We start from the raw sequence: 43,938 nt of genomic DNA, 5'->3' as shown, positions 1-43,938 counted from the left end.
CTTAACGGTACATCCTTTACCGACTTTGGTACAACCTGTGGCCGATTACCAAGAGTGTGATGATGATACCGACAACATCACCACCTTTAACTTAACGGCATGGGGTGAGGCCAACTTGCTCACAGGCAATACCCCTCCGCTTTCCAACTACAGTTTAAGTTTCTATAGCGATGCGGCCCTCACCCAGTTGATTGCCAATCCGAGCAGTTACTCAAACACGAGCAACCCCCAAACGATATACGTGGTATCGGTTAACAGCATCACAGGTTGTCGTTCGGTGGCCGGTAGCTTTACCATTTTGGTGAATCCAAAACCCTTGGCTACGTCACCTACGCCTACGAGACCTGTGATACGGACGGTACCAATGATGGGTTGTTCAGTGTGGATTTGACCCAATACCTTCCCACGATTCTCACGGGGCAACCCGATACGGACTTTACCGTTAGTTTCCACTTAACGCAAAGCGATGCGCAGAACGATGCCAATGCTATTGCCAATACAAGCGCGTATATGGCCAGCACGGGGACCTTGTGGATTCGGGTGGAGAACAACCTCACGGGCTGTGCGCGTTGGGTTCCCTTTGCGTTCTTAATTGAGCGTTTGCCTGAGCCGGTGATTGTCACCGACACCAATTCGAATGTGATTTGTGTGGACTTTATCTCGGGGCAAGTGGTACGCGACTTGACCTTGGAGGTGGATAATGACGTACCGGGAAGTTATACCTATGCATGGTATTTGAGTACCGATTTAGTGAATGCCATCAGTACGGATCCAACCTACACGGTGGACACGGCCGATCCGAATGGGGCTACGCGCACGTATGTGGTGGTGATGACCAGCACCAGTACGTTGAGCTGTAGTCAAGCTTCGGCGAGTTTTGATGTGATTCAGTCCGGGCAGGCGGTAGTTCCTACGGGGCAGATAGGCTATACGGTTTCTAATGCGTTCTCGGACTTACAGACCATCACGGTAACTGTGGACGGATATGGCACCTACCAATACAGTTTGGATGACGGACCGCGTCAGGATTCGCCGGTGTTTACCGATGTACCGATGGGAGAGCATACCATCACGGTGTGGGATACCGAGGGTGGTTTGGCCAACAGTTGTGACCCGCTGATTTTAACAGGGGTGTCCATTATTGACTATCCGCATTATTTCACGCCCAACGGCGATGGTATCAATGAAACGTGGAATATTGTAGGATTAAGTAGTCAAATAAACGCAAAAATTTATATATTTGACCGCCAAGGTAAACTCTTAAAGCAAATCAGTCCCACGGCAGCAGGATGGGATGGTACCTACAACGGTGCCTTGATGCCTGCCACCGACTACTGGTTCTTGGTAGAGTACTTTGAGGGGAATACTGCGAAAGAATTTAAAGCCCATTTCTCATTAAAACGATAATACAATGAAATTGAGACAATTGTTCCTTGTAATAGGACTATTAATTGCAAAATCTACTAGTGCTCAGGAAATTTTACCGGTGTATTCCGATTACCTCTCTGACAACTACTTTTTGTTGCACCCTTCTATGGCGGGGGCTGCAAATTGTGCTAAATTACGTATGACAGGACGCCAACAATGGTTTGGACAGGAAGATGCACCTGCACTTCAAACCTTAAGCTTTAATGGAAGTTTGTCTGATCGCGACGGTATGGGGATTATTTTAATCAATGACCGTAACGGGTACCATTCACAAAAAGGGTTTCGTCTAGCTTATGCGCATCATATTATGTTTTCGAGAGACAATGTTGATTTGAATCAGTTGTCATTCGGAATCAATGCGGGGTTTGCTCAAAGTTTGTTGGATGAGACCTCATTTTTAGAAAATAATCCCACGTATGATCCTATAATTGATGGGACTATTGTGCAAAAAGCTTCTTATTTCAATGTTGATATTGGAGCTTCCTACAATTTCTTAGATTTTTACGCCCATTTAACGGTTAAAAATGCAGTAGCGAGTAACCGTAGATTGTATACTGATCGTGAGCCAACCAATTTACGTCGATTAATCTTCAACATGGGGTACACCTTTGGCGATTCAGAGACGATTCAGTGGGAGCCTTCATTTATGTTGCAACACGTTTTTCAAACTAAAGAAACTACGTTAGATTTAAACATCAAAGCGTATAAAAATTTGGAATTTGGTAAATTATGGGGAGGGCTTTCCTACCGTAGGAGTTTGGATGGTGCTGAATACATTGAGGGTATCAACTCTAGTTTAGTGGTAAATGATCAGCAGTTGCAATACATTACTCCGATTGTGGGAGTAAATTATAAAAACTTCATGTTGTCTTACACCTACTCTCATTTATTGGGCAACATTCGCTTTGACAACGGTGGTTTTCACCAAATTACCTTGGGGGTTAATTTGTTCTGTAAACCTGAAAAATACCACTGTAACTGTCCAGCAGTTAACTAATTATTTTACAATAAATATCCCGATTCGTCGGGATTCTTTTTTTATGAAAATTATAAAAGCGGTTCGAGGGAAATATCCCGTAATTCCAGATGATTGTTTTATTGCAGCGAATGCAACAATCGTTGGAGAAGTTACTTTGGGCACTTCATGCAGTGTTTGGTTTAATGCAGTAATACGTGGAGATGTGCATTCGATAACTATCGGAAATAAAGTTAATATACAAGATGGTGCGGTCATTCATGCCACTTATCAAAAGCACAAAACAGTTATAGGAAGTAACGTTTCGATTGGACACAACGCGATTGTACACGGATGTACTATTGAAGATAATGTGCTGATAGGAATGGGTGCCATTGTCATGGATGGATGCGTTGTAAAGTCCAATTCGATTATTGCAGCAGGTTCGGTGCTCACTCAGAATTCCGTTGTCGAATCGGGTACAATTTATGCGGGAGTTCCTGCAAAAATGGTCAAAGCGCTGAATGCTTCCGAGTTTGCAGGAGAAATCGAACGAATATCCAATAATTACGTAATGTATTCGGGATGGTTTAACAATTCTGAAGACCTTTAGTTGGGCAACAGTACTCGGGCATTTTCAAGTACACGAGGGTTGATGAGTACAATGCTGAATACGCCCAATACAATCAAAAACTTTAATATTAGGTGTAAAATTAAATAGTCTTGTTTGCGTTGGGACATCGGTATGCGTAAAGCAAAGGCAATAAGAGCCAATGCAGCACCATAAAAGTAAAAGTCCATATATCCAACATCATAGACGTCAATTAGAAAGTATAACGGAATTACGGTAGATATTACGAGTCCCATAACAACTTGATGGGCAATTTTCTCGCCATATTTTACGGGTATCGTTTGATATCCATTGGCTAAGTCACCTTGAATGTTTTCCAAGTCTTTAATAATCTCTCGGATTAAAATGAGTATACCTAGAAATGAGGCATGAGCTACAATTTCGGGATAGAAATTTTTATAATAGAGTAAAATGGCAAAAAAGGGAAGAATGGCCAAGATAGCTGCTGTTAAATTTCCAATGATTACCATTCGTTTGAGCTTATGAGAATAGAACCAAATAAGAAAAATATAGGTCGAAAAGAAGAGTACCGCTCTAAAGGATACAAAAAAAGCAATGAGCGCCACAAAAAAGTTCAAACTAAAATAAACATTCAGCTTTGTTTTTTGACTCACCAAGCGGTCGAGCTTTGATTTTTGTGGTCGGTTGATTAAATCTTTATTACTGTCGTAAAAATTATTAATAATATAACCCGAAGCAATCGTTAGCGCTGAGGCCAAAATAATGACAAACAAATTCGCATCCAATAGGATATGCAAGGCACGTTTTTCAGGCGCAAAAATGTAAATAGCAGAAAGGTATTGGGCTAAAACTACTACAGGTATATTGTATCCGCGAACTACAGAAAACATACTGATGATTTTCATCATCGTAAGTTTAGTTTGTCGACGGACCATACATTCTAAAATTGATACACTACTTCAATTTTGTAATCTTTGAGGGACTGTTGTGCTTTTTCTAAATCTTGTGTAAAGCCCAAAATATAGCCGCCACCGCCCGAACCACAAAGTTTTAAGTAGTAATCATCCGTTTCTAAACCTTTGCGCCAAATACCATGAAATTCTTCTGGAATCATGGGCTTGAAATGGTCTAAAACAACATTAGATAGTTTCTTTGTATTGGTAAATAACGATTTGAAATCGCCGCCTAAAAAGTTCTCTACACAAGCATCCGTGTATTTAACAAACTGGTTTTTTAGCATTTTACGAAAACCTTGGTCTTTTAGACTTTCCATAAAAATGTTGACCATTGGAGCCGTTTCTCCTACAATTCCAGAATCTAAAAGGAAAACTGCTCCTTTCCCTTCTGTACTTTGCGATGGAATGCCTGTAGCTTCGATATGATCTTTGGAATTGATTAGTATAGGAATGCTTAAATAACTATTTAAAGGGTCTAATCCCGAACTTTTCCCATGGAAAAAAGATTCCATCTGGGAAAAAATTGTTTTGAGTTGCAACAACTTTTCTCGGGTAAGATTTTCTAAAACTGTTATTTTTTCTTTGGCGTATTTATCGTAAATCGCGGCTACTAATGCCCCACTACTACCTACTCCATAGCCTTGTGGAATGCTGGAATCAAAATACATCCCAGCAGCAATATCGGCATGTAAGGCTTCCATTTGAAATTGTACTAATTCTGGTTGATCTTGTTGCAATCGCGTAAGATAATCCGCAAACTTTTGAAGACTCGCATTCGACTGTTGGGCCTCTTGAGAGGGATTGTCCTCAATTTTTAAGGCACCATTGTAGAAATTGTAGGGAATCGATAAACCTTTGGAGTCTTTGATGATTCCATATTCACCGAACAATAAAATTTTAGAATAGAATAAGGGTCCTTTCATAGCTTTACAATTCAGTTACGGAGTTAAATTCTGAGCACCGTTTCCAATAGCGTCACAAATATACTGTTCCTTTTGACAATAGCCAACTAATTCGTTCTTAATAAATTGTAAAACAGTAGCTTTATCGTTTTCGGGATACAAAACATGCACATTAGCGCCTGCATCCAGCGTGAAACACACCGGAATTGAGGTGGTTTGACGAAATGTCCAAATGCGATTAATGATTTCCAAGGTATTGGGCTTCATTAAAATAAAGTAGGGCGTTGATGTCATCATCATGGCGTGCAATGTTAAGGCTTCACTTTCAGTTATACGAATGAAGGCCTCGAGGTCTCCTGTTTTTAGCGCTTCGACAAGAAGACTTAAATTTTGTGGGGCTTGTGCAAATCGTTCAGCAGCAAAAGGATGTCCGTGCATTAAATCGTGGCCGACAGTGCTTGATACCTGCTTTTCACCCTTGTCTACAAGCAATATGGTGTCTTGGTAATTTTGAAAAATAGGATGAACAGGATCTTCAATTGCAACACCATATTCAGGTGTACTTCCCATGATTTGTTCATGTTCGCCCCAAACGACTATCGCCCCTTTTAAACTTCGGCAAGCACTTCCTGAACCGAGTCGCGCCAAAAAAGAAGCTTTTTCCCAAAAATAATTGTCCTCCATTTCAGGTTGTAGTAACCGTTCCAAACTCATAATATTCACAGCTAAGGCAGCCATGCCAGATGCAGATGAAGCAATACCCGAGCTATGAGGAAACGTGTTTTGGGTGTCAATTGTAAAATGAAAATCGGTGATATAACTGCAATAGGGGAGAATTCGTTCAAAAAACTGCTGTATCTTAGGGTGAAACGACGGTTTGGGTTCTCCTTCAAATTGGAATTCGAAAGAGATAGTTCCCTTAGCTGCTTTTGGTTTAAAATCCAATTGAGTGATTGTTTTACACTGATTTAAAGTGAAACTTAGCGAAGGGTTGGCGGGTATTTGATTCTCTTTTTTGCCCCAGTATTTAACTAATGCGATATTGCTGGGTGCCGACCATCGAAAAGAACCGTTACTTAATTCAGGGATACTTCCCTTATAGGTAAAATCAGTGGTAATGTGCATGCGCTATTTTTTTTACAAAGATAAAAAGAAATTCAGGGGTACATTCGGCTTTAGTATCTTTGTAACAAAAAAGAATATGCAACGATTTTTACGCATTAGTGTAGCTGTGATGACCTGTTTGGTAGTGGGTTATCTTTCTGGAATGGCTACAAAACAAGGGATTGACGATTGGTATCCCACCTTAAACAAGCCTTTTTTTAATCCCCCCAATTGGATTTTTGCTCCAGTTTGGACCCTTTTATACGTAGGAATGGGCGTTGCTGCCGGTTTAGTTTGGACACAAATGGAGAAAAATGAAGCGCTGGTCAAACGTGCTCTTTTCTTTTTTACGGTACAATTAGCGTTAAATGCCCTTTGGTCGTTTTTGTTTTTTTCGTTGTGGAATCCCCTTCTGGCCCTGCTCGAAATTATCGTATTGGAGCTAATGATTTATGAAACGTATGTTCAATTTAAAAAAATTAACCGCTGGGCAGGATTTTTACTTATTCCTTACCTAGCTTGGGTTGGTTTTGCTACTCTCCTCAATGGGGCAATTTGGTGGTTAAATTGATAAAAAAAGCCGTTCGATGTAGAACGGCTTTTTTGTTTAAAAATTAATTACGTTACTTTTTGATCAGTTTTTGGGTAAAATGTTGCCCATTTACAGATTCAATTTCTACAAAATAAATACCTTGCTGTAAAGTAGAAATATCCATGCTATAATTTGCAGCATTAATTTGTCTAGTAGATAACATCGTTTTACCCAACGCATCATAGATACGTATAGTCTCTAGGGTTTCACCATTGGCATTTGCCTCAAAAGTTAGTGTATTCGAAGCGGGATTAGGATACATCACAAAGGCCACCCATTCCTGTTCGTTCACTCCAAGAGGAGCCGTAAATTTAGTCGTCCATGTGTTGGTTACAATGGCGGGATTGGAGTCAAAGTAAATCGAAGCAGTATTTGGTACGATGGTTCCCACTTGGAAGCCTGGATTCAATTTGATACGGAAGGTTACATAGCCTTGGCTCGCTTGCGGACTCACTATTTCAGGAACGAGTTGAATGTTGGTAAACAACCATTCCACATGCGTACCTTCGCGTGTCATGACATAATTATGACTTGAGCTAACCATTCGAATACTCTCTGCATCTAATAGTGCATCTAAATCATCTTCAATGCGAACATCAATCGCGTTGGCTGTACCCATGTTTTGGAAACGAATGGTGTAGAACAAATAGTCATCTGCAGAAAAGGCGCTGAAAGGAATTTTGTCCCCATGCGATTCCATTTTATCATTAGGATCCCATGAATTTACCACAATTTGCGATAAGCTAGCCGTATTGTTTCCAGCATTGATATCATTGCCAGAAACTACTGTAGCGGTCGCATTTAGTATATCATTCATATTGACTGTAGGGGTTGTAGGAACACTCATCGTAACCATAAATGCAATGGTTTGGTTGGGCGCAAGATTGGTGTATGCATACGTGAAACCATTGGCATTGGCCGTTGTTCCGGCAGGTGAAATAGTGGTTATGGTTACAGGCGTCGGTTTGTTATAGGTCAACGTCCCTGTTGCGGGAGCAATACCTAAATTTTTAATCAGTACGCGCTGCATATAGGAAAGTCCAGGTCGAGGAGGTGCACCTATTGGAGAAATACTAACTTCTACATCACTAAAGGGTTGTGTATTGGTGATAGGGAAGTAATAGACTTGTGTACCACCGCTAGTGGGTATGCTTACATCATTAACGGTAAAGCCGTTGCCCGAAAAATAAGGTAACGCTTCGGGTAAAATTTGATAACTTATATCATACGTGTTTGATGGATTGGCATCATAGATGGAATACATCCCTGTGGGGGCATAGACCAACATATCTGTTCCAGAGTTGTTTTGTTGAACTACAAAGTTTCCACTCGGGAAGTTCGGTTCGCCCTGATCTTGTACACCATTCGTATTGGTGTCGACAAAAGCAATGACTACAATTTTTGGAAGGTCAGGTGCACAACTTACATTGGCTACCCATCCCGCAGCATTCACAGAGGCATCACTCACAAAGCGGAAGGTCAAACAACCATCGGGACTGCTTGAAGTAAAAGGGCCAGGAATTGCCGTTCCCCAATAACCACCAGCTAAACCACCAGGGACATTGGCAGCGGCATTGGTGCTTGGAATCATAGGAGCTGCGGTTGAGCTTCCATTGAAGACATACAAGGCATCCCAATTCGCTTCAGTATTAAAAGCGGTAAATGTTACGGTTACAAGATCACCTGCATTAGTAGGACAAATCGTGTAAGTTTCATTGGAATTGTTTGCATAGCTGCCGTTTACTCCCCCGTTGTCCGTAAATGTACCGCCGCATTCGGGAGGGGCAATTAGGGTTGTACTATTCGGAGTAAAGTCACAAATACTTACATCATTGGCACCACAAACGGTACGAACGTAAATGCGGTAACAGGTGTTGGGAGTTAGTCCAGTAGCATTAAATGTTGGTGTTGAGACCAATATACCACCTGTAGTTGTGGCCGTCGGTGCAGCAGCAGTACACGGTAATACAAATACCTCCCACTGTGTATCAGTTGCCAAAGCAGGCGTCCAACTTACGGTCATAGCCGTTTGTGTTACATTGGAAACAACCGTATTGGTGGGTTTCAAACAAGTGGGTGCAGGACCACAAGTTACATTGGCTATCCACCCCGGTGCTGTTACAGAGGCATCACTTACGAAACGGAAGGTAAGGCAACCGTCGGGAGAAGAGGAGGAGAATGACGGTAGATTTGCACCAGTCAACGTGCCCCAGTAACCTCCCGCTAGGCCTCCCGGTACATTTCCTGCTCCATTGGTGCTGGGAATTTGGGGCGCGGTTACTGAATTTCCGTTGTAAACATACATTGCGTCAAAGTTGGCTTCCAACGAGAACGTAGTAAAGGTGACAGTAACGATTTCTCCGGGATTTGTGGGACAAATTGTTGTTGTCGTATTGGTGGAATTGGCATAATTTGCGTTGGGTCCCCCAGCGTCTACAAAAAGTCCCCCACAAGTCGCGGGAGCTTGAAGCGTTGTAACAGAGGCTGTTGAAACTGTCCAAGCACTTGTATCGCTTGGGCTACAAATGGCTCGCACAAATAGATTGTAACAGGTCCCTGGATTAAGTCCTGTCAGGGTAAACGGATTGCTCGTTGCTAAGGTTGCTGGGAAATTGGGAGTAGGCGCAGTAACTCCACAGGGCACGGCAACGACTTCCCATTGGGTAGCATTTTGAGCGGTATTGCCCCAATTTACTACCACGCTAGTTGAAGTGACATTTGAACCTACCACTGTGGTAGGAGCACTACAGGTGGAAGGAGCCGCACAAGTTACATTAGCCACCCAACCTGAACGATTGACCACATTATCACTCACAAATCGGAAAGTTAAACATCCGTCATTGGCACTCGAAGTAAAGGGGCCAGGGATGGTTGTGCCCCAAAAAGCTCCCGGTAATCCACCCGGAATACTATTTCCATTGTTTCCGCTGGAAATTTGTGGAGCCGATGTGCTATTTCCATTAAAAACATATAGACCATCCCAGCTCGTTTCAATATCAAAGCTTGTAAAGGCAACCGTAACGACTTGTCCAGGCGTTGTAGGGCAGATGACATAGGTGTTGTTGGAATTGTTGGCATAATTGGCATTTGCACCTCCATTATCTACAAACAGCTCGCCACAGTTGGGGGAAACTACCGGCGATTGCGTGGTTTGAAAATAGGTGCCTGCCGACCAAGCAGAAGTGCTATTGCTACATAACGAACGAATGAAGAAGTTGTATTGTGTGTTGGGCGTTAACCCTGATGCCAAAAAAGGACTCAAAGAAATCACTGTTCCAGTAGTATTGGCAGTTGGTAATCCAGCCGATTGGGGTAAAACTACCACTTCCCATTGTAAGGCAGTTCCTTGAGCTGTCCAAGCAAAAGCAGCTCCCGTTGATGTAATCGTGGAAACGCTAAAGTTGGTGGGTAATGCACAAGTTTGAGAAGCGCTTACAACAAATGTCATTGGAATTGACCAGTCGCTTAAATTTCCCATACACAATGTTCGAATAAAAACATTGTAAGTGCCCGGTTGTAACGTTGTCGTGTAAGCAGGTGATGTCACTAGGACTCCTTGAGAATTTGGAGTGGGAACCGATCCCGCGGGAAGAATCAAAACTTCCCATTGACCGGCAGTATTGTTTGGATCTATCCACGATAAAGCAACTTGTCCAGCAATACTAGTATTGGGGGTGATTAGTGTTGGGGGGAAACAATTGGGTTGCATACACTCTACTAATCCCATCCATCCCGAAGCCGTTCCAGTGCCGTCAGAAACAAATTGAAGGCTAAGTATTCCCGACGGGTCACTAGCCACAAATGTAAGTTGTTCATTGGTTACATCAGAAATTTCTCCCAAAATTGGATAATTGGGCGAAGGACCATCGTAAACAGTCAGTACATCTCCGGGTGCAATTGTAATCGAAGAAAGGGATAAAATAACCGTTTGGCCAGGCATTGAAGGCGCAACGGTAGTTATGTTGTTTTCATTCGATCCATAGTCGCTGTTGGGACCACCGGAATCATAAAAGGTTTCGCCGCAGGTGTAGGTATTTTGCGCGATTAATGCAATTGGGGCTACCAGTAAGGCGAAGAACGCCCATAGTAGTTGTTTTTTCATATTTGGTTAGGTTTTAACTAATCAAATATACATTGATTTTTAAATAATTAACTATAGTGAATGATTAAATTAACGGATTAAAAGAGAATTTTTAAAATTATACCTTAAAAAAATAAAAAAAATTGAAAAGTAAATAAGAGGATATATTATGGATTTAGCGGTATTAATTGGCATTCGTTCTTAATTTTTAATCAACTTTTGATAAAAAATAAGGCCGCCGTAGGTATTTATTTCGACAACATACATCCCTGTTTGCAGTGCCTCTATATCTATCGATGGGGCCGTTGGGTCAAAAGAATTTATTGCTCTAATTCGTTTGCCCGAAAAATCATATACAATAACTTTTTGAATTTCCAGCTCCTGCAACGGTTTTAGGTAAACTTTGGTTTGAGCAGGATTGGGATACAATAGAAAAGCATGAGAATCAAACGATTCCATAGTCAACGGAGCCACAAATTCAGTGATCCAAGTATTGGTAAGTACCGCTGGATTGGTGTCAAAATAAATTTCAGCCGTATTTGTAACTTGTGTTCCCGCTTGAAATCCGGGGTATAACTTTGCTTTAAATTGTAAACTTCCCTGACTTAAAGCCTCGCTAAAGGTTTTTGGGGGTAAATGAATTTGATCCAACTTCCAAACCAATTGATTTCCTGTGCGTTCCAATACATAAGGGTGCGTAGCATTGACCATTTGAATACTTTCAGGGATAATCCCGCTTTCTAATGTGTCTTCAACACGAATGTTAATGGCATTTGCCGTACCTTCATTTTGAAAACGCAAGGTATAATACAGATTGTCCGTATTACTGAAGGTTGTAAGGGGTATTTGTGGGCCGTGTTGCTCTGTTTTTACATTGGGATCCCATGAACCCACCACCAGTTCTGAAAGTGAAAAAACGTTGTTGGAAGGGTTATTGTCGTTTGTTGCAACAGTGCTTGCTGAAGCAGTCAAAATAGTATTGATGTTTACCACGGGGGGTGTCGGTATAGTAAGGACAACTTCAATCAAAATGGTTTGAAAAGGAGCAAGGGAATACGGATACGTAAATCCATTGGCTGTTGTCGTTGTTCCTTGAGGCGATACGCTAAACGAGGTGACTGGACTCGGTTTGGTATAGGTTAAGATTCCCGTGGTAGCTAGTGTGCTGTTGTTTTTTAAAACTATCCGATGCCGGTGCTGAAAACCAGGTATAGGGGATTTATAGGGGTAAATGGTAATTTCTACATCACTAAAGGGTTGCGTTGCAGTTACGGGAAAATGTACAAATTGGGTTGAGGTATTGATTGTCGTATCGTTTACCGCAAAACCATTTCCTGCAAAATAAGCTGCCGCATCCGCATCGATTTGATAGCTGATATCATACGTATTGTTTACGTTGGAATCAATCAAAGTATAAAAACCGCTGGACGTACTTACCATGGTATTTGTTCCCGAGTTGTTTTGTTGAATGATAAATTGGCCACGGTTAAAATAGGGCTCGCTCACCTCTTGAATCCCATTGGCATTCCTATCCCAGAATGCAATGGCAACGAGCTTCGGTTGTATTGGATTACAGGTCACCTGAGCTTCCCAACCATTGGAAGTGACCGAGTCATCCGTGATAAATTGAAACGTCAAACAACCATCGGGACTGGTTGAGGTAAACGGACCCGGGATCGTGGTTCCCCAATACCCCCCAGCCGGAACATTATTATAAAAACCTGGCCCATTATTGCTAGAGAGCATAGGGGCTTGCGTTGAATTTCCATTAAACACAAACAAGGCATCAAAGTTGACTTCTGTGGTAAATGAAGTAAAGGTCACGGTAACACTTTCGCTTGAGGAATCGGGACAAATGGTTGTAATGTCATTGGCATTATTACTGTAGCCGTTGCCAAATGCTCCGGGATAATCCGTGAATATGGCACCACAACTAAGGTCTGGAAAATGACTTGTAAAAGTTGTGCCAATAGCCCAAAGGGAATACCCCCCGGGCGGAAATGGACATAGACTACGAACGTATGGGGTGTAACAAGTATTTGGAGTTAAGTTTGTAAAGGTATAGGAGTTGGTGTTAACAAGAATTCCATTTGTACCGGCTGAGGGAGGTGCACTGGCGCACGGTACATAAAGTACTTCCCATTGGGTAATACCACTTGGCGGTGTCCATGTTACGGTCACTGAAGTGTCTGTGATTTGAGTAGCCGTTATAGCCGTATTGAGTTCATAACAATTAGGATCGGGAATGCAATCTACTTGGGCGTTCCATCCACTATCTTGCAACGAACCGTTACTTCGAAAGCGAAAGGTCAAACAGCCACTACCATTTGTAGCCAAAAATGGTCCGGGTAATGCAGTTCCCCAATAGCCCCCTGCTAAACCTCCTGGCACATTGCCCGCTCCGTTAGTGCTTGCGATTTGAGGCGAATTAATGTCAGGACCGTTGAAAACATAAAGGGCATCCTCTTGTGGCATAACATCAAAAGAACTAAATACTACACTCGCAAATTCCCCTGGAAAAGCGGGGCAAATGGTCCAAACACGATCTTCATTGGGAGGATAATTGTTGTTCAATCCGCCAGCGTCCGTAAATGTGGTGCCACAACTTGGGGGATTGGCTGGATTGAGTACCGTTAACGGTGTACTCCACGGACTCAACTCACCGTTGGAACAATGGCTACGAACGAATAATCTATACAAGGTACCCGGGATTAAGTTGTTTAGGGTATGTTGTGGGGTGGATACCAGCGTTCCGGTGCTATTTGCGGTAGGTAGCCCTGTATTGGAAATGATAAAAAAGACTTCCCATTGTGTGACAGCAGTATTGCTATCATTCCATGAAAAAGTTACTGAATTTGAATTTTGATTGACAAGCGTCAATTGTGTCGGAGCAGCACAAGGTGCTATGACTGTCTTCGCGTTTGCGGTAAGTATTGACAGAAAAAAAATGCAAAATAAAACGCGGCAGACTCTTTTTTTCATAGCTAAGAGGTTTATTGTTAGGCTTAAAAATAAAAATAGTATTCCAATAAACGCCCTTAAAACTAGAAAAGAGTGTGTTTTGTCGAGAATTAAAGCCTATCTATACGTTTACAAATTGTTGGCAATGATAAATCCGCCCGTCCATGCATTTTGAAAATTAAATCCTCCCGTAATGGCGTCGATGTTTACTACTTCACCGGCAAAGTAAAGGTGGGGTAACAATTTACTTTCCATCGTTTTGAAATTCACTTCCTTTAAATCAATACCTCCTGCCGTTACAAATTCTTCTTTAAATGTACTTTTTCCATTGACTTGAAATTGACCGTATGTGAGTTGTTCAGCCAATTGGTGTAGTTGCTTGTTGGTTACATCGGCCCATTTTTGTTCATCTTCAATTCCAGCGGCTTTCACCAAATTGTCCCAAAGTCGGTTGGGTAAGGCCACAGGAGCTCTTCGGGCTACATTTTTTTTGGATTGCTCCTTTCGAATCGTTTTTAGCAAAGCCATACACGATTCCCGATCTTCCTCAGGTAGCCAATTGATAATCACTGTAAATTGGTATTTTTTTTCAGCTAAAATGCGTGCCCCCCAGGCTGATAACCGTAAAATTCCTGGGCCACTCATTCCCCAATGGGTGATCAATAATGGCCCCGAGGCTTCGAGTTTTGTGCCTGCTACCGATACCGTAGCCGGTGTCGATAACCCCATAAGGTCTTTGATGCGACTATCTTTGATGTTAAAGGTAAAAAGCGAGGGTACCGCGTCAACGATAGTATGTCCTAATTGCGCTAAAAGTTCCCAAATTTTGGGGTTGCTGCCTGTTGTTATCACCACTTTTTCAGCGGAATACTGTTCCGTTTGGGTTTCTATTTTCCAATAATTTTCTCCCTGAAATAACGATTGAACACTTTGTTGGGTGAGCACTTGTATGCCCAATTGCTGGGTGGCTTTTAGAAAACAATTGATGATGGTTTCCGATGAATCAGAGGTGGGAAACATACGGCCGTCGTCTTCAATTTTTAAGTCAACACCATGTTTCTCAAACCAAGCTATCGTATCGCCGGAACAAAATTGATTAAAAGGACCCAATAATTCTTTTTCACCACGAGGATAATTTTTCACCAAATCGGCAGGCACAAAGCAAGCATGGGTAACATTGCAACGACCGCCACCAGAGATACGAACTTTGGACAATACCTCCTTGCCGCGTTCTAAAATCGCCACTTTTAAATGCGGATGTTTTTCAACCAAATTGATGGCTGTAAAAAATCCAGCAGCGCCGCCACCCACCAAGATTACATCAAAATGTTTCATAAACGATCGGGAAAATCGGAAATAATGCCCTCTACGCCCCAGGTTTTTAACGTTTTTATTTTTTCTGACTCGTTTACCGTCCAAGGAAAAACTTTAATACCGTGGTTTTGTATCGATTTGACTGCCTCAAAAGTAAGTAAATTATGGTCGGGATGTAGACTGAATGCCCCCAACTTTTGCGCAAAATGTAGGGCTTCCTCCAAATTTTCTTCGGTCAAAACACCCAATCGGTAGGTAGGGTGCTTGACGCTAATTTCATCCAATATATGCCAGTCAAAGGACGAGATGATAAAGTCGGAATTTGTTGCTGTATTGGCGTTAATTCGATGTTGAAGAAGTTTAAGCACAGGGGCAGTTGCAGCATTTTCTTTGATTTCAATATTAAGTAAACAACGGTTGGCCACAAGATTGCAAACCGCTTCGAGTGTGGGAATGCCCCATTGTTGCAAAACAGTGCTGTTGTAGTCTTTTACCCAACCCGATACAGGGGTCGTTCGATCTAGGGTAGCATCGTGAATCACCACAGCCTGTTGGTCTAGACTCACATGTACATCGAGTTCGATACCCTCTACTCCAAGGGCCAACGCTTTTTCAAAGGAAGGTAGGGTGTTTTCTGGAGCATACCCACATGCCCCCCGATGTCCTATACGCCACATTAACGAACGAGGGCATTGGTGCGACGGAAAGCTTCTTCGTCTTTGTAATCCAACCAAGCTTGTCCTTTTCGTTTACGCATCCAGTTGTCGAAATTTCGACGAAGAAAAACATTGGTAAACGCTTCCGCAAGATTGCCGGGTTTGTGCGCCAAAGAGCGAAGACTTAAAGAGAATCCGGGCGTTAGGTATTTCATGTAGTGCCACCAACCCTCGGGCATATACAACATTTCCCCGTGTTTGAGTTGAGTGATATAGGGTTTTACTTTTTGTAAGGCAGGGAATCTTTCAAAATCGGGCTGATCAAAATCAATGTCTTCGTTGCAAATCCAGGAATAGGGGAGTCGGTACATGTATTTGGATTCCCGCGGATCGACCAGCACACATTGTTTTTCACCATTAAAATGAAAATGAAAAATATTGGCTAAGTCAATATCATAGTGCATGAATACTTTGGAATCTTCGCCCCCAAAAAACACTAAAGGAAAGCCTTTGAATAGCCGAACACCGAAGTCAGGCCATTTAATATCGCTCTTTAATTGGGGGGCGTCTTTAAATAAATTATACAAAAATATACGTAAATCAGTGGGACCTTTTTCCATGATGTCCAAGTATTCATTCATGGTCATCGTAAAATCGGGCTCGTTGACTTTTTTGGTATAATCGGTTTTTCGGCTGTCATATAAAGGAACGGTCGTATGTCCCGCTTCTTGACGGATGTAGGCTAAATTCCATTTTGAAAAGGCAGGCCAGTCCTCTATTTGGTTGGTGATGACAACGGGTTTTTGTTTGGCGTAGTAATTTTTTAAAAACTCCTCTTTGGTTAATTTCTCAACCCGTTCTATTTCAATATATTCAAATCCCATAGGCGTTCGGATTATAATACAGCACAAAGTTATCGAAATGTTAAATCGAAACTCTTAACGAAATGTGAATTTTACCCATAAAAAAACCGACTCAAAAGTCGGCTTTCCCTATAGCTTCTCTAAAAGGAGTATCATATAATCGGTGGTCAATGTGATTTTTCCATCGGTTACGGTCGCTATTTTTCCAGAATAGGCATCGCGCAAGCGGGTTCCATTGGCAAATAATTGTCCCACAGGAATCGTTTTGGTGCCCGTATTCAGTTGTAAGCCCACTACCACACGGTCTTCAAACGAATCTTTTTGAAAACTACGACTGAACACATAAGGCGTAGCTGAAATTTGTTGGTGAACGCCAGCACCAATGGCGGGATGGGCTCGTCGGAAGCAGCCGAGTTTTTGCCAATGCTCTAATACTGCTTGACGGTACACATCGGTTGTCATTTCTTTCCAATTCATAAACGATCGTAAGGTAGCGTCGCCTTGAGTGCCCGGAATGTCGAGCGGACGGACACTTTCATCACCATAATACACCTGAGCAATACCTGGCGCTAGAAGTAATTTTGTTCCACTTTCAAAAGGACGAACTCGTTTTTTATCAAACGGCCAACTGTCATCGTGTGAAGAAACGTAGTTCATCACGGTGTATCCTTTTAAATCATTTTGTAAAAGGGTATTATACTTGGAAAAGAGCGATTCAAAATCCATATTGGCTTCGTTGTGAAAATCAAAGTTGATTAAACCGTCAAAGCCATTTTCAAAGTAATTTACTTTTCTATCGCCATAGTCGTAATACTGCTTGCCTCCGATGTAATAGCCATAGACTTCTCCTACCATAAAAAAGGGATTGTTGTCTAAGACTTTTTTGGGATTGTTTTTCTTGTAGGTAGCAAAGGCTTGGTCGCATACTTTTTTAAAATCAGCCCAAACATCCTCGGTCGTGTGCTTGGCCGTATCTACGCGGTAGCCGTCGATACCAAAATCAGTAATGTAATCCGCGAGCCATTTCATGATGTAATACCGCGGCGCACGAGGATACCCCGTTTGCTTGAAAAAAGCATCCAACTCGTTCATTTCTTGTTCATAACGCCCTTCTTTTTTCCATTTTTCAACCAAAAAAGGAGGCAATTCGACAGTGGCTTTGCTTTCCGTTTTTACATCGGGAAGGTTTTCAACCAACGTACAGTTGATATTGGAATCGTAGGAGTTGTATTGGCATTTCGGACTTGTACGTACCCAATCCGATGGGTAAACGGTATCTTCAGCGGTGACCGGTCCTGTATGATTAATAACGGCATCCAAAATGATTCGAATACCACGGGCATGGGCTTTGGTTACCAATTCGGCCAATTCTTTTCGGGTGCCAAAATTGGGATCAAGTGCCGTCCAATCCCGTGTCCAATACCCATGAAAACCATACGAGAAACCAGTGCCCTCATCGACACCATCATGGATTTGTTCCACAATAGGCGTCATCCAAATGGCGTTGATGCCAAGTTTGTCAAAATACCCTTCGTCAATTTTTTGAATTACACCCCGTAAATCGCCACCTTCAAATCCTCGTAATTTACCCGTTGGTTTTGTGCGGTTGTATTGCTTGTCGTTGGTACGATCGCCATTGTTAAAACGGTCGGTCAGCAGAAAATAAACATTGGCACTTTCCCAATAAAAGGGCGTTTTTGGTGTGGCGGGTTTGGTTCGGTTTTGGGCCGAAGTTAAAGCGTTAGCCCCCACCAAAAGGGCAAGAGTGAAAAGGATTTTTTTCATAATTAGCGTACAATCGTTATACTCGTTTTACTTTGATTATGTTGGTACAAGAACGTGAGTTTTTTGGTTTTTGCATCCCATTGAAAAGGAATGTTTACCGCATTTTGAGTTACTTTTTTGGGTTTGATGGCTACGTTATACATCGTAATGCTTCCCTTTTTTTCAGAAACGTGCGGGGTAGAATTTGGTTCGTTTTGCGAAAAGGTAAGCGTAATTTTTTTGTCGTCTGTATTCAAATTGGCGCGAAGCAATTCATGATTTTGGGATAGGTTGTTTGCGTTAGGCGTCATGCCATCGTCAAAATACAACGTGCGTTCAGACATACCTTTTCCGTCAATATAAGCGATAAAGTTAAGTGCGTTGTTGTGGTATAAAGTCGTGTTTTGCACCACTTCGGTCATAGGGACTAAAGTGTTTGCGCGAACGAAAGTTGGAATGTGCTCTTCGGTAACTTTTACCGTTGCTATTTTACCGCCAGTAAACTTTTTATGCGTGTAAAAATCATACCAATTGGCTGTTTTAGGGAAATAGACTTCGGTTTGGGTTATGCCGGGCTGTACAATGGGTTTGATCAAAAAATCTTTTCCCCACAAATAGGTGTCCGCCACGGTTTGCAGCGATTCATTTTGGGGTTCCTCGAAAAATAACGGACGCATTAAGGGCATCCCCGTAGTACTGTTTTCATAGGCTAAGGTGTAATTATAGGGTAATAACTGATAGCGTAGTTCAACTGCTTTTTTGGCTTTGGCTTTCGTCACAATATCTTTACGTGCCACTTCTGAAGCCACCTCGTCTTGGGCATGAGGGCGGAAAATTGGATTGAACACACCGTATTGCAACCAACGTAAATACAGTTCATTGTCAAAATAATCGCCGGCAAATCCCCCAAGGTCGCTATGCATATAGCCTAATCCTTGCATGCCCATTTGTAGGGCAATTTCCATCTGACTCTGTAAGCCGCCCCACGTGCGATTAACATCACCACTCCAAGGAATCATTCCGAAGCGTTGCGATCCTGAATACCCTGCTCGCATTAAAATAAAAGGACGTTGTTTTGGGAAATCGTTTTGGTACCCTTCTGCAATGAGTTTGGCCCAATTGTGCCCATAGATGTTGTGCACTTCATCGGCTTTTCCTGCTGCGGTCATCACTCCAGAGGGGAATACTTCGGGTTCGCCCAAATCGCCCCAAATACCGCCCATGCCTTGGTTGATCAGCCGTTTGTACACAGCCCAGAACCATTTTTTACCTTCGGGTTTAAAGACATCGACAATCCCCGTGTTGCCAAAGTAAAAGTCCCAAACCGCTGGAGTTCCATTGCTACGGGTAGCCAATACTTTAGTATCGACGGCTTCTTGCCATTTTTGAGAGGTAGTTAAAATGAAGGGTTCGGTGATAAGTACCGTTTTTACTCCTTTGGCATTTAAGTCGGACATCATTTTCTCGGGTTCGGGAAAGGTATCTTTGTCCCAATCCAAATTGCCCATGGTACTTTTGATGGTTTTGCCAAACCAATACAAATCGAGGATAATGGCATCTACGGGAATTTTATCGGTTTCAAACTTTTGAATGGTTTTTTCTACTTCTTCCTGGGAGCGGTAACCGAAGCGTGAGGCAAAATTACCAAAAACCCAACGGGGTGGTAAAGGTTGTCGGCCTGTGAGTGCAGTGTAATTTTGAATCAATTCTGGCCAAGTCGCCCCTACAATTACTTGATAGGTTTTACGGCCTGAAATCGTTTCATACTGTAGGCTATTGTTTTTTTGGCTATCCAAATCCAAATGTCCGATAGCAGGATTGTCAAAATGAACTAGGTATTGTTTGGAGGAAAGTACCACAGGGATACAGAAATTCATCAATTCGGCTCGCGTTTCATACCCATAATGCGCACGATTGTAGAGTGCCAATCGATTACCGCGGCGGTTCATACCCAGCGCACGGGCACCCCCTCCATAGAGTTTTTCGTCAGGCGTTAGGTTGAAATCCAAGACTTCGGTTGAATCGTTCTTTACATAGCCCAAACGTTCCGAGAGAATCCGTTCGTGGGTTGGGGTAAAGTATTGAATTTGAAACGGTTGTTTGGTAATCACTACGTTGATGCGCGGGGTGGTGAGGTTGAGTTCATTGCCCGAATCGGTAGCGGTATATTTTGGGTTGTGTGACGACAATAGGGTTGCATGCGAGGTCGCATTGAAAGTTTCTCCGTTGGGGATAAACGAGGTTTCAATGATTTGGTCGCTGAGTACTTTGATTTGATAACGGCCGTCGGTTACTTCGATGGCAAGGCCGTCGGTTGTCGATTTAAAGTCTTTGAATTTTCGGTTCGGATTTTGAGCCCAAGTCAGACTTACGGTCAAAAAGAAAAAAAGTGTCTTTTTCATACGTTAGTTTTTAGCCCCGATAGTAGCGGCATCCTCCCGACGAGAGGAGGGAGATACAGCGGATAGCGGGAAATAGCTCCTCATTACTCTAATTCCAAAATGATTCCTGATTTCGGTTCAAGCTCAATCGGTTTTAGGATATCGAACGATTTTTGGGTTAGAATATCTTTACCTTGGGTAAATTTAGCTAGGTTTTCGGCAAAACGCTCCGGACTTACCGTTTGTTTTTCATTGCTGTTGTTGATAAGGACCATCACACTTTCTTGATCATTGTGACGAAAATACACGTAGACATTATTTTCGGGAACATAGTGCGTGGTTTTTCCGGTATGGATGACTTTCTTGGTTTTTCGCCAATTGAACAATTGAGAGGTAATGGCAAAATACTTCTGTTGTTCGGGGGTGCGCCCCGCTTGGGTAAATGCGTTTTGCGTGTCGCTGGGCCAGCCGCCAGGGAAATCTCTACGGATATCGCCATCGCCTTTGTTTTTATCGCCGGTCATCCCGATTTCGGAGCCATAATAGAGCTGTGGTATCCCGCGCATAGTAGCAAGAAGCATTAGGGTAAGTTTGTATTTGTCAAATTCGGGATAGAATTGGTTGAGTCGTTGGGTGTCGTGATTTTCAGCAAAAATGAGCAGATTGTTGATGTTGGGGTACAAAAAGTCGCTGGCAAGACTGTTGTACACCCGAACGATTCCTTTTTGCCAATCGCTTTTGTCTTCGTGGAGCACTCCTTCGTTGAGAATGCTTTGGAGCATGAAGTCCATTACAGACGGCAAGTAGGAATTGTAACTTTGAATCGCGGCCACTTTGCTGTCTTTTTGCCAGTAAGCGATTTGTGCGGTGCTGTACAACCAAGCTTCTCCAACAATGTTAAAATGGGGGTATTCGTCCATTATCGCTTTGGTCCATGTGGCGATGGCATTTTTGTCGGAGTAGGGGTATGTATCTACGCGAAAACCGTCAAGATCGGCATATTCAATCCACCACAAGGCATTTTGAATCAAGTAATTCAGCACCAAGGGATTGGACTGATTCAGGTCGGGCATCGATTTGACAAACCAACCGTCCATACAGATTTTGGCATCCAAGTCGGACGCATTGGGATCAAATTGCGTGGTCATGCGGTAAGACGTTTGTTTATACCCAGGAAATTGGTGGATCCAATCGTAGGTGGGTAAATCGTCCATCATCCAGTGCTTGTAGCCCCAGTGGTTGGTGACATAATCTTTGATGAGTTTCATGTTGCGTTTGTGCAATTCGTTGCTTAAACGAACATAATCATCATTGGTACCAAAGCGTTCGTCGATTTTGTATACATCCGATTGACCGTAGGTGTGATAGGACCCTTTTTCGTCGTTGTCTTCACATAGGGGTGTTGGCCAAATGGCGGTAGCGCCGAGTTCTTTGATATAATCCAAATGTTGGATGATTCCTTCAATATCGCCCCCATGACGACCGTCTTTATTCGCGCGATCGGCTTTTTCGATGAGGTTGGGCGAGGAGTCGTTATTGGGATTTCCGTTGGCAAAACGATCCGACATGATGAGGTAAATCATATCGGAGCTGTCAAATCCTTTGCGCAGTGCGGAATCTTTTTTACGTGCTTTGAGGGTATAGTTTTGGGTAAATGATTTTTTACCGTTTTTGAAAGTAAATACGAACGACCCCGGTGCTACATTTTTGGTGTCAACGGTTACAAAAAGGTAATTGGGATTTTCGGTTTTTTGTACGTTTTTGATGATGAGGTTGGCAGCACTCACTTCATTTTGCGCGATATTTTTACTGTAGAACATGATTTGCACTTCGGAACGGTTCATGTCACTGTACCAGAACGGGGGTTCGATACGTGTGATTTGCGCGAGGCTTGAAAAAGAGAGGAACAAGAAAAAAATAAGTTTTTTCATATTTAAACATTAAGAGTTTTAGAAGTGGTTAAGATTCATTAAGCGCATAAAAATGTTCATTAACGAATGGTTTGGTTGACTTTGTTATATTTTGAGTAAAAAATTAATTAATAAACCTTGGGGTTTCTTCATTAATCTCATGTAAGTTAACAGTTGCGCTTCATGAATTGGCAAAATACTTTCAACACTTTTAACTTCAACACTAACGGTGTCGTTAACAAGTAGGTCCAATCTTAGTTCACTATTTATAATGCAATTTCTGTATTCAATTTGAAACGTTTTTTGAGTCTCTACTTGAAATCCTTTAAAGCATAACTCTTCTTTGAGGCACTTTTCATAAACACTTTCCAGTAAACCTGGGCCTACTACTTTGTGGACAGTAATTGCACAGCCCACAATTGCATAACTTAGCTGAGTAACCTCTTTTTTTGTCATTTTTTGGCGTTTAAATGGAGTGAATGGAATGTATGTAAAAAGAAGTTAAGGTAATTATTTACAGTATAAATCCCTTAACTTCTTAATTGTCTTAATGTTTCATAAAAAAGTTATACGGTTACTAACCCATTGGGTTCCACGAGAACTTCTTTTCCAAAGACGTACACGCGAATGGGTTCGTTGCCTTCTAGTGCAAATTGGGTTTCGTTTTGACCGATGCTCACTTTCAAAATTTGATTTCTGAAATTGATTTTGAACGAATACGCTTCCCATTGTGCAGGGATGCGGGGTTCAAAATGTAGCGCATTATCACGCACACGCATTCCGCCGAATCCTTCCACGATGCTCATCCAAGTTCCTGCCATAGAGGTGATGTGAAGGCCTTCTTCTACTTCTTTGTTATAATCGTCTAAGTCCAAACGCGACGTGCGCAAGTAGAAGGTGTAGGCTTGTTCCATACGACCCAAAACAGCGGCTTGAATCGAGTGCACACAGGGAGAGAGCGAACTTTCATGAACGGTAAACGGTTCGTAGAAGTCAAAATGTTTTGCCAATTCTTCTTTGGTAAAATGATCTTCAAAGAAATAAAATCCTTGTAGTGTATCTGCCTGTTTGATGTAGGGCGAACGTAAAATGCGATCCCATGACCATTTTTGGTTGATGGGGCGCTGACTTTTATCAAGGTCGGCTACGGTGATGAGTTCTTTGTCCAAGAAGCCGTCTTGTTGTAAAAAGACACCGTGTTCTTCAGAATAGGGGAAGTACATGTTGTCGGCCACTTTTTGCATGGCGGCTCTTTCGTCATCGCCTAATTGTACTTTGGCCATGATGCGACTGTAATCCGCAGGATATTCTGCTTTAACTCGGTCGGTTTGTTCCAACGCATAGTCGATACACCATTTGGCAATGTAGTTGGTATACCAGTTGTTGTTGACGTTATTTTCGTATTCATTCGGCCCCGTGACGCCCAAAATCACGTATTGATTACGGTAGGTTGAGAAGGTCGAACGTTGGTGCCAGAAACGCGCAATGCCGAGTAACACTTCCAATCCTTTTTCGGGAATATAGCTGTAGTCACCGGTAAAACGGTAGTAGTTGAAAATAGCAAAAGCGATGGCGCCGTTGCGGTGAATTTCTTCGAAAGTAATTTCCCATTCGTTGTGGCATTCTTCGCCATTCATGGTTACCATCGGGTAGAGGGCGGCTCCATTTTTGAAACCTAATTTCCCCGCGTTCTCAATGGCGCGGTCGAGTTGGTTGTAGCGGTAGGCTAATAAGTTACGAGCAACCTGTTGATCTTTGGTTGCCATGTAAAAAGGAATACAATAGGCTTCGGTATCCCAATAGGTCGAACCTCCGTATTTTTCACCGGTAAATCCTTTGGGTCCTATGTTTAAGCGCGAATCTTTCCCGAGGTAGGTTTGATTCAATTGGAAAATGTTGAAACGAATACCTTGTTGGGCTTTTACGTCGCCTTCGATGGTGATATCGCTCATTTCCCAGATGCGTGCCCATGCTTCCTTTTGAAGCGATTCGTAGGCTTCAAATCCGTGTACTAAAGCTTGATCGATTACATTTTTGGCAGCTACTTGAGTATTGTCGTGATTCATAGAAACCGTGTACCCTCCAATTTTTTGGATGGAAGTGGTTTTCCCTTGAGGACAAAAAACCGCATAAGAGAACGCTACGTTATCCTTGGATTCAGTAATCGATGGCGTTAGGTTTTGCACTTGGTGATCGACCAAAATAGTATTGTGCATAAAGGTAGTGGCAGTAAAATGCGTTTTAAACGTACGCGCTGTTACAAAACCACTGTTATTGTTATGGCGAACCTCTAAAGGTTCCCAGAATTTTTCTTCCCAGTTGGCATCTTCATTGTGAACGCCCGCATCCAAATAGGGTTTAAATACGATAGCAGCGTCTTTATTTAGGGGTTTGATTTGGTAGTTGATGAATCCGGCTTCGTCCAGATCCAAAGAAAGAAAACGACGTACTTCAACAGCGATTTCCGTTCCATTTCGAAGAACCGCTTGAAAAGTACGGGTATAAATCCCTTCCTTCATGTTGAGTTCACGACGGAAATGGGAAACGGATTGGCATGTGGCTAAATCCAAATTTTCACCATTGACTTCAATGTTAATTCCGATCCAATTGGGTGCGTTTAGGACTTTAGCAAAATACTCGGGGTAGCCGTTTTTCCACCAGCCCACTTTGGTTTTATCGGGATAATAGACTCCGGCTATATAACTTCCTTGAAATGTTTTTCCAGAATAGTACTCTTCAAAATTAGCCCGTTGGCCCATAGCACCATTCCCGATGCTAAACAAACTTTCCGATGATTTTACGCGTTCGGCATCAAATCCTTCTTCAATAATACACCAGTTGTCTGGTTTGATATAATCCTGATTCATTGTATTGGTTTTTAATTAAGGTTTTGGGTAGAAACCCTAATACTATTCTATTTTCTATGATACGAGCGATTCAATAAAAGAAGGCTCAATAAAGGTAAAGTCTTTGAAATGGTAGTGGGCTTCTTTTAAAATAGCGGGATCCCCAATGCCAATGCTGGTCATATGGGCGATGTTGGCGGCTTGAATACCCGCGACACTGTCTTCAAAAACAATTGCATTTTCATTGGTTACGCCAAGTAAACGAGCGGCTCGAACGAAAACTTCGGGATCGGGTTTGGCGTTGGTTACGTCATTCCCGTCTACAATCGCATCGAAAAAAGCCATGATATTGACTTTTTCGAGAATAGGTCGTGCATTTTTACTGGCTGATCCTAAGGCAATAAAGTGTCCTTGGCTTCGAATGTATTCCAAAACAGGGAGCACTCCGGGTAAGATTTCATCTTCATCCATATTTTCGATATAGGACAAATAATCTTGATTTTTTTTGATGAGCCAACGCTCTTTTTCTTCGTCGGTGGCGGACAGGTTTCCGAGTCCCAAAATAATCTCTAGGGAACGTACTCGACTCACGCCTTTGAGCTCTTCGTTGTGTTCGGGCGTAAATTCGATGCCGAGTTCCTGGGCCAGTTTTTGCCAAGCGAGAAAATGGTATTTTGCCGTATCGACAATAACCCCGTCAAGGTCGAAAATGAAGGCTTTCTTACTCATTGATGTTTATTTTACTGCTTGTCGTTACGGTTAGTGTTAAAAATCCAGCTAAAATCATGGAAATTCCTCCAATGATTAAAGCGTAAATAGGTTCGTTGTTAAAAAACGTTTTTACCAAAAACCCTAAAATTGTTCCGGCTACAATTTGAGGAATTACCACAAAAAAGTTGAATACTCCCATGTAGTATCCCATCTTTTGCGCGGGTAATGCACCTGAAAGCATTGCATAAGGGATGGAAAGAATACTAGCCCATGCAATTCCAACTCCAATCATGGCAAGAAGTAATCCAACCTTGTCGGAGAGAAAGTAAATGGAGATGAGTCCGAATCCACCGAAAACAAGGGCCAACATGTGGGTAAATTTGTTGCTCGTTCTTTTTGCCAATACAGGAAGTAAAAAGGCAACCGCTGCCGCAACCCCATTGTACACGGTAAACATTACTGAAACCCAGTCGGCTGCATCATTGTAAATTTTTGATTTCGCGTCTGTAGTTCCAAAAACATGACCCGTAACAGCGTTGGTGGTATAAATCCACATAGAGAACAATGCAAACCAAGAGAAAAATTGTACCCAAGCCAATTGTTTCATCGTTTTGGGCATGTTGAGTAAATCGGTAATAATGGTGGTAAATCCGTTGTTGATTTGTTTTTTACGCAATAGGGAAACCAACATAAAAAGCACCCCTGCGGTCAAAATTCCTATCGATAAAATGTAGAGCTCTTTGTGGCTGTCTTTGGTTGTTTGGTTTAAATCATGCACGAAATAGGTGAGTAAGGAACCGATAATCGTAAGTACAAATCCAATAGAAAGCTGGCGCGATTCGCTACACGTTTTTTCATGGGAGGCGTCATTATGGTTTTCACTTCCTTTTTCAAAGGCGTGGAGTTCTTCAGGGCTATATTCTTTAGAGCGAATAACGGTCCAAAGAACCGCGAGTAAAAAGACAACGCCGCCAATATAAAATGACCATTTCACAGAGGGCGGTATGATGCCTTCGGGCGCTGTATTGGCTACATTAAACCAATTGGTAAAAATGTAGGGAAGTGCCGAACCTACTACGGCGCCCAATCCTATGAAAAAGCTTTGCATAGAGAAGCCCAAAGTGCGTTGTTGTTCGGATAAGTTATCCCCTACAAAAGCACGAAATGGTTCCATAGAAATGTTAATGGAGGAATCCATAATCCACAAGGTTCCTATCGCGACCCAAAGCGATGGTGAATTGGGCATAAATAGTAAAGCGATGGAGGAAAGAATTGCTCCCACCAGAAAATAAGGTCTTCGACGGCCTAAACGCGTCCAAGTTCGGTCTGAAAAGTAGCCCACAATAGGTTGTATAATCAAACCTGTGAGCGGTGCAGCCAACCAATAAAGACCTATTTTGTCTACTTCGGCACCTAACGTGTCAAAAATTCGTGAAGTGTTTGCATTTTGCAGGGCAAAACCAAACTGTATCCCTAGGAAACCAAAACTCATGTTCCAAATTTCCCAGAAACCTAACTTACGCTTTTCCATTATCGTGTAACGTATTGATTACTAAAACGATAAGCATAAAAAGCTTACCAAAACTTACTCAATTTTCGAAGTACAAGTAAGCGTTTGATGTGGTAAAGATAATAAAGTTTTGAAACTCGTAATTTTTTACCCCATTTTTTTGTGAAAACAGCGTAGCGAAAACGTTTTTTGTTGAAAAAAATAAAAATTAGCGGGTAGATTCACGTTCTACCAAAGCCGTTTCAATGACTTCTGTTTTGTACTGTTCTTCGATTTCCAATTCTTCGTTTTCCAGTCGTTCGATAAGCATTTTGGCTGCTTTTTCGCCCATTTTTACTCCATTTTGGCTTACGGTAGAAATACTGGGGGTGGAGTATTTGGAAATGATGCCATCGGTAAATCCAATGATGGAAATGTCGTTAGGAATATGGAGTCCCAATTTTCCTGCTATTTTGATAGCAGTTACTGCAAAAATTTCATTGACGGCAAAAATAGCTTCAGGTTTTTGTTCGCGGAGTAAAGTTTCAATTTGTGCATCAAAATTATCGGTGTCTTCAATTTTTAAAATCAAATTTGGGTCAACTTTCAAATCGTGGTCCATCATAGCTTTGGTGTAGCCATCGGTGCGTAATTTGCCAACACTCACGTAATCAACGGTGGTAATTAGCGCTATTTTTTTGAAGCCTTTATGGATAAAAAAACGCGTTGCATTGTAAGCGGCTAAATTATCATCGATAATAACTTTATCGCACAAAATATCGTTGGTTACCCGGTCAAACATGACGACAGGCATCCCTTGATTGATCACTTCAGTGATGTGGTGAAAGTCCCTTCTTTGCTGCGTTTCTTTGGAAAGCGACATAATAAAACCATCAATACTTCCGCCCGCCAACATTTCCATGTTGATGACCTCTTTGTCAAATGATTCGTCCGACAAACAAACCAAAACGTTGTACCCATTTTCGTTGGCAACATGTTCAACACCGCTGATTACTGTAGCAAAAAAGTGGTGAATAATCTCTGGAATAATGATGCAAATTGTTTTTGTTTTTTTATTCTTGAGACTTAGTGCGATATTGTTGGGTTTGTAGTTGTATAATTTGGCAAAAGCTTGCACTTTCTGTCGGGTATCTTCGCTGATTTCGGGGCTGTCGCGTAACGATTTAGAAACGGTTGAAATAGACACATCCAATTCTTTAGTAATTTGCTTGAGCGTTACTTTTCTTTTCATGTCAATTTTTTGTATGCTGTTTAATTGCGAATAAAGGTAGCTTAAATTTTTTAGTCTATCAATTTTATCCTTAATTTTATGGTGCATTCTGAAAGTTTTCAACACGAAAACGTTTTCGAGAGGAGTATATTAAGGTCTCATTTTTTTAAACTAAAAATTATCCTAAATTTAACGCTTCGAAGTGCAAGTACAAGCAAAAAAACAAATTATTAACCTAAACAAAATGTATGAAAACAATTTATAACAAGTTGTTGTTTTTCTTGCTCCTTTTGCCGCTTTCCGTTTTGGCTCAAGCGACATTGGAGGGTAAGGTTGTGGATTCTAAATCCAACCAACCCCTTCCGGGAGTTAACGTGGTTGTCCAAGGCACACAGTCGGGGGTTTCCACAGACCTTGATGGTAATTTTAAAATCGGTAAACTAAAAAATGGAGATGTTCTCGTCTTCTCGTTTGTCGGTTATAAGAGCCAATCCATCGAATTCAAAGGTCAAAAAAATGTAGCCGTTTCCTTGGAAGAAGATTCCAATACTTTGCAAGAAGTAGTGGTACAAGTAGGGTACGGTTCTGTTAAGAAAAAGGATGCCACGGGAGCGGTATCTGTTTTAGGAGTAAAAGACTTCAACAAAGGCGCGATGGTTTCTACCGACAACCTTCTTCAAGGTCGTGTGGCTGGGGTGACTATCAATGCGGGTGGTGGAGCGCCTGGAACAAATCCTGTGATTCGTATTCGTGGGGGTTCGTCGCTTAATGCTTCTAACGATCCTTTGATTGTAGTGGACAACTTTCCGATTTCAAATGCTACGAATACGGGGTCAACGTCATTTTTAGCTTCTCTTAACCCCAATGACATTGAAAGTATTTCGGTGTTGAAAGATGCTTCGGCTACCGCAATTTACGGTTCACGGGCTTCCAACGGGGTGATTTTGATTACTACAAAAAAAGGAGGTAAAAAATTATCCGTGGATTTTAATTCACAATACGGTTCCGGTTCGCTAGTGCGTAAAGTGGACGTATTCAATGCCAATGAGTTTCGTAATTTAGTAGCGGCTCAATTTCCAGGAGAAGTAGGTAAATTGGGTACAGCAAATACCGATTGGCAAGATGAAATCTACAGAAGAACCGACTTCATTGACTCCAACTTATCTTTACGGGGTAATTTATTTGGAAAGGTGCCTTCGCGTTTGTCGATCGGGAATACCTATCAAGAAGGATTGCGTTTAACGAATAAGTTTAACCGTAATACCATTTCTACTACTTTAATGCCAAGCTTCTTCAACGATCATTTGAAAATTCGTGTGAATGCCAACTATACGATGGAGAACAACCGCTTTGCCGACGGGGTAGAAGGTTCTGCGATTACGTTTGACCCAACGCAACCCGTGTATGATGCGGCTTCTCCTTTCGGAGGTTTCTTTGAATACCGCAATGGGAACTTGTTGACACCAAACGTGCAACGCAACCCAGTGGCGCAATTGATGTTGACCTACGATACGGGTAGCAACCACCGTCTTTTTGGTAATGTGGAAACCGAATATAAGTTTCATTTCTTCCCAAGCATGAAAGCGGTTGTGAACGTTGGTTTTGATGAGTCTAATGGAGAGCGTACCCGTTTGGTTCCAAGAGATATTGCGGCTTCTGGTCCAATCAATGTAAATGAACTTTATGGTGTCAATGAATTTTCAGAACGTACTATACGTACTAAGCTATTTGATTCTTACTTATCGTACAATAAAAAAATCAACGATTTAAATATTGATGCGCAAGCAGGGTATTCCTATCAAGTTTATGAAGCTTCACAATTCTTTACTCGTAATATTTTACAGCCCAACTACAATGCCATAGGGCCTGAAAATGATATTGAAACCGACAACGTTTTGATTGGATTGTTTGCTCGTACAGTTTTAAATTATAAGGACAAATATTTACTTACTGCTAACTTCCGACGCGACGGGTCTTCTCGCTTTTCTGAGTCCAACCGTTGGTTAAATACGCCCGGTTTGGCTTTTGCGTGGAAAATGAAAGAAGATTTCTTCCAATCGTACAGCAAACTTTCTGATTTGAAATTGCGATTAGGATGGGGAGTAACTGGTCAGCAAAATATTGAAGACGAACGCGCAAGAAATTTTTATTTGCAACAATATAATGTAGGAAATAATACCAATCAAATTTTCTTTGGAGGCAGTTCGTTCCCAATAGCTATTTCAAGTCCTTACAACCCCGATCTAAAGTGGGAACAAACAACAACCTATAACGTTGGTTTGGATTACGGTTTCTTTAATAACCGTTTGAATGGTGCAATTGACGTATTCTATAAGATAACCGATGATTTGATCTCTAATGTGGCTTTTGCCGATGGGAGTAATTTCACTAACAGAGGATGGGCCAACGTTGGTAGTTTATCTACCAAAGGGATTGAACTAGCCGTTAACTATGATGTAATTAAAAGCAATAATTTGAATTGGAATTTAGCTTTTAATGTTTCGACATTTGAGAGAAATATTGAATCGCTATACAACGGTGATGATATACTTCGTGGCGATGCAGGTGCAGGAACTGGTAGTACCGCTTTAATTGACCGCGTGGGTTATACCCCTGGATCTTTCTATGTATATAAGCAATTGTATGATGGGGCGGGACGTCCTATTGAAGGGGCTTATGCCGACTTAAATGGTGATGGTATTATCAATGGAACTGACCGTTACGTATATATGAACGGCGATCCCGATGTAACTTTTGGTTTGGCTTCGAGCTTTAACTACAAAAACTTTGATTTCAATTTCAACATGCGTGCGAGCTTAGGAAACCGTGTGTACAATGCGGTGAATGCTACCCGAGCGCAGTACAATTTAATCCGTAACAACGGAGTGTTGTCCAACCTTCCCAACAACGTACAGTCTACGGATTTTACCAATACACCCGATGTGTTTTTATCGGACTTGTACGTAGAAAATGGATCATTCTTACGTATGGATAATATTACCATGGGATATACCTTCCCTAAATGGTTGGATGGAAAAGCAAGTTTGCGTGTATTTACAGGGATGCAAAATGCATTTATCATCACCAAATACAGTGGTATCGACCCTGAAATTAATGGGGGTATCGACAATACCATCTATCCTCGTCAACGCTCACTATTGTTTGGGGTGAACATGAAGTTTTAAAAAAAATGTGATATGAAAAATATGTTTAAAAAATCGATTTATCTGTTAGGTTTATCGCTGGCGCTAACGTCCTGTACCAAAGATTTGGATGTATTGTCTGAAGATGATGATGTCTTCACAGCGGAGGCTTTTTACAGCCAGCCGGGGGCTTACGAGCGTGCTTTGGCTGGGGTGTATGGAAATTTATCCTTGACAGGAACTCAAGATGCTGGGTCTTCATTTCTTCAAGGAATTGACGCGGGAACAAGTCAGTACGGCCGTTGTTTGTGGTATTTACAAAACTTAACCACCGACGAGGTAATTTGGAGTTATGAAAATGACCCGGGAACACGTGAATTACAACGTGCAATTTGGACAGCAAACAACCCTATTTTCTTAGGAATGTTCAGCCGTACTATGGCTGAGGTTGCTTTGGCGAATGAGTTTTTACGTCAGACAACGCCTGCTAAGTTAAGCTCTCGTGGTGTTACCGATGCTACCCAATTAAGTAACATTGCCACGTACCGTCAAGAAGTTCGTGTTTTACGTGCATTAGCCTACTACAATATGATGGACTTGTTCGGAAAAGCGCCTTTTGTTACGGAGAATGATCCTGTTAACTTTAGAGGTCCTGAGTACAACCGTCAACAATTGTTTACGTATATCGAAAATGAGTTGAACGCGGTTATTCCAGACTTAAAAGCGCCTCGTACCAATGTGTACGGTCGTTTGGATCAAGCGATGGCTCGTATGATTTTGGCTAAAATGTATTTGAATGCAGAAGTGTTTATTGGTTCACCAAAGTACACGGAATGTGTGGCACAATTGAACCAAGTTATTGGTGGAGGATACACGTTAAGCTCAAACTACTTCAATAACTTTACGGCCGACAACCACATTTCTCCTGAAATGATTTTCTCTTTACAGTCGGATGGTGTTGTTACACAAAACTTTGGTCCTACCACTGTAATGATCAACGGTCAAGTAGGTTCTATGGAAGCCAACGGTGTTTCGCTTGGTGTTGGTCCCGGCGGTTGGGGTGGCGCATTACGCTTACGCAAGCAATTTGTACAAAAGTTTGATGGTACTGCTTTTGCATCTGATGCGCGTAAGAGTGCTATTTTACCCGGTTCACGTAACATAGATATTACCGATATCGCAAACCGTGATCAAGGATATATCTTAGCGAAATACAAAAACGTATCCTCTACAGGAGTTGCGGGACCAAATTCTACTTTTGTAGATACTGATTTCCCGCTGTTCCGTTTGGCTGATGCTTATTTAATGTATGCTGAGTGTGCCGTTCGCGGTGCTTCGGGTGCTACATTGTCTCAAGCGGTTACGTATGTAAATGCCTTACGCGAAAGAGCGAATAATGGTAGTTCTAGTGCAAATATTAGTGCTGCTGATTTGACATTAGATTTTATCTTAGATGAGCGTTCTCGTGAGCTCCACTGGGAAGGTCACCGTCGTCAAGACTTAATTCGTTTTAACAAATTTACAGGAGGAAGCTACAATTGGGCATGGAAAGGAAATGGAGTGAATGGTATCGCTATTTCCAACAACTTAAAAGTATTCCCTATCCCAACCAATTCTATTGCAGCTAATCCGAACTTAACACAGAATCCAGGTTATTAATCCAACACAATTAAACAATTTTGAAAATGAAAAAAATAGTTAAACCCATACTAGCTTTTGCTCTTTTATTTGGTGCAGCTTCGTGTACCGATGAGCAGGATTTAATTTTTACAACACCTCCTGCTGAATTTAAAATTCTTTCTCCACAATCGGGTGGCTCGGTAGTTTTATCTCCTGAAACACCGCTTAACCCAGGTTTAGCTTTAACTTGGGAAGATGCTGATTATGGACAAGCGACTCAAGTGAATTATACAATCCAAGTGGATAAAAGTGGCGACAACTTTGATAATCCAATCGATGTAACCTCTACCACTACTACATTTGCCACCATCAATTCTGATGTTTTGAATGGTGCATCAGTAGGTGCTGGATTAACACCTTTTACACAAGGGGGGCTTGAAGTGCGTGTCAAATCTACCATTGGAACTACAGGTAGTGAAGCTAAATATTCGGATGTTATTACGTATTTAGTAACTCCTTATTCTACAGACTTGCCAAAGTTAGCGGTTCCAGGTAACCACCAAGGTTGGAATCCACCTACAGCACCAAGAATTGCTGCTTCTGCTTTCGGTCAAACCGATTATGAAGGGTATGTTTGGTTAGATGGAGGATACAAATTTGTGGCTCCAGATGCATCTGGTAACTTCAACTGGGGGAATACCGATTGGGGAGATGATGGATCTTTCTCAGGTGTTTTAGTTGAAACAGGCGAGTCTGATTGTACCGCTGCAGCAGGGTACTACAGAGTTCAAGCCAATACCACTACTTTGGCTTATACAGTAACTCCTACCACATGGGGAATCATTGGTTCTGCTACACCAGGGGGTTGGGATAACAGTACGCCATTAACGTACAATGCAACTACAAAAAAATGGACAGGAACGGTAGTTATGACTTCTGCAATGTTCAAATTTAGAGCAAATAATGCATGGACAATTAATTTAGGTGGTGATAGCGATGACGACGGTTCCATGAATTACGATGGTCCAGATATTGCTTCACCAGGAGCTGGTACTTATTTAGTTGAGTTGGATTTATCTAACCCAAGAAAATATACCTATACGTTAACCGCGCAATAATAAACCCTAAAGCAAGGACTGCTTAACCTCAGTCCTTGCTTTTTTATAATTCAAAATGCTATGAGAAAATTATTATTATTTATTGGCTTAACCCTCTCTACAGTGCTGCAAGCACAAGTAATAAGTTGGCAAGGAGGGACCAACCCCGATCAAAACCAAGCGGCAGTGATTCTTTTTGATAAAAGTACCACGCCCTTAGCCACTTACACCGGCGTAATTTATGCTCACACTGGGGTTACGCTCAATGGAACACCTTGGCAAAACGTAAAGGGTTCCTGGGGAGACAATACGACTCAACCTGCTTTAACTCAGCTTTCAGGCAACATTTATCGATTAGATTTGACACCCACGTTGCAATCGTTTTACAATGTGACCACAGGCGCTATTACCAACGTGAATATTGTATTTCGAAATGCACAAGGGAATGCACAGAGCGTCGATTTAGTTCTAAATGTAGGTGCTTTCCAATCCTCACTGACGGCTCCTGTCAATGGCAGTAATACGTTATTGTCTTCAGGGCAAAACTTTTCAGTGACGGCAACCAATACCAATGGTAATGCCAACTATACCTTGCAAGCTAATGGGGCAACCATTAATACTTTCACGGGTTCAAATTACTCCTATACAGATGTCAATGTAACACAAAACAAAACCTATCAATTATTGGTTAACCAAGGCGCTGTAACTTTCACGTATACTTTTAGTGTTGTTGTAAATGCAGGAACATCTAATGCTTCTATGCCCGCTGGGTTAGAAGACGGTATTAATTACAACAGTTCTGACAACACCAAAGCGACACTTGTACTTACAGCCCCAGGTAAGGATTTTGTTTATGTGGCCGGTAGTTTTAATAACTATCAACCGGATTCATCATTTTTGATGAAAAGAGATCCTTCAACGAATAAGTTTTGGTTAGAATTAACCAACTTAACACCCGGAGTAAATTACAACTATCAATATTGGGTTTGTGATCAAACGCCAACAACCAACTCTCCCGCGGTGGTGAAAACAGCCGATCCGTATTCAACATTGGTTTTGTCCAATTTTGACGATCCTTTCATCCCGGCTTCGAGTTACCCAAATATTCCTGCTTATCCCGCTGGCCAACAGCGTGAAGTAACCGTTTTAAGAACGGGGCAAACCCCTTACAACTGGAGTAATGCTACATTAAATTTCGTAAAACCAAATAAAGACAATTTAGTCGTTTACGAAGTATTAGTGCGTGATTTTGATGCCAACCGTAACTATCAAGACATTATCAACCGTATTGATTATTTTAAAAACTTAAAAATCAACGCGATTCACTTCATGCCTGTTATGGAATTTGAAGGCAATGAAAGTTGGGGGTACAATACCTCCTTCCACATGGCTTTGGACAAGTTTTATGGAACGGCTGACAAATTTAAAGAGCTTATCGATCTTTTACACCAAAACGGAATTGCCGTTATCCTTGATGTTGCTTTAAACCACGCCTTCGGAAGAAATCCAATGGTACGCATGTGGATGAAAGATCCTGATGGTGACGGATGGGGAGAGCCTGCTGCCGATAATCCTTATTTTAATGAGTTCTCAAGACACAGTTACAATGTAGGAAGTGACTTTAATCATAGCTCTCAACTTACACGTTATTATACTAAACGTGTAGTTAAACATTGGATTGAGGAGTTTAAAATCGATGGATTCCGTTGGGATTTAACCAAAGGATTTACCCAAAACTGTTCTGGGAATGACGAAGCTTGTACTAATGGGTATCACCAAGATCGCGTAGACGTTTTGCGCGAATATGTAGACTACACTTGGTCCTTGGATCCTTTCCACTTGGCTATTTTTGAGCACTTAGGGATGGATAGTGAAGAGCAACAATGGGCTAATTATCGTATCAACGAAAACCCAAGCAAAGGGGTAATGATGTGGGGAGAATTAACCGCCCCTTATACGAAATTAATTGAAGGTTTCTCAACAGGTGCTGACATCACACGCATGGGGCACGTAAGCCGTGGATTTAATGCAAAACGTTTGTTGGGATATCCAGAAAGTCATGATAAGGATCGTATTATGTATTCTGCGCTTACTTTTGGTAATGGAGGAGGAACATCACCTGTTATCAATAACTTGAACAATGCACTTTACAGAATGTCGGCTATCGGTGCGATCAGTTTGTTGATTCCAGGCCCAAAAATGATCTGGCATTTTGCGCCTCTTGGAATGAATTTATCCATCTTTACGTGTACTAATGGAACGGTTAATACCGATTACGACACCACAACAGGCGATTGCAAATTGGATACCAAACCACAACCACAATGGGTTAACAACTGGTTAGGTGTACCTGAGCGAGCAAAAATTTACAACGATTGGTCTAAAATGATTGATCTTAAATTAAGTAACCCAGTATTTAACGGAGATTATGCTATCAGTCCTGACGGGAACAATATACGTCAACGGGTGTATGTATTTAACAATTCATTGCCAACCTCTCAATTGCGTAATGTGGTCATTTTAGCAAATATGTCAGTAGCTTCACAAGGAATCCGTCCTGATTTCCCTTACACCGGAACTTGGTATAATTTAATGGATAACACTCCTGTAAACGTAACAAGCACTTCGGCAACGATTACCGTTGAAGCCGGTGGATTCAGAATTTATGGAAACCAACCTTCTTTAAGTAATGATCAATTCTCAAAACTAGATTTCGTTACCGTAGCACCAAATCCAACAACAGGAACAATCATCGTGAATACCAATTTAGCCGTTATGGAAGTGTATTCCATCACAGGACAATTAGTGAAAACCTTTGAAAATGTAACTATGGATCGCGAGTACTCCATCGAGGATTTAAAGGGTGGTTTGTATGTTGTAAGATTAGTTGACGAAAATGGACAAACCAAATCCGTCAAATTGATTAAAGAATAAATTTATTTCAATAGTTAGTGTGAAAAAGGTTTCTGTTTTAACAGGAACCTTTTTTTATTCTTTCAAGTTGCCTTAGCTTTGTAGCGAAATTAGTTTAGACCCATGAAACGATTGATTGTCAAGTCCCTGAAGATATTTTTTGGAACCTTAGGTGTATTACTCTTGGCCATGTTTTTATTTCCCATTCTTTTTCCCGGGAAAATCGAGCAAGAAGTCAAAGATTTTGCCAATCGTCGCTTGAAAGGGGAGCTCAATTTTAAAGAAGCACAGCTTTCTTTTTTTAGTCATTTTCCCTATTTAACACTATCGCTAACCGAATTTGATTTGAAAGGTTCGGCTCCTTATCGCAATGAAACTTTGGTCTCGGCCGATGAAATTGCCTTTGGGATCAATTTGAAAACACTACTCTTTGATGGTGCGGTCAGTATTGATAAAATTTTTTTGGATCAGGCTTTAATAAATGTAAAGGTGGATAAAAACGGAAACGCCAACTATAATGTGTATGTTTCTGAAGATAAAGCGCCCAAGGATTCAAAAGAAAAGTCAAAAGATACGTCCTTACAATTGGAACGAATATCCATTGAAAACACCCATTTGTCATTCAACGATCAATCCACAGGGATACATATCAAGGCCAAAGGATTTAATTATTTGGGAAAAGGCGATTTAGATCAAGCCATTTTTGATTTGGATACTGAGGCAGAAATAGAAGATTTTAGTTTTTCTTTCAAAGGTGAAAATTATTTAAAAAATAAAAAAGTCAATGCCGAACTAATCACCAAGATTAACACCAATTCACTATCGTTTATTTTTGAAGAAAACAATTTAAAAATCAACCGATTACCTATTGATTTTGTAGGGAAATTAGATTTCTTAAGCAATGGCTATGATTTGGATTTTAAAATCGAATCTCTTGATAGTCAACTCGCCGATTTTTTTACGGCTTTACCTCCTGCCTATGTGACGTGGCTTGATAAGACTCAAGTAGACGGGCGCACCGATTTGGTTTTTACCTTGAAAGGAAAGTATATTGCCGCTACACAAACCAATCCCGATATCGGTTTCCAGATGAAAATCCGTGAAGGTGAAATCAATCATAACAAAGCTCCTGTGGCGGCCTCCAATATTTATTTCAATTTTGAAACGCGAATTCCGGAGTTGAATCCTGAAAAGTTGGAAGTAAATATTGATTCTTTATTTTTAAATGTGGGAAGCGATTATGCCAAAGCAATTATCGAAACAAAAGGATTAAAACAACCTACAATCAAGGCAATTATTCGCTCAAAAATGGATTTAGCCAAGATGAATCGGGCACTCGGCATTACTGCTTTTCAAGTACGTGGAACCCTGTTCTCCGATATTGTGGCTCAAGGCACTTATGATGCCAATCAAAACCAAATTCCATCAATCAAGGCCAAACTAAAATTGACCAAGGGATACCTTAAAACCAGTCATTATCCCAATCCTATTACAAATATTCACGTCGAAACAACCCTAACCGATACATCGGGACAGTTAAAGGATTTGCAAGTAGCAATCCACCCCGCTTCTTTTGTGTTTGAAAAAAACCCTGTTTATGTAAAGGCAAAACTTCAAAATTTGGACAATCTTCAATATGCGATTCAAGCCAAAGGGGTTCTCGATATCGGACGTATTTACAAGGTTTTTTCTCAAAAAGGGTTAGGGGTAAAAGGATATGTAAAAGCTAATGTTCGATTGAAAGGAACGCAAAGCGATGCTGTAAATGGGAACTATTCAAAGTTGCAAAATTCGGGAACACTCTACCTTCGCGATATCGCCACGACGTCAACCTATTTGCCTAAACCGTTTGTAATTAAAGAGGGAAAATTTTCCTTTGTCCAAGATCAAATGCAGTTTCAAGATTTTAAAGCAACCTACGGGCAATCGGATTTTTTAATGAACGGTCAGTTGCGTAACGTCATTGATTTTGTGTTGTCGACCACGGGAGTGCTAAAAGGAGATTTTGTGCTTTCCTCAAGGTTTTTGAATGCCGATGAGTTTTTGTCAGAAAAACAAGGGGATACAAGTACAGCTTCAAGTCCACAAGTGATCGAAAAAGGGGTGATTGTATTGCCCAAGAATATGGATTTGCAATTTAGAGCCCAATTGGAGGAACTTAAATTCCAAGATTTAAAAGTGCATGGATTTCAAGGGAAATTGGGACTCAAAAACGGTCAGTTGCAATTACGCGACGCTGCAGCAGAAATCATTGGTTGTCAGGTGAAAATGCAAGCCGATTATGCCGATGAAACGCCTAGTCGAGCGGCATTTGATTTAAAGGTAAAAGCAACCGATTTTGATGTGCAACGGGCTTACAAAGAAGTCAAATTATTTCGCGAAATGGTAACGGCTGCCGAAAGTGCCCAAGGAATCATCGGTTTAGATTATGCAATACAAGGTAAGTTAAATGACCAAATGATGCCCATATTCCCCTCGTTGAAGGGGGGAGGTGTTTTGTCGGTAAAGAAGGTCAAAATGAAAGGGTTTAAGCTGATGAATGTGGTCAGTCGTTCCACAGGTAAGGACAAGTTAAAAGACCCAGATTTATCAAAAGTTGATATTAAAACCAAAATAAACAACAATATTATTACTATCGAACGCTTTAAGTTTAAAGTAGCGGGTTTCCGACCCAGAATTGAGGGGACGACAAGTTTTGACGGGCGATTAAATCTTAAAATGCGCTTGGGATTACCACCCTTGGGAATCATTGGGATTCCTCTTAAAATTACAGGTACCCAAGAGAATCCTCGCGTTCGATTGGGGAAACAAACTGAAAATTTGGAAGAGACTGAATATCAAGAGGGAATGGAACACACCCCAAACTCCACTTCACCCGGGACTGTTCCGGTACCACCCACTACTGATAAATAGAAAGGGAATTTATTGATCAATGCTAAAAAGATGATTCGTATTCCTTAATTTCGTGCGCTAACCGATTACCAATGCTTTTTAATTCGCTATCGTTTTTACTTTTTTTGCCTTTGGTATATATGCTATACTGGTTTGTTTTTCCAAATCAATTAAAACGGCAAAATATCATGTTGCTTTTGGCGAGTTATATGTTTTATTCCTTTTGGGATTGGCGGTTTTTGTTTCTTTTGTTGTTTTCAACTGGCTTAGATTATTATTCGGGTCTTTTTATGGCCGATGCTAAATCACAGGTGCAAAAACGGTTTTGGTTTTGGATAAGCATCGGGATTAATCTTGGTTTTTTAGGGATTTTTAAGTATTACGATTTTTTTGCCACTTCTTTTGCCGAAATGTTGGCTCAAATAGGTTGGAAAGTCAATGTCGTCTTGCTACAGATTATACTCCCAGTAGGTATTTCATTTTATACGTTTCATGGATTGTCTTATGTTATTGATATCTATAAAGACCGTATTTCGCCCGAACGCAGTTTTGTCAATTACGCCCTCTTTGTTAGCTATTTTCCCTTACTCGTCGCGGGTCCGATTGAGCGTGCTACTCACTTACTTCCCCAAATAAAAGCACCGAGAGTATTTAATTTTGAAAAATCGAAAGAAGGTATTTATCAAATCATATGGGGGTTTTTCAAAAAAGTTGTCATTGCCGATACCTGTGCTGTCTATGTTAATACTATTTTTGAAAATTATGAAACTGCCAATTCCCTTACGTTATTATTGGGGGCCATTTATTTTGCATTTCAAATTTATGGAGACTTTTCGGGCTATTCCGATATCGCTTTGGGGGTGTCTAAGTTGTTTGGGATAGATTTGTTGCGCAATTTTAATTTTCCCTATTTTTCAAGAGATATCGCAGAATTTTGGCGCCGTTGGCATATTTCATTGTCCTCTTGGTTTCGCGATTACCTTTATATTCCACTTGGAGGTAATCAAGGCTCATTGACCAAGAAAATTCGCAACACATTTATTATTTTTTTAGTAAGTGGATTTTGGCATGGAGCCAATTGGACATTTATCGTGTGGGGAGCATTGAATGCGTTTTATTTTTTACCCTTATTAATTCGCCAAAAGAATCGAACGCATCTTACCATTGTGGCTCAAGGAAGACTTTTTCCAACACCTAAAGAACTTTTCCAAATGCTATTCACCTTTGGAATGACTACATTAGCATGGGTGTTCTTTAGAGCGGCTAGTGTTACCGAAGCTTTTCACTATTTAAAAAATATGTTTGCTTTTTCCTTTAATGGTGGAATTCAATATTTGTCAATTGATCGCTATAGTATTGAATTGGTGGCACTGTTGATGGTGTTTATCGGTCTAGAATGGTATGCTCGCGAAGGGGAACATCCGATTCGAGGGCGGTTTACGGCCTTAAAAGCAAGTGTATTGATACTTGGTGTTTTGTTAGTAGGCACGTATTCAAATCCGAGTAGTTTCATTTATTTTCAATTTTAAAGATGAAAAAGTTTATACGTTTCTGCTTCAAAGGATTAGGGATAACAGTGCTGATTTTATTCGCGTTAGATCTCTTATTCACAGGAGTAATGCAAGAAGCTACTCCACGAACCAAATATCAATTTCTACGACAGCTTAAAAATAAACACATCAATTATATTTTTATCGGTTCCTCCCGTGTCGATAATGGGATAGTACCTGAGGTTATTCAAAAAAAGACAGGGAAGTCATCGGTCAATCTCGGTTTTCAAGCGTCAAAGATGAATGATTTGTATACGATGCTACAATTGATAAATGCCTATAAAATTTCGTATGATACCCTCTATGTTCAGATCGATTACAATTATAATCTCAAAGGGTATTCCAACATGATGAAGTACGAAATCATGCCATTTATCCACGAAAATGCAGCAACGCGCCATTATGCCCATACACAACTAGCCGATGATCCCTTGCTGTTTTATATGCCATTTTACAGGTATGCCCAAAATGATTTGAAGATAGGCGTTCGAGAGTTTTTAATGAACTGTGTGGGTAAAAAAACCTTTGTATCAACAACGCAAGGTTATAATTCTTTGGAGGGTTCGCACACCACGCACGGCTACCGTTTGCCTAAAAAATTGGCGCCTAAGAATACCACTTTTGAAGCCATGAAAACCTACATCAAAACCCATAATATGCGGGTTCGATTTTTCTGCGCTCCATTTTGTTTGAACGTAAATAACAAAGCCTATTTGCTACAGTTGAAGCAACGAATTCCTGAATTAATCGATTTTTCTGCAGTAGTTTCCAACGATAAAATGTTTAATAATTGTGCCCACTTAAATGATGCTGGTGCAAACTATTTCACGCGATACTTTGTTGAACATGAGTTGCAAAAATCGAGTAAATTGCAATAATTCCATTTTAAAATAACATTAAACCATATTTCATTTTTATTGTCAAACCCAATAATGTGTAAAAGACTTATTTGATGCGAATTTTACAATTACTCGTAGTGTCCTTTTTATTGATATCCTGTCAAAAAGATGAGGCGCAGAATTTAAATACATCTTCTAGAGAGACTAGGACAATCACGTACAATAATGTAAACGTCACTGTAGTTATTGACAAACCTGCCATAAACAATCCTGATGTATTGCTTGTATTTCATGGAACAATTGAAAGTGATTCTCAATTATTGACTGCTGCAAATAAAACTCTTGATGAGTTTAAAAAAGTAGTGGAAAGAGATGATATGATGATTATAAGTGTGGCTCATCCCCAAGAATTTATATTGTTTGGGGATAACATTTTACAAGCTGAAGCGGCCTTGTTATGGGTAAAAAACAACGCCAGTGAGGAACTAGGCATTACAGTGGGTAAAATATTTTTAGCGGGACATTCTCAAGGAGGGTATTTGGTTACTCGACTAAATACAATGCATCAAACAAATGGGGTTATTGCCAGTGCCCCCGGCCCTTTAAATCTTGTTTATCGGTGTGATCTTGAAGAGAATGGGCAAGTAGTGTCTAGTTCAACTTGTACGAAATTGAAAAATGTTTTTGGACTAACTTCAGAAAATCCTAATGCCTATTTTGAAAGGTCCTTATTGAATTTTACCAATGGCTTCAAGTCGGATATACTATTTGTACAAGGATTGAACGATTCTCCCATACAAATGTACTCATGGCCTATTTTCAAACAGGAAATACAAAATTGCGGTAACTGCCAAAACAGTCAATTTGTTGAAATAGCTGGAGGGCATAATGCTCTTTTTATAAACGCTTTAAATACAATAGCCAAACAAGAAGTTAATAATTTTATCAATACACATTAACACTATAAATGCTTACAACGCATGATGATACCTTTATTTTGAAATGAACTAAATAGTCATCCCTTAAAAAACAAATAACTGTCTGATTGTTATTTTATTACAATAAAATTTAGCTAGAAATAGATGATAATTATTGCCAAAAATGGTATATTTGAGTATAAAATAGTGGCAATATGTTAGGCAAAATAA

At 41.0% G+C, this 43,938-nt stretch carries 29 protein-coding genes; 13 read left to right on the top strand and 16 right to left on the bottom strand.

Going from position 1 to position 43,938, the window contains the following annotated elements:
• The 4 genes from O9316_RS03935 to O9316_RS03920 all read left to right on the top strand — a co-directional run.
• Positions 1–391: hypothetical protein (locus O9316_RS03935; RefSeq protein WP_298347008.1), on the top strand; the 391-nt coding region annotated here is incomplete at its 5' end.
• On the top strand, positions 382–1,407 hold the full coding sequence (locus O9316_RS03930; RefSeq protein ID WP_298347005.1) for a T9SS type B sorting domain-containing protein: 1,026 nt from the start codon (positions 382–384) through the stop codon (positions 1,405–1,407). The genes O9316_RS03935 and O9316_RS03930, both read left to right, overlap by 10 nt.
• A gap of 4 nt (positions 1,408–1,411) precedes the next feature.
• Positions 1,412–2,425: a type IX secretion system membrane protein PorP/SprF gene (locus O9316_RS03925; RefSeq protein WP_298205046.1), complete on the top strand. Its 1,014-nt coding sequence runs from the start codon at positions 1,412–1,414 to the stop codon at positions 2,423–2,425.
• A gap of 43 nt (positions 2,426–2,468) precedes the next feature.
• Entirely contained in the window at positions 2,469–2,996 is a 528-nt protein-coding gene (locus tag O9316_RS03920) for a gamma carbonic anhydrase family protein (protein ID WP_298205045.1), read from the top strand.
• Here the strand turns inward: O9316_RS03920 and O9316_RS03915 are convergent.
• The 3 genes from O9316_RS03915 to O9316_RS03905 are packed head-to-tail and all read right to left on the bottom strand — an operon-like array spanning position 2,993 to position 5,958.
• Entirely contained in the window at positions 2,993–3,910 is a 918-nt protein-coding gene (locus tag O9316_RS03915) for a geranylgeranylglycerol-phosphate geranylgeranyltransferase (RefSeq protein ID WP_298205044.1), read from the bottom strand. The two genes, O9316_RS03920 and O9316_RS03915, sit on opposite strands and share 4 nt — an antisense overlap.
• A 5-nt stretch (positions 3,911–3,915) precedes the next feature.
• On the bottom strand, positions 3,916–4,854 hold the full coding sequence (locus tag O9316_RS03910) for a mevalonate kinase (RefSeq protein WP_298205043.1): 939 nt from the start codon (positions 4,852–4,854) through the stop codon (positions 3,916–3,918).
• 15 nt (positions 4,855–4,869) lie between these two features.
• Entirely contained in the window at positions 4,870–5,958 is a 1,089-nt protein-coding gene (locus tag O9316_RS03905; RefSeq protein WP_298205042.1) for a diphosphomevalonate decarboxylase, read from the bottom strand.
• A gap of 76 nt (positions 5,959–6,034) precedes the next feature.
• Here O9316_RS03905 and O9316_RS03900 point away from each other — a divergent pair, with 76 nt between their 5' ends.
• On the top strand, positions 6,035–6,508 hold the full coding sequence (locus O9316_RS03900) for a TspO/MBR family protein (RefSeq protein WP_298205041.1): 474 nt from the start codon (positions 6,035–6,037) through the stop codon (positions 6,506–6,508).
• Positions 6,509–6,560: 52 nt separating this feature from the next.
• Here the strand turns inward: O9316_RS03900 and O9316_RS03895 are convergent, their stop codons facing one another.
• From O9316_RS03895 to O9316_RS03835, 13 genes are all read right to left on the bottom strand, one after another.
• Complete coding sequence (locus O9316_RS03895) at positions 6,561–10,631, bottom strand: fibronectin type III domain-containing protein (protein ID WP_298205040.1); 4,071 nt, start codon at positions 10,629–10,631, stop codon at positions 6,561–6,563.
• A gap of 180 nt (positions 10,632–10,811) precedes the next feature.
• Positions 10,812–13,592, bottom strand: coding sequence for a fibronectin type III domain-containing protein (locus O9316_RS03890; protein ID WP_298205039.1), 2,781 nt, complete (start codon positions 13,590–13,592; stop codon positions 10,812–10,814).
• A 108-nt stretch (positions 13,593–13,700) separates the two neighbouring features.
• Positions 13,701–14,906, bottom strand: coding sequence for an NAD(P)/FAD-dependent oxidoreductase (locus tag O9316_RS03885; RefSeq protein ID WP_298205038.1), 1,206 nt, complete (start codon positions 14,904–14,906; stop codon positions 13,701–13,703).
• Positions 14,903–15,562, bottom strand: a complete 660-nt coding sequence (locus O9316_RS03880; RefSeq protein WP_298205037.1) for a glycerophosphodiester phosphodiesterase family protein — start codon at positions 15,560–15,562, stop codon at positions 14,903–14,905. Before O9316_RS03880 ends, O9316_RS03885 begins: the two co-directional genes overlap by 4 nt.
• Entirely contained in the window at positions 15,562–16,425 is an 864-nt protein-coding gene (locus O9316_RS03875; protein ID WP_298205036.1) for a cupin-like domain-containing protein, read from the bottom strand. Before O9316_RS03875 ends, O9316_RS03880 begins: the two co-directional genes overlap by 1 nt.
• 108 nt (positions 16,426–16,533) lie before the next feature.
• Entirely contained in the window at positions 16,534–18,189 is a 1,656-nt protein-coding gene (locus O9316_RS03870; protein WP_298205035.1) for an alpha-amylase family glycosyl hydrolase, read from the bottom strand.
• Between the two features lie 2 nt (positions 18,190–18,191).
• A complete protein-coding gene (locus O9316_RS03865) occupies positions 18,192–20,570 on the bottom strand; it encodes a TIM-barrel domain-containing protein (protein ID WP_298205034.1) in 2,379 nt (792 codons plus the stop codon).
• Between the two features lie 83 nt (positions 20,571–20,653).
• Positions 20,654–22,480 carry a glycoside hydrolase family 13 protein gene (locus O9316_RS03860; protein ID WP_298205033.1) on the bottom strand — a complete coding sequence of 609 codons (1,827 nt, stop codon included), beginning with the start codon at positions 22,478–22,480 and terminating at the stop codon, positions 20,654–20,656.
• 84 nt (positions 22,481–22,564) lie between these two features.
• Positions 22,565–22,915, bottom strand: a complete 351-nt coding sequence (locus tag O9316_RS03855) for a GxxExxY protein (RefSeq protein ID WP_298205032.1) — start codon at positions 22,913–22,915, stop codon at positions 22,565–22,567.
• A gap of 110 nt (positions 22,916–23,025) precedes the next feature.
• A complete protein-coding gene (locus tag O9316_RS03850; protein ID WP_298205031.1) occupies positions 23,026–25,326 on the bottom strand; it encodes a glycoside hydrolase family 65 protein in 2,301 nt (766 codons plus the stop codon).
• 54 nt (positions 25,327–25,380) lie between these two features.
• Positions 25,381–26,034 carry a beta-phosphoglucomutase gene (pgmB, locus tag O9316_RS03845; protein WP_298205030.1) on the bottom strand — a complete coding sequence of 218 codons (654 nt, stop codon included), beginning with the start codon at positions 26,032–26,034 and terminating at the stop codon, positions 25,381–25,383.
• Positions 26,027–27,547 (bottom strand): MFS transporter, encoded by a 1,521-nt coding sequence (locus tag O9316_RS03840; protein WP_298205029.1) that lies wholly within the window; start codon positions 27,545–27,547, stop codon positions 26,027–26,029. The genes pgmB and O9316_RS03840 overlap by 8 nt, the downstream gene beginning before the upstream one ends.
• A gap of 187 nt (positions 27,548–27,734) precedes the next feature.
• Positions 27,735–28,757: a LacI family DNA-binding transcriptional regulator gene (locus tag O9316_RS03835; protein ID WP_298347001.1), complete on the bottom strand. Its 1,023-nt coding sequence runs from the start codon at positions 28,755–28,757 to the stop codon at positions 27,735–27,737.
• Between the two features lie 227 nt (positions 28,758–28,984).
• On the opposite strand from O9316_RS03835, the gene O9316_RS03830 reads away from it, so the two are divergent.
• The 8 genes from O9316_RS03830 (at position 28,985) to O9316_RS03795 (ending at position 43,749) form a co-directional block, all read left to right on the top strand.
• Positions 28,985–31,921, top strand: a complete 2,937-nt coding sequence (locus O9316_RS03830; protein WP_298205027.1) for a SusC/RagA family TonB-linked outer membrane protein — start codon at positions 28,985–28,987, stop codon at positions 31,919–31,921.
• Positions 31,922–31,933: 12 nt separating this feature from the next.
• Entirely contained in the window at positions 31,934–33,538 is a 1,605-nt protein-coding gene (locus O9316_RS03825; protein WP_298205026.1) for a RagB/SusD family nutrient uptake outer membrane protein, read from the top strand.
• Positions 33,539–33,564: 26 nt separating this feature from the next.
• Positions 33,565–34,617, top strand: a complete 1,053-nt coding sequence (locus O9316_RS03820) for a SusE domain-containing protein (protein ID WP_298205025.1) — start codon at positions 33,565–33,567, stop codon at positions 34,615–34,617.
• Positions 34,618–34,677: 60 nt separating this feature from the next.
• Positions 34,678–37,530, top strand: a complete 2,853-nt coding sequence (locus O9316_RS03815; RefSeq protein WP_298205024.1) for an alpha-amylase family glycosyl hydrolase — start codon at positions 34,678–34,680, stop codon at positions 37,528–37,530.
• Between the two features lie 102 nt (positions 37,531–37,632).
• Positions 37,633–40,422 carry an AsmA family protein gene (locus tag O9316_RS03810; protein ID WP_298346997.1) on the top strand — a complete coding sequence of 930 codons (2,790 nt, stop codon included), beginning with the start codon at positions 37,633–37,635 and terminating at the stop codon, positions 40,420–40,422.
• Positions 40,423–40,493: 71 nt separating this feature from the next.
• Positions 40,494–41,930, top strand: a complete 1,437-nt coding sequence (locus tag O9316_RS03805; RefSeq protein WP_298346994.1) for an MBOAT family O-acyltransferase — start codon at positions 40,494–40,496, stop codon at positions 41,928–41,930.
• 2 nt (positions 41,931–41,932) lie between these two features.
• Complete coding sequence (locus tag O9316_RS03800) at positions 41,933–42,829, top strand: hypothetical protein (RefSeq protein ID WP_298346992.1); 897 nt, start codon at positions 41,933–41,935, stop codon at positions 42,827–42,829.
• 74 nt (positions 42,830–42,903) lie between these two features.
• Entirely contained in the window at positions 42,904–43,749 is an 846-nt protein-coding gene (locus tag O9316_RS03795; protein ID WP_298346989.1) for a S9 family peptidase, read from the top strand.
• The last annotated feature ends 189 nt before the right edge of the window (positions 43,750–43,938 follow it).

The sequence above is a fragment of the Flavobacterium sp. genome (assembly GCF_027533505.1).
Taxonomy (GTDB): domain Bacteria; phylum Bacteroidota; class Bacteroidia; order Flavobacteriales; family Flavobacteriaceae; genus Flavobacterium.
The sequence above is the reverse complement of the archived record's forward strand: the minus strand, read 5'-3'. Positions and strand labels throughout refer to the sequence as shown.

Bases quoted from the DNA above. Each gene is read 5' to 3' on its own strand.
- O9316_RS03815 (WP_298205024.1), top strand. From the start codon at position 34,678: ATGAGAAAATTATTATTATTTATTGGCTTAACCCTCTCTACAGTGCTG.
- O9316_RS03800 (WP_298346992.1), top strand. From the start codon at position 41,933: ATGAAAAAGTTTATACGTTTCTGCTTCAAAGGATTAGGGATAACAGTG.
- O9316_RS03825 (WP_298205026.1), top strand. From the start codon at position 31,934: ATGAAAAATATGTTTAAAAAATCGATTTATCTGTTAGGTTTATCGCTG.
- O9316_RS03875 (WP_298205036.1), bottom strand. From the start codon at position 16,425: ATGGGATTTGAATATATTGAAATAGAACGGGTTGAGAAATTAACCAAA.
- O9316_RS03835 (WP_298347001.1), bottom strand. From the start codon at position 28,757: ATGAAAAGAAAAGTAACGCTCAAGCAAATTACTAAAGAATTGGATGTG.
- pgmB (WP_298205030.1), bottom strand. From the start codon at position 26,034: ATGAGTAAGAAAGCCTTCATTTTCGACCTTGACGGGGTTATTGTCGAT.
- O9316_RS03820 (WP_298205025.1), top strand. From the start codon at position 33,565: ATGAAAAAAATAGTTAAACCCATACTAGCTTTTGCTCTTTTATTTGGT.
- O9316_RS03920 (WP_298205045.1), top strand. From the start codon at position 2,469: ATGAAAATTATAAAAGCGGTTCGAGGGAAATATCCCGTAATTCCAGAT.
- O9316_RS03895 (WP_298205040.1), bottom strand. From the start codon at position 10,631: ATGAAAAAACAACTACTATGGGCGTTCTTCGCCTTACTGGTAGCCCCA.
- O9316_RS03910 (WP_298205043.1), bottom strand. From the start codon at position 4,854: ATGAAAGGACCCTTATTCTATTCTAAAATTTTATTGTTCGGTGAATAT.
- O9316_RS03840 (WP_298205029.1), bottom strand. From the start codon at position 27,547: ATGGAAAAGCGTAAGTTAGGTTTCTGGGAAATTTGGAACATGAGTTTT.
- O9316_RS03885 (WP_298205038.1), bottom strand. From the start codon at position 14,906: ATGAAACATTTTGATGTAATCTTGGTGGGTGGCGGCGCTGCTGGATTT.
- O9316_RS03830 (WP_298205027.1), top strand. From the start codon at position 28,985: ATGAAAACAATTTATAACAAGTTGTTGTTTTTCTTGCTCCTTTTGCCG.
- O9316_RS03850 (WP_298205031.1), bottom strand. From the start codon at position 25,326: ATGAATCAGGATTATATCAAACCAGACAACTGGTGTATTATTGAAGAA.
- O9316_RS03890 (WP_298205039.1), bottom strand. From the start codon at position 13,592: ATGAAAAAAAGAGTCTGCCGCGTTTTATTTTGCATTTTTTTTCTGTCA.
- O9316_RS03905 (WP_298205042.1), bottom strand. From the start codon at position 5,958: ATGCACATTACCACTGATTTTACCTATAAGGGAAGTATCCCTGAATTA.
- O9316_RS03915 (WP_298205044.1), bottom strand. From the start codon at position 3,910: ATGGTCCGTCGACAAACTAAACTTACGATGATGAAAATCATCAGTATG.
- O9316_RS03925 (WP_298205046.1), top strand. From the start codon at position 1,412: ATGAAATTGAGACAATTGTTCCTTGTAATAGGACTATTAATTGCAAAA.
- O9316_RS03870 (WP_298205035.1), bottom strand. From the start codon at position 18,189: ATGAAAAAAATCCTTTTCACTCTTGCCCTTTTGGTGGGGGCTAACGCT.
- O9316_RS03810 (WP_298346997.1), top strand. From the start codon at position 37,633: ATGAAACGATTGATTGTCAAGTCCCTGAAGATATTTTTTGGAACCTTA.
- O9316_RS03805 (WP_298346994.1), top strand. From the start codon at position 40,494: ATGCTTTTTAATTCGCTATCGTTTTTACTTTTTTTGCCTTTGGTATAT.
- O9316_RS03865 (WP_298205034.1), bottom strand. From the start codon at position 20,570: ATGAAAAAGACACTTTTTTTCTTTTTGACCGTAAGTCTGACTTGGGCT.
- O9316_RS03880 (WP_298205037.1), bottom strand. From the start codon at position 15,562: ATGTGGCGTATAGGACATCGGGGGGCATGTGGGTATGCTCCAGAAAAC.
- O9316_RS03795 (WP_298346989.1), top strand. From the start codon at position 42,904: ATGCGAATTTTACAATTACTCGTAGTGTCCTTTTTATTGATATCCTGT.
- O9316_RS03855 (WP_298205032.1), bottom strand. From the start codon at position 22,915: ATGACAAAAAAAGAGGTTACTCAGCTAAGTTATGCAATTGTGGGCTGT.
- O9316_RS03860 (WP_298205033.1), bottom strand. From the start codon at position 22,480: ATGAAAAAACTTATTTTTTTCTTGTTCCTCTCTTTTTCAAGCCTCGCG.
- O9316_RS03900 (WP_298205041.1), top strand. From the start codon at position 6,035: ATGCAACGATTTTTACGCATTAGTGTAGCTGTGATGACCTGTTTGGTA.